The organism is Legionella quateirensis (assembly GCF_001467955.1).
GTDB lineage: Bacteria > Pseudomonadota > Gammaproteobacteria > Legionellales > Legionellaceae > Legionella > Legionella quateirensis.
Window position 1 is genome coordinate 367049 of sequence record NZ_LNYR01000034.1, and the last position, 48870, is coordinate 415918.

A 48870-nucleotide genomic window follows, 5' to 3' on the forward strand; every position below is an offset into this window, starting at 1 on the left:
AAATACAGAAATTGTGTAGCTTGAGGACTATGAGTCATTTTGCCCGATCGGGAGAACATCAAAAGTAGCCCGGATGAAGCAAAGCGAAATCCGGGAGGTCTATGCGCAGCATAGTACATTTTAATCGGTGTCCGCTTCGCGGGGCTTCCTGGATTACGCGCTTCGCACTTCATCCAGGCTACTTTAAATACAGAAATTGTGTAGCTTGAGGACTATGAGTCATTTTGCCCGATCGGGAGAACATCAAAAGTAGCCCGGATGAAGCACAGCGAAATCCGGGAAGCCTATGCGTAGCATAGTAGAATTTAATCGGTGCCCGCTTCGCGGTGCTTCCTGGATTACGCGCTTCGCACTTCATCCAGGCTACTTTAAATACAGAAATTGTGTAGCTTGAGGGCAATGAGTCATTTTGCCCGATGGGGAGAACATCAAAAGTAGCCCGGATGAAGCGCAGCGAAATCCGGGAAGCCTATGCGTAGCATAGTACAATTTAATCGGTGCCCGCTTCGCGGTGCTTCCTGGATTACGCGCTTCGCACTTCATCCAGGCTACTTTAAATACAGAAATTGTGTAGCTTGAGGGCTATGAGTCATTTTGATCGATCGGGAGAACATCAAAAGTAGCCCGGATGAAGCGCAGCGAAATCCGGGAAGCCTATGCGCAGCATAGTACAGTTTTAATCGGTGTCCGCTTCGCGGGAGTCACAATGGTGCCAAAAATTTATTTAAATCAGGTTTTTGATTGAGCCTATATTGATAAACCACGTAAAATGCCATGACATTCTTCAAATAATTTCTCGTTTCCTGCCAGGGCAGGGTTTCTATCCACACGTCGATCTCTTTAGGTGGATGGTTCTTTAACCAATATACGACTTGTCTGGGCCCGGCATTGTACGCTGCGGCAACCAGTACAGGATGATTGCTGAATCTTTTGGTCAGTTGTTGTAGGTAAGCAATACCAATATTGATGTTTTTGTGCGACATAAATAATTGCTTTTGATCATTATATTGAATTTTACTCATTTTAGAGACAACGCTGGCAGTTTGAGGCATAACCTGCATTAAGCCTCTGGCTCCAACAGATGAGACTACATCTTCTCTGAATCCACTTTCCTGACGGATTATTGCATAGACAAATTCCGCAGGAACAGAGTATTGGTTTGCATAAGCTTTAACCGTGCCTTTATAGGCAAGAGGGAATCTCAGGCTGAGTTGATTGTTGAGTGTATCATTATTACTTAAATAGACTGATTTACCATGCCATCCCAATTCACTGTCAACCCAATACACCAAGGCGCTCGCCTCTTCTTTAGGTAGCTCACTAATGAAATCATTTAGTAACCGACTTGCTTCAGCCGTTTGTTTCGACAGGTACAGTGATTTAACTTGATCGATAACGGGTTGATAGGGTTTCAACGCTGACAAACTGGTTGTTGCCTTTTCATTTTCAAAGTTAGGAGTTTTCTTTAAACGTATACTGGCCAGAAAACCATAGTATTGTCTGCTTTTGGCTAATGACTCATAAATTGTTCTTGCCTCTGTTTTATTTCCCTGTGCTTCAAGCGCGCGGGCAAGCCAATATTGCCAGCACGGTGTGTCTTTATTTTTGGAATTATTTATAAATTGTGCAACATGTTCCCAGTCATGATTTTTTAGCGCAAAACGGATCTGCCAATCCACCAGGACATCGTTATAATATTGTGGTTTTACCTTTGCAAACCATTCCAGTGAGTCTTCATGGTTTCGCATGGCTTTATAAAGGGCTACATGGGCTAAAAAAGCCTGTTTTTGGGATTCATTTAAAACTTTATTAGTTTTTACCTGTTGCCAAAAGGTTATGGCTTTATCCATGTTCATGGACATCATTCGTTTTAATCCATAGAGATACAATTGGCCATTTATTTCTCCGGGAGTTAATTTGTTGATGTTTGCAGGATTTTGTTGGATGTTTGTCAATGATTGTATTTCAGTATCATGAGGTAATTTATATTGCTTTAAAAGATATCGTGCCAGTTGAATGTTTCGTTTATCAAGAGCAAGCGCGATGCGCTGAGTGATTAGGTTTTGGTCGAATTTATCATTTTTCAGCATTAAATCAAACAAAGTATTACAGGCAGCGGGGCGTGAATCACCCGTTAACCAGATGGGAGCAGACTCTTGTAAGGCCTCTTGTTCCATTCCTAAATTAAATTTTGCAATTTGGTCATAACACATCAGATTGATGTCGTTAGTGGGCTGATAATAGCTTACGTAATTTGCCCAATCCTTGGTTCTGGCTAATTCATAAAGCCATTTATCACGCAATTTATTGGAAAGAGGTGTTGTACCTTTTACAAACTCAAGGAATTCTGGTGACGGATTAATGGGGAGATTTTGGTACCAGACCATAAACGTGTTGAATCTATCCATATAAGCCTGACCTGATAATGCAAAAGCAGAAAAGGTCCAAATCAGTCCACACAACAGCACAATAATTTTTTTCATAGTTCCTCTTGTAAAACCTGAAGGAATAAAGCAGGTACACTTCAAATGTTCGCTAATTCTTCACGCATACTTTTTATGGTTTCATGGTAACTGGTGCTATTGAATATAGCAGAGCCGGCAACAAATTGGTTTGCGCCTGCTCGTGCCAGCTCAGCAATGTTTTTTGTAGTCACTCCGCCATCGACACAAAGGTCAAGTTGGGGGTAGTGCTGATGTACCCTGGTAATTTTGTTGATCACTTCAGGAATCAACTTTTGTCCGCCAAAACCGGGGTTAACCGTCATGACGAGGACAAAATCAAGCTGATGTGCACACCAGGTCAGGCAATCAATGGTTGTTGCTGGATTAAGTACTAAACCGGCTTCACAGCCCAGATTTTTAATTAATTGTACACTTCGATCCAAATGTATTGTTGCATCAGGATGGATGCTGATCCTTTTGGCTCCTGCTTTGGCAAAAGACTCAATCAGTGCGTCTACCGGGGTTACCATCAGGTGTACGTCAATAGGTACACTGGGAAAGCGCTTTACCAAGGCTTCACAAAAAGCGGGCCCAAAGGTTAAGTTTGGAACATAATGATTATCCATGACGTCAAAATGTATAAAATCAGCACCGGCGCTCATCACTGACTCTACCTCATCTCCGATTCGAGTCATATCAGCAGAAAGGAGGGAGGGTAAAATTTGGTAAATCATCATGTCTTTTCAATAAAGATACTATGTGTATATCATATGCTGTCTGCGAATAACATTCCAGATACAAGGTCGGATTCTATGAATCAGATGAGTAAAAACTTGATGGTATTAGTACAAATTTTAATCTTAGTATTGAGTATTTGTTCAAGTTATGGCATAATAATAACTGATTTCTGCCCTTGTAATTTTAAAAGTTACCCCCATCTAGTGGAAATTATTGTGACCCAACTCATGTTTTTAGGGAGTGTTTTATGAGTCAAAATTGGCCTACCAGAGACAGAGATTTGCAGACTGCTCGAGTGATAATGGAAGAGTACGCTAATGATCGCGAGAGCGATTCATTGGGACTTTTTGAAATTGTAGTGGATCAAATTGAAAAGAGAATGAATTTTCGTTTATCCGGTTGGGTGGTACTTTTAGCCAAGCACTTTTCATCAATATATGGCGCCAGCCAGGGTGACTTTGTTACGCGACAAGTTATAAGCCGTTGTATTACTCAAGGCCAGACCTTACACTAGCCTTAAGATAGTACACCATAGTTCATGGGCATAGTGCTCCAGAGTTGTCACCTGTGAATAAATCAATGGAACAACGCTGAGTCGAGGCCATTCTCGGTGTGTATTTGCTGAGAATGGCTTTTTGAATTGCCGTCATCTAGAAACTTTCCATATATCTGCTATACGATAATTTGAATTCCTTGGAAAGCTCATATTGTTTCAACGCTTGATTCACTGATGCCAGTAAATTATTGTCTGTTTGATTAACAGCTATACCCAGCCCATAACCGTACAAATAGGGTTTTCCTATTACTATAAACGCGCCGGATGAGTTGGCAGCCCAGTATAGTGCTGTAGGATTATCAAAGAGGGCATAATCTATGTCACCTTTTTTTAATTCTTCAAGCATCACTTCGGTATTGGGATATTCTATTATTAGAGGATTAATGATACCCATATCTTTTATTTGGTCTTTAAACACGGTAGCCACTACAACTCCAATTTTTTTATCTTTGAGTAATTGCAGGCTAAATGCTTGTCGTTCTTCTTCTGTATGGTTCGTAAGAAATCGGGAGTAACTTAATAAATAAGGGGTACTGAACCCCACTTTTTTTGAACGTTCCGCAGTTATTGTGATTGCGCTGACTGCAATGTCTACTTTTTTATTTTCAACAGCTGCTAATAAATCTTCAAATCGCATGGGTACAAAAGTGCAGGTACGTTTCATTATTTTACAAAGAGAACTGATCATATCAATATCAAAACCGTAGTATTCTTTATTAGCACCTTCCATGACAAAGGGGGGAGTATAGCTATCTATACCGATATTTAATGGTTCTCCTATTGCATGTAATGGAGATATCAAGAATATTAAGGTGACTAGTATGATGCGTCGAAATAAGTTCATTGTTGGGTTTTCACTAAATGATTTGTACTATGTATAGAGTATAGCGAGAATACAAAGATGTGGAACAAAAAAAATTAGGTTTCTATCAATATTCTTTGAAAATAAATAAAATTAAATCAATAACATTGGATCCTAACTGTTTTTAATAATCAAAAAAACATGTTGTCTTTTAAAATAATTTAAGATAATGCTCTGGATTAAGTTGTTGGTATACTGAGAGATTAATCATTCTTTCTATATTTATGTATAGACTATTTATCGGTTGTTTATAAATTATTTATGAGGGTGTGTTGACAATTCCGATTTCGACGTCCCGCGACTTGTTCGCGGGATCCAGTTCGTACTTGATGGACACATAATGTTCCTTAATGATACTGCATTCCAGGATCCCGCGAACAAGTCGCGGGACGTTAGGAATAATTTGATAAATTGTCAACACACCTAGTCTTGATTCAATTGAATTCAGTATTATTTGTTGCAGTAGTCGGTATGCAATAACAGGTTTTGTTGTAATGTGACCAAGTCATAAGGTAGTCTTTATGCTTTACCTTAACTAACGAAATCAGACCTGTTTATGACACAACTCAGTATATTCTCCGATCTTATCGCTTCAAAATCATGGTTTATTGAAAAGCATGTGTCGAATGTGAGCCATCCATTAAAAGAAAGTGTTGAACAATTGCTCCTGATTAGTGATTATTCCTGCAGACAAATTAAGTTACTTGAGCAGTTATTACAAGAAGATGACTGTCGTTCTTTACTACTCCGTGAGGATTACTTTAGTGCCATCAATAAATTAAATATAGAGGCAGTTCAGACATTCTATTCCAGGGATTTGCGTCAGTTTCGTAATACTCATTTTTTACGCTTATTGCTGCTTGAGGTTGCAGGAATCGCTAATACTGAGGACGTAATGCGTTCCTGGTCTGATTGTGCAGATGCAATTATTTTACATGCTTTACGCTATTGCAGGTACTCATTATCTCTGCGTTATGGTATTCCGCGTAATGAACAGGGCGATGAAGTTGATTTATTTGCGCTGGCTATGGGAAAACTCGGTGGAAGAGAACTGAATTACTCATCCGACATCGATTTAATTTTTGCTTTTGGTGAAGCGGGTTCTACAGATGGTGAAGAGGTCCTATCGAATCAGCAGTTTTTTAGCAAAGTTGTACAACAATTTATTCAAATTTTGCAAAATGTCACTGCAGATGGTTTTGTATTCAGGGTAGATTTAAGACTTCGTCCTAATGGAGATAGTGGGCCTTTGGTTTCAAGTCTTGCTGCAATGGAAACCTATTATCAGGAGCAGGGTCGGGATTGGGAGCGATATGCTATGGTCAAGGCTCGAGTCATCTCTAAATCCATCAATGAAACTGTTCCATGGTTTGACCGATTGATCCTTCCTTTTGTTTACAGACGATACGTAGATTTTAGTGTCATTGAATCCTTGCGTAGTATGAAGTCAATGATCGAGCGAGAGGTGCAGCTTAATCCTCGACTCGATGATATTAAACGGGGGCAGGGAGGCATTAGAGAGGTTGAGTTTATTATTCAGAATTTTCAATTGATTCGTGGGGGGAGATTACCTCGTTTACAAGTTCAAAATGCGATGGCGGCTCTTGAGGTACTAAAACAGGAAAAACTGTTGCCGCGAAGTGAAGCATTAAAACAAGCCTATCTTTTTTTAAGAAAACTGGAAAATGTGCTGCAAAGTCTTGGTGATCAGCAGACGCATTCCCTACCAGATGAACCGATGAAACAAACTCAGATCATATTGGCTATGGGATATGCTCATTGGGATGATTTATTAGCCAAATTACAACAATATCAACGCATCATCTCTAATTCGTTTCATTCAGTCCTGGGGAAGGTGGATGATTATGAAGATGAAAAAAGAGTGTTGGCAAACCAGTTATCCAGTGTTTGGCAGGGACATGTAGAACAGAGCATGGCAATTAATCTATTGACCAGTTTGGGTTTTGAAAACGCGCAGCATTGCTATCAAATGATTCATGCATTCAGACATGGGCCACGTTGCAGAAGATTATCGCAGGGGGCGCGTATCAGGCTGGACCGATTTATGGTGATGTTGTTGACTGAACTGACTCATTTTATCAATACAGATGAAGTATTATTACAGGTAATGCATTTATTGGAAAATATTGTAGGCCGTAGCGCTTACCTGGCTTTATTGACAGAAAATCCATTGGCCTTACGTGAGTTATTGTTTTGGTTTGCTAACAGTCCATTTATTACTTCCTTATTCGTAAATCAACCGTTTTTGTTGGAAGTTTTGTTGGATCATGGGGAACATTGGCGTCCGAATTCCCGACAACAATTAGAGTTAATCATCACTGAAAAATTATCTCACGCAGATGATATTGAGCTTAAGGAAGAAATTTTACGGCAATTTAAATTAACTAATTGGTTATTGGCTGCTCGTGCGGAGCTTTATGGTTCAAGCAGTGCAGTTCGGATTGGCAAGTTTCTGGCTGATGTCGCTCAAGTCATTGTAACTGAGGTGATGAATATTGCCTGTCAGCAGTTAAGTCTTCGTAATCCAGAGATGTCACAAATTAAATCGTCCTTTGCCATTATTGCTTATGGTAAATTAGGCAGTCGGGAAATGAATTACTCTTCTGATCTGGATCTGGTTTTTCTTCATACTGCCAAACCTGCGGAAGAGGCTTTAATCACTCGATTAACCCAGAAGATATTACATATGTTAACTACTCGAACTCAATCCGGAGTTTTGTATTCTGTTGACACACGTCTTAGGCCGTCAGGTTCAGCGGGTTTATTGGTAAGTCCTATCGATGCCTTCGTCGAATATCAAAAAACACAGGCATGGACCTGGGAGCATCAGGCTTTACTTAGAGCGCGGATTGTGTCTGGAAATCGCAAAATAAAGCGTGATTTTATGCAATTAAAAAAATCGATTTTAGTATTATCTCGAGAGAAGGCTTCTTTACAGGAAGAGGTAATGACTATGAGGGCTAAAATTGATCAACACCAAGATCTTGATCCTGTCAAACATGCGCGTGGCGGCTTATTAGACATAGAGTTTTTAATCCAGTTTTTAGTGCTCAATGCAGGTGATTCAGGATTTGCTCGATATACCCATACCTTGAGTCAACTGGAACATTTATTTATTAATCATGTGGTAACAAAAGAGCAATTGACAATTTTGAAAGACGCATATGAACATTATCATCATCTTCTGCATCAAAAAATTCTCCAGCCTGGAGTTGAACGTAGTGAAGAGATTAATAAAGCGGTGATGGATGTTTGTAAGGAAATTTATAGGGTGTGTTGACGATTCATCAATTCATTCCCAACGTCCTGCGACAAAGTAGTCGTTGTCACAGTGTTCTTTATATTTGTAGCCCGTATTAGCGAAGCGTAATACGGGATCGAAGTGGAAACAAACTCCATTTCTTCCCCGTATTACGCTTCGCTAATACGGGCTACTAAGGCTTTACTTAATGGCATTGAAAACCTCTGCAACAACGCCGAACACGTTGCGAGAAGTTGAGGTCGAAAGTGTGCCAACATACCCTGACTTAAGGAATGTATTACTTCATTTCAGCATATAAATCGTAGTCATCACTATCGACAATAGTGACTTCAACAAAATCACCCACTTTAAGGTTTGGGGTTGGTGGAAGATACACCAGTCCATCAATTTCAGGCGCATCAGCCTTGCTTCGTGCAATAATCTGATCAGCAGTTATTTCATCAATAAGTACGGTTTGAGTACTGCCTATTTTGTTTTCCAATTTATTTCTACTGATTTCAGCCTGTAATTGCATAAAACGATGATAACGTTCTTCTTTAATTTCTTCCGGTACAGGATCGGCCAAATCATTTGCTTTGGCACCTTCAACAGGTGAGTATTTGAAACAACCAACTCGGTCTAATTGAGCTGCTTCAAGGAAATTGAGGAGTTCAGAAAACTCTTCTTCAGTTTCACCGGGAAAGCCGACGATAAAGGTTGAGCGCAGGGTAATATCGGGACAGACTTCTCTCCATGACGCAATCCGTAATAAAGTATTTTCACTGCTGGCAGGCCTTTTCATGGCTTTTAAAATACGTGTATTAGCATGCTGTAATGGGATATCCAGATAGGGAAGGATCAATCCATCTCTCATGAGAGGAATGATTTCATCAACGTGGGGGTAAGGATACACATAATGTAAACGAACCCAAATACCTAACTCGCCCAATTGTTCACATAAATCATAGAACCGGGTATTAACGGTTTTTCCTTGCCATTCAACGGGTTGATAACGAGTATCAATTCCATAAGCACTGGTGTCCTGGGAGATGACCAGTATTTCGTTTACTCCAGCATCTTTTAGTTTTTTAGCTTCCGTCAGAATTTGAGTCATGGGATAGCTTTGTAATTTGCCGCGCATGGTGGGAATAATGCAGAAGGTGCATTTTTGATTGCAGCCCTCAGAAATTTTCAAATAAGCATAATGACGAGGCGTTAATTTAATTCCTTGTGGCGGAACCAGCTGAATAAAGGGATCTTTGGGTGGCGGTAAATGTTGATGCACCGCATTGACCACTTCTTCATAAGCATGAGCTCCACTGATATGAAGAACATCAGGGCAGGCTTCCTTGATAATATCGGCTTTGGCTCCAAGACAGCCGGTTACTATAACTCGACCATTTTCCGCCATGGCTTCTTTAATGGTATCAAGAGATTCTTTGACGGCACTGTCAATAAAGCCGCAGGTATTAATGACTACTACGCCTGCATCCTGATAACTGGAAACCAGTTCGTAACCTTGGGCACGTAATTGAGTAATGATACGTTCCGAATCGACCAAAGCTTTAGGACACCCTAAACTGACAAACCCCACTTTATGATTCATAAAATTCTATCTGTAAAAAAAATGAACGAATTATACCGCAAATTAGCTCTGGTTGTCGACAGTTTCTTGCACTTCAATGATTCATGTCAATCGACCTTTTGGCCAGTAGGTTTTCTACTGATTTTTGCCGGAGTAAGGTCGTTGGTGATGCGGGAGACAATCCTGTCTACTCGACGCTGCAGCATGATTTCAACCATTACTGTTTCATTCGGATGAAGAATTTTGTTAATGTCAGCAAGCGAGGAATGAAAATCCAGTACTCGGTAATAGGCAAGTGCCTGGTCACTTGCTTCTGGGTGTGCCCTAATCCGAAACCCCAGATTACCTTGCATTTTGGGCATATTAATACCCGCTTCCATGATATCGTAGTCAAGAAAATAAGTCAGTTTTCCTGGATTACGCTGATTTCGTTGACGGTCTGCAAAGAAACCCGAAGGAAGCGCATTCTCACTGTATTGGGGACCTGCAGTCAGATACAGATCATAATCCTCAAGATGATTTCCCCTGTCATCAATGAGCCGGAATATAATCATAGAGTAGCGATTGGTGATGTATTCGCGGTTAAAGACAAGCGTTTTCACTCGTTCTATATGTTCATTGTTTTGTGTTTCTTCTGTTAGCTTGTCCAGATCTTTTGCCAAAGAATTATAGGACTCACGATTGTTTACTTGGAGGCATCGCATGACCCATATAGCTGTAGGATGTGTAGCGGCATTGGCCACAGTAATGCTGCGGATGATTCCCATGTGTTTACCGATGTGCGAACACCCTGGCAGAACCCCAAATGCCATTGGCTTTGTTCGTGTCATTTTGGCGACAACAAGATTTTCACCGTTAGTCCCTTCCTGATGTAACTTTAACAAACTGTAATTCATATTTGCAGCAGCAACCCGTATAACTCCATCAGATCCGGCTTCTCCAGTGTAGGAGTTAACTGCATCATAAAGCTGGCGATCAATTTTCTGGCCTGTAAGTACAAAGGAATAGATGCCATGAGAAGAGCAATCATAATTTAGCCAACTTTCATTAAGTTGCCAGCTCATATCACTTCCGAGCTCAAGCCAATCAAGTACACGTTGTCCCGGTTCAATACCCTCAAAAAAGCTTTTAATACGACCCAGTCGGGATTTACCCAGTTGAGCCAGTGCTGAACCGTGGTTGGCGGGAGCCAGCATGATAAGATGACTTAATGGGCATTGTGCCAGTTTATTTTTAAAGTATAAATCCATCCATTTACGAACAACGACTCCCCCTGTTGAGTGAGCGATACAAGCAAAACGTTTTCCCTCGCGCAATTGGTCAGCAATTTCATCGCGCACAGCATGATCAAAAGCACGGGCAATATCATCGATTGTTATTGTATCGACGAAGCTGATATAGCGTCCCAGGTAAATATTACCCACTTGAATCTTCAGTTTTCCCTCATTGCCTTGACGTTCAAGCCATTGAGGAAGCTCTCCATATGTATTGGTGTGTGTGGCACTCCAACCATGAACGAAGATAACAATCATAACATTCCTTTTTTAATTGACCTTGCGATGGGGTGTTGTTGAATAAATCGATAATTTTGGATTATTTTACAAGAATATAGGGAAGTCAAATTAAAAGTCTGTGGAATGACACCATTTACTCTTAGGAGTAAAAAAGGATCAGTGCCACAATTTAAAACCTGTGATCAAGAACGGTACTTTTTATAGGAAATCGTTCGACGATAAGTCTTGAGTCATGGAGTTATTTGGGAATCTCCAGTTCATGTTGTTGTTGATTTAAGGGAATCGCCGTTGCTGGCTGAATCAATTTATTGTTCTGTAGATAGTTCATAATGAAATCCAAAGTCTTATGAAGTGAGGTTGAGTTTTGTTCCCCCGTAATCAATTTCTTTGCTTCAAGATAATTATTCCTGCAATAACGCTTATTATCCATTTTCGCTATTTTCTTATAATGATTGTTAAAGAATGACACCAGTGGATAAATTAAATCCTGCTCAGTAGCATGTTGTTGCAGATGATCATTAAATTCGGCTAAAGACATATAGATAAATGAATAATGGTACTGTTCTGTTATATATCGACAGATCATCGGTAAATTTGCGTATTCAGCCGCCAGGTGATAGACCTTGTGTTTCGAATGATCCAGTAAGGAAATTGCGATGATGTCTGCAGCGGTTTCATCAACAGGCATAAAACTGATTTGATTAGGAAGAGTGATCGCAACACGATGATTTAATAAATACACGAGAGATCGTGCCACGATGTCTTTATCGGTGTATTGATTTTCAGTTGAAGCGGTGACCATGGCTGGCCTGTAAATTTGAATAGGTACGCCAAGTTCTTCTGATTGCCATATTAACTGTTCAGCTACCCATTTTGATTCTGCATAACCAAAATCAACATATCTGAATGCAGTATTTCGGGTGTCTTCAACTAATTTTTTAGTGGGGGTCCAGCCAAAAATTAATGTGGTTGAAATATAGTGTATGTATTTTAATCGGTGAGTAGTGGCTAATTGAATAATGGTTTTTGTTCCATCCACATTACTGGGTTTTAAGTCTTCATAGCGGCTGAGATAATGGGTCACTGCGCCGTTATGATAGATGCTATCTACGGTTTGGGCTAAAGTCTGCCAACTGGATGGATCGAGGCCAAAATGGTCTTTGGCAAGGTTGCCGCAAAGAATGCTGATCCGTTGTTCTAAATTCATTGCCTGACATCTCTCCAGGAGATCATAGTGCTTCAGATTATTCAGTATACGTGACAGACCTGTTTGTTTATCAGCAGCATTGACCAGAAGAACTAAATGATAATCGGTCATTCTCAACAAATTGAAACATAAATAAGCACCTATAAATCCTGTACTGCCAGTAAGCAAAATATGATGAATGTCTTTCTTGGGGCATACAGGCAAAATCGAAGGTTCAATGGAACAATGAAGCCGTGCATCGTTTTTAATTTGATGAGTGGTAGTCTTCGATTCGTTTTTAAAGCGTTTTAACCAATTGGCTATTAACCTGTTCTGCTCCTTGACGGATGTTGCGTTGAGGATGCTCTGATATTCTGATAACTGCATGGAATAGAGTCTGGAAGCCAATACTTCATTGCAATATTTAGGACTGATTTTTTGGGTTAATTGTACATGCAGATGAGTGATGGTTAGCGAATCAACTCCTAACTCATAGAATGTTTTATGATTTTGCCCCGGATTTTCCTGAACAAAATGAGTCATACGGAGATTGCCATTAAGTTGTTTTAAAGCGGTGATAGATTGTTCTTTATATAATTGTTTACAGGCGAGTCGTTTTATTTTCCCTGAAGTGGTTTTGGGTAGGCTGTAGCGAGAACATAATACGAGATCGTGTAGAGGTATATCATGATGTTGGAATATGAGTTGAACCAGGGCATCCATATCAGGCAGGCGATTTTTATTTTTAACCTCGGCGATTATGACAACTTTGGTTTCAAAATGATCTTCCCAGGACACGGCAACACATCCGTGTGGCTGAATCTCGGGAAACTGTTCAACGGTATATTCAATGTCATGGGGGTAAATGTTTACGCCATTACAAATCATTAATTCTTTGATCCGGCCAGTGATATAAAGTTGCTGTTCTTTTAAAAATCCCAGATCGCCCGTTTTTAAATAATTTTTGGAACAACCTGTTATTTTTGCTTTAAAAACTTCTTCAGTAAGCTCCGGCTTATTATAATAGCCCAGAGCGTTACTTTTACTATGTAACCAGATTTCACCCTCTGTTCCTTCTTTACACAGCATATGGGTATGCGGATCGACGATTCGAATGTCAATATCAGGACAATAACCACAAGATACTTTTCTATCATCAACTGTCCAAACCGGGGTATTCGCCTGAGTGACAAACAAGGTGGCTTCCGCAAGACCGTAGGTTGGTTTTAATGCCTCTTTACGGAGTCCATTCAATTGAAAGGTCTCATAGAATTTTTCTAAAGTGGCACAATGAACAGGCTCTGCTGCATTAATGACGTTGTCCAATGAACTTAAATCCACTTCTCGTTTATCCCATTGAGATACCATAAATTCATAGGCTGCATTGGGGCATTGAATCAGAGTGGCTTTAGTATCCGAAATGAGCTGAAGGAAGGCATTGGGATTGGTCATAAAGGTAGTAGGAGACATATAATAACCGGTACTTCCATGATAAAGACTGGCCAGATAGGCACCAATTAATCCCATATCGTGATAGTGGGGGAGCCATGAGGCAATGACTTGTTCTGAAGGTTTATTCGTTAAATAGAATCCAATTAATTTTAAGTTATGAATCAGATTGTCGTGTGACACCATGACTCCTTTCGGAGCACTGATCGATCCGGAAGTAAATTGTAAAAAAGCGATATCAGGATAGTTATCGGGTCTTTGAAACGAATCGTCGCTAAATTCACCCGGATATTTAATCCATGGGACGGAGCACTGTTCGGAAGTATCCAGGGGATCTGAGCTGATGATGCATTGCGGCTGACATTCATTAATAATGGTTAATAGGTTGCTGAATTTTTTGGTGTTATTAGGATGCTTTAATGGAATAGGAATGATGCCTGCCTGCACACATGCCAGAAACGTTACTATAAAATCCGTACCTTTGGTAAATAGTAATATGGCTTTATCACCACATCGCAAAAACTTTTTATTAGTTAGAAATGCGCTTGTCTGATTTATGGATGTGGACAGCTCCTTATAGTTCATCGATTCGGTAATAATACCTTTTTGATTTACCCAGGCCAGCGCCAGCCGATTTGGTTTTGTAATTGAATGATGATGAATTGCATCGGTTATACACTCCATTTCAGGCATCTCTAAAATCCATTTTCCTGTTAGTTCATATTTTATGATAGGTCCTAAATAGGGTTAGAGTCCAGAATTTGCCAGTATTTCAAATTAGGCGTTATAATTATTATCAGCACGTGTTGTATTATTAAAAATTAGCTGGGTTAATACAGTAAGGGTTGTGTATTAACTGAATAACAATCAACTCCAACAGGATATTTGGGGAAACAATCCATAATTAAGGAACATGACATGATACATCGGAGGATATGGATAGCTTCCTTTATTTTATTTTTTTGCCCACTACTTAATTCGTGTAAACAGCAGAAACCCGCATATCAAACAACAGGTTATGTTGAATCCTCCTTATTTTTTGTATCGAGTCCTGCTGGTGGACAATTAAAGAAACTATTTGTTCATGAGGGGGATTCTTTAAACAAAAGCGAGTCCATTGTATCTATTGAAGATCAAAAACCAATAAAAGCGCCTGCAACAGCAACAGTACATGAAATTTTTTACCAAATTGATGAATTTGTTCCTCCCAATCATCCTATTGTCAGCTTATTACTTCCTTCCCAGATGCGCATTATATTTTATGTACCTGAGGCTAATCTCAATAAAATAAAACTAGGGAAACAGGTGTCTGTTTTAATTAAAAATCAAAAATATCCAGTTAAAATTACCTACATAGCGAATCAGGCGGAATACACACCCGATGTACTCTTCAGTGAAGAGAACAGTCATAAATTGGTTTACAAAGTGAAAGCGGATGTGAAGACATCCAAATTAAGAAATGAATTAAAAATTGGTCAGCCTGTGGAAGTGGATTATGAGTAATCCAGACTCCAGCCAACCAGTTATAGATGTGAGTGGACTTTCAAAATCGTTTAATGGAATCAAAGCGGTAATCGATTTAACCTTGCAAATTCAGGCGGGAACCATTTTTGGTTTTTTAGGTGCGAATGGCAGCGGAAAAACAACTTGCTTGCGCCTGCTTAGTGGTTTACTTGTTCCTGATAAGGGGAAGGGAAGCTGTCTTGGTCTGGATTTATATACCCAGACTAAAATGATACAGGCACAGATAGGTTACATGCCGCAGCAGTTTTGTCTGTATCAGAATTTGACCGTTTATGAAAATCTGGATTTTATCGCTCGAATTTATGGATTAAGAAATAGAAAGGTTCGCCTGGATGAAATTATTGAATTACTTCATCTAGTAGAAAAGAAAAATCAAATTTCCTGCACTTTGTCTGGAGGATGGAAACAACGGGTCGCGCTAGCCGCTGCGTTATTACACTGTCCTCGTATACTTTTGCTGGATGAGCCAACCTCTGGAATAGACCCTCAATCCAGAGTATTAATCTGGAATCACATACAGGATTTGGTAGCGCAGGGGGTTACGGTTTTATTAAGTACTCATATAATGGACGAAGCAGAACGGTGTCATCAATTGGCCTATATGTCTTATGGTGAAATATTGGCCAACGGTTCCTCAGTCGATATTATCCAATCATCCAGGCTCTATTCATGGCGAATAAAAGGGAATAATCTGGCCGCTCTTAAATTAGTACTCACTAAAAATTCAGTTCCCTTGCAGCTTATTGAAAAAGGAAGTGAGATTCGTATCAGCTCGTTGCATCCAGATATATTAAAGCAGTTCGACCCTTCAATTTTTTTAAATTATGAAGTTGAAGCAACGGATACCACTCTGGAAGACGCGTTTATTTTTAAAATACAACATGAGGAAACCTGAATATGATGCCTGGGTTTTCAGTTTATCGGCTATGGGCCATCATGCGCAAAGAATTTATTTTAATGAAGCGCGATCCCGCGACAATCATTGTTATGGCGGTTCTGCCATTAATATTGGTGTGTATGGCGGGTTATGCGATTAATACCTATCCTAAAAAAGTCCCCACAGTATTAATTAATTTTGATAACAGTGATGTAAGTCGAGAACTCATCAGAAGCATGGAACATACTGAATATTTCAAATTTGTTGCCTCTACTGCCAGCAATGAAGAAGCATATCATCTGCTCCGAACCGGTGATGCTTTGATGGTACTTACCATTCCGGCAGACTTTTCCAAGGCATTGCGTCGTCATGAGAATCCAGCCCTGTTGTTAGAGGATGGAAGCATTGATTCTATTTCTACGGGCAGGGCAATAATCGCTCTTGCAGGATTAAAGCAACAGGTGTTAGAGAAGATATTTCCCGGTGCTTTTCATGCTCTGGATCAACTGCCCTCATTTCAGCTCATTATCCATCGTCTTTATGATCCGGAGCGCATTACTCAGATTTATGTTGTTCCGGGAATGATTGGCCTTGTGCTCATGTTAACCATGTTGCTGATCACGGTGATTATTGCGTTCAGAGATGTGCAGGGAGGGACTATTGATTATTTATTGGCGTCTCCCTCGCGTCCATCTGAAATTTTGTTAGGAGAAATCCTGTCTTATATCATCATTGGTTATGTGCAGTTAACTTTGGGATTACTGCTTTCTTATTATTTGTTTAATATTCCTTTTATAGGTAATCCTTTGTTGCTCTATTTATGTGCGTTACCTTATATTATTGCCGAATTATCTTTAGGTTTAACTATTGCGACTTTTTGCAAAACTCAATTTGAGGCTGCTCAGATTGTGAATGTATTTATTGCTTTTTCAATAATATTAACTGGTTTTGTTTTTCCAATTTTTGGAATGCCCGAATGGGCGCAAATTACCGGACTGTTTTTGCCTCTGACTCATTTTTTTAAAATTTTGTTTGGTGTGATGTTGCGTGGTAATGATTTTAGTGAAATCTGGGCAAATTTATGGCCACTTTTAATTTTTTGCGTTGTCATGATTAGTCTGGCGAGCTTTCGATTTAAACGTCAGTTCAAATAAATACGACTTATTAAACACACTTCTGACCCAAAGGATGTGCATGATGAAGAAAACCATTGCGTTTTATCTGCGGAAGTCATTTTTTCACTGGCGTGAGCCTGGTGACCAGCCATTGCACGGGTTAGCCAATATAAACTGGCGTTTTGTAATAGAGCAAATCATCTATCATGCAGGAGCTCTTTGTGTTGTTTATGTAGGGGTTAGTAAGACTGCATTGTTCTCATTTTTATTCTTTGATATTTTTCGTGCCTTTTGCGTAACGGTTTTGTTGCATCGATATTTCACTCATCGTTGTTTTGAAACGTCGAGGGGCATCCAGTTTATCTTTGGATTATTCGCATTAACTCCATTGCAAAGAGGGCCTTTATGGTGGGTTTCCCATCATCGTCGACATCATCAGTTTACCGATAAGCCTGGCGATCCTCATACTCCAAAGCAGGGTTTTTTCTACAGTCACTTGGGATGGTATTTTACGATAAACGATTCTGCGACTGATAAATCGTATCTTAAAGATTGGCTACGTTATCCTGAGTTAATATGGATAGACCGGCTTGAATGGCTTGCGCCTCTCGTCATGATGGTATTGGCTTACAGTTATGGTGCACTAATAAATCATTTTTATCCTGAACTGGGAACTAATGGTTGGCAAATGGTCGTGTGGCTTTATTTTATATCCACAGTATGTGTTCTTCACGGGAGTTGCATCGTTAACTCCGTGTTACACCATGTGGGGTATCGTCGATTTAATACCAATGATAATTCACGTAACATGTGGCTTTTGGCTCTTTTTACCTTGGGTGAGGGTTTTCATAATAACCACCATCGTTATCAGGCATCCTGTAAACAAGGTATTTACTGGTGGGAAATTGATTTATCGTACTATGTGATAAAACTGTTGGAGAAGCTGAACATAATTTCCAATTTACGTTATTTCCCTCAATCAATAATAGATGAGGGGCAACATATTATTCCATACAAAGAAGAATAGACCCCTTGCAGCAGGTACCAAGGAATGGTTCACTTAAGCGGTCTAATCCGTTGCAAACTGGTTTTTGCAAGTCCTATACTCTTTTAATTGCTTCATAATGAGTGGTTTGCATTCGTTTGCCTAGAAAGTTGGCGTAATAGAATCTAAAAAATAAAACCGTGTTAAGCGCCAAAATGAAAAAACCTTCCATGATGAGATTAGGGTAGTAGGGTAATAATTCATGTTCTAACCGTTCCCAAATAATATAAGAGGTAAGTCCTGGGATACCGATGACCGAAATTCCCGTAATTAAGATAATGATGTTAGTTTTTGTCGATTTAAAAAAGCGCCCGGTGAAATTGATTGGTTTATAAACCGTGATGCCTTTGGTCAACAAATCAAATATAAAATAAGCCAGAATGATGAGGAATATCCACTCGAGATGCAACGTGATTTGATGAATGTGTTCAAACAATAAGGTAAACACAGTTAGGGTGGAAGCCATAATGACTATAAAAAAATGTCCTGGTTTGTATTTGTACAATGTCGCAATGAAGTTAAAACTTAATCCAAGCAGCAGCAGGCTTTCATCCAAAAATCCTACCTTGATATGCAATAAGTAATAAATGCAGAGTTCAAAGATAAAAAACATGGCAAGGCAGATCATTAAGTAGTTTTTAATCGTATTGGTTTTGGTTCTTGAGTTTTGCAAACCCAGGAAAAATTCAATACCGTGGATGATCATTCGTGGAATAAAAAATTCATGGTATGCCAATTTATATAAATAATCGCGCATTTTTTGCGGAATCAGGGAGTCAGTAAGCGATCGGTGTTTAAGATGTTCTCGCCGCTTTTCAATGGTATGGCGTTGATAAATGAGCGATGGCGATTTGAGAAATTCAAAGGAGCGGTATATTCCATTCACTATTCCGTGGATTAATGCCAAAGTATAAAAGCCCATCAGAATTTCAATATAGATGATTCCCAATTGGGTGATGGACGCATAAGCGATCGCATTTTTTGCATCAGTTGCCTGTTTACTCATGAGACTGGTTATTACTGTTGCCACAAGAATAAATCCTATAGACATGACAGTGAACATCGGGTTGGTATTCGGATGATTCATGCTGATATTTAAAAATATAAACATGGGAATATGAGTTGCTATCCCTCCATAAAAGATGGCGCTTGATGGGGTAGGGCCTTCCATTGCTCTGGGTAACCAAATCCAGGGAAAAATACTGGATTTAATTAAACAGGCGATGAGAATAAAAAGCTCAGCGACTGGATTGTCAATTTGAGTATAGATATGACTGCCAAAATAGGCTGAAGAAATAAGCGCAGTATAAAAAATTACATCAGCAATTTTATAAATGACCAGAATAATCAGAGAGTTTTTTAATACCGACATACGGTGTTCGTAAAAGGCAATCAGTAACACTGATGATAAACCCAATAACTCCCATCCAATAAAGATACTTTCAGAACTGCTGGTTAATACCAGAAGCGATACTGCCAGTTCGAGTATAAAGAGCAGAGAAAAGAATTTATAAAAATAATGATCTCTATGCAGATAAAAAGAAGAAAATCGTGCAATTAATGAAATCAGACTGATACAAAAAATAAAAAATGCGGTGGAATAGGGATTCCAGATAATTTTAAAACTGTCTGAAAAATATAAAAAATCATTGATCGTGATTTGAGAGAGATGTTGGTTCAGGAGGAGAATGAACAACACATGAATTCCATCGAGGATAATACCCGAGGTTACCACCATTCTCACTCTTTTTTCGCCTAAGGTAATAGGTGTTTGGCCGCTAAATATCAGGACCAGGAAAAAACGTAATAAGGAAGATACAGTAAAATAATAAAAAAAATACTCGGATAAAAATTTATTCATGATGTAAGATGTCCAAAGCTAAGATGGTTTGCATGATTAAATACATCCTCATCCTGATGAAAATAGGTAGGAGGGAAGTTTGAATTTTTGATGGGTTCAAATAGTCCGTCCTCATAGAGGTACACGTGATCATCTTCTGTATTATGTACTGATAGTTTAATCCAGTTATTATTCGCCAACTCAGTGAATTCACCAGGTTTTTTTAGTGCGTTTTTTAATATTGATAACGAACAGATGACCAGAATACATAATCTGATGGGTTGATGAATTTCTATCATTTGGCTGGATAATCCATTTTGTAAGTCACTCTGATACCCATTCATGACACCGATTAATGAGGTGACATTATGAGGCAGTTTAGTGCCGCAGCCATAGGTTTCATTATCGATGTAGCTAAAATAATATTCGAGATTTATACCGGCACAAACCGGGCCGGCAGTATTAAGAATTTTATTCAGGATGACTCCATCCTGATCTTGACCCGGATCGTAGGAAATAAGAAATGAACGTCTGTCCAGAAACAGATTTTTGGAGTAGCTTCTTGGTCCAATAATACATAAGGCATTGGTTGAATGACCATACTCTGGTCTGGGTTGGCGTAAATCTATAGAGCGTTCTTGTACTTTACGGTGATAATAGGCGGGTGATTTGCCAAAAGGTACTGATGAAAAACGCCTGCATCGTTCTTTGGCATTTAATTGACCGGCTCCTTTGATTCGGGTCTGGATGGTTTTGAATTCAGATCGCAATTCCAGTGGAATGTCATAGTAAGTAATATCATCACTGCAGGTATTATGATAAGCGCCAATAAATTGGGTATGTTCCGGGATGGCAATAGCTTTTGCTTTGAGCTGTTCTCTCACAGCCGGTTCATTTAATAACAGGGCCATTAGGCGAGAATTGGCGCCACCACGACCACCTCCGCAGGCGCCGCAATCATAAGCCGCTTCGTGGGGATTATTCAAACTGGACGATCCATGTCCCATAATGATGACGTAGGTGCCAAAATTTTGAGTCAAACCTATCGTTGCTAATAAGTTATAGGCTAGGTTGATTCGTGCTTGTAAATCCATTCCAGAGGGCCATTCCTCTTTTTTGTACACCAGTTCAGTATGTACTGTATTATTAATTAATTTGGAGCAGGAGTGTTTTACTTTTGCGGTCAATCGAGGGGATATGATATCCAGACTAAAGGGTATTACTTTGAGAAAGCAACCTAAAAAAGTATCTACGGAACTGCGAAGAATGGTTTTGGAACTTAAGACGGAAAGCCATAATAGTTCTCCCCATAAAAATAAGGATTTAAGGCCTATCTGATTATTAACTTCCCCATTTTCGGTGATTAGATATTCAGGCGTGGCATTTACAGGACAAAGCGCTCTGGTATGCTTATCAAAATAGCCTTTAAATTTGATATTTAAGCCGAAATGACCTGCATGGCCAAATGTTTCACATGTTGGATCTCGTTCCAGGTATCGTCTGAATGACTCTTCGCGTTCATCAAGACAGCAAATGACCTGATACTCTGGTTTTGCTGCAGTTGGTGCCGGTGATTGAGTGACGTATGCATTAAAGAAATTATTATAGAAAGTCCGTTCAAATGATCGATGTAGAATCTCTTGTCGTGATTTATCATCCAGAAACGGCAGGGCTTGAATAAAAGCGGATTGCAGTTCCGGATGCTTAAAGAGCTTGTTGAAAAAATGGTGAATAAACTGTTCTGAGTGAAGGTAACTTGAGTCGTATTTTGGTACAGTCGGCAAGTTTGTTGTGATGGTTTTAATAGCGGTCCATTCACAGAGCATGATGATGGTCATGAGTTCTATAAAACAGGGTTTAATGTCTTCAACTTTTATCCAGTCCGGATGATGCTTCAAACTTTTAATCATACCGGACCATCCTTTAAATCGATAGGCTAAATCAAAAAGATAATCCGGCAGATCATCGGCATTGATTTGTAACTTTTTAAGAAGATCTAACAGAATTAATGAAGGACTCATCGCGCCATAGTTATTTATTTGTTGACCTAATGATTTTAAAAATGCCGAATCAACGATTGAGGTAGAATCATAAAGAGAGCGAAACGCTGCCCACATTCCCTCTTTTTTGTTCGTCATTGACCAATAGGCTGAACCAAAATCGAAATAAGTCGCCATGAATTTTAATAAGTGGGGCGCAATAAAATGATCTATGTCTATACCTGATTCTTCGCGCAGCGCATAATGATAAAAATATTTTTTGGTTTGTATGAAATAATTTCTAACGGACTCGCATTCCTGTTTATCCAGGTAGTGATTGGCAGTTTCACTCTGGATTAACAATCGATACAGAATATGATTGGGGATTTGGAGATGATGTTTTTTGATGTAGGAGTCAATCTCGTAAAAGAGATCTGATTTGTTAATGCCCCTATTGGCATACTCTTGCCAGTAAAACTCCTCTGGCATGAATGCATTGCATTGATAATCAAGAGCTGCTTTTTTTACTGCGTCACAAAACTCCAAATGCTGGTAATGATGAATGGTATTATGGTGAACAAAGTACTCAAGAGGTCCTTGTTCGGGTATATGTTCCATAGCCTGATTGATTGATTCAATCAGTAGTTCTTGTGTAATTCTCATGTTAACCCCAATACATCCTGGTTGAAAGCTCATGATCATAGAGGGGTCTTAAATGACCGACTCCGGATATTTTTAACAACGTATCATCTGATAATTCTCTTAATGCGTACAATTTTGTCATGATGGTATGATCAACAAAATTGCTGTTACTCAAATCAACAATGACTGGATTATTATTCGAAGCTGCCTGTCCAATCAGACGTTTTAATTTGAGATAGGCCACAAAGGTTAAAGGACCAGATACATTGATAGTTGTTGCATCAGAAGAGTGTACTATGCTTACTTCGGGTCTAAAAAGAGTACTTAAACTGTTTCCACGTATCAGATGGAAAAATAATTTTAAACAGATACCAGCCAAAACGCCAGTCAATAAATCAGTCATCAAGGTAACCATGAAGGTGGTGATGAACAGAAGAAATTGATCGCGTCCGATTTGATAGGCATGAATAAACGCTTTGGGTGAGGCCAGTTTACACCCCACAAAAATCAATAAAGCGGCTAATGCGGATAAAGGGATCAGGTTAATGTATTGAGTCAAAGCGACAGCCGCAATCAGCATAAATACGCCATGAAAAAAATTGGCTCTGATGGTTTTTGCTCCATATTCCACATTGGCCTTGCTGCGAACAATTTCGGCAATCATGGGCAAGCCGCCTATTAATGAAGAACATAAATTGGCAACCCCTATACCCAATAAATCTTTATTAAGATCTGCTGGTTTTTCGGGTTTGGTGATCGAGTCAATGGCGCATACGGTGAGTAAGGATTCAATGGAGCCTACCAACGTAAACATGATGATGTATTTTGCGCTGGCCAGGGTAAACAAATACGAAAAATCAGGAAAGTTTATAGCCTGCAACAGATGATTGGGCAAGGTTACCAGCTGACTGTGATCCAGAATGTAGTCGTTATAAAATAAATGATAAGTGTGCGTGTCTTTTATATCGAAATACAGGGACATTGGGATCGTTATTGCGACGACTACTATGGATGACGGAATGAAACTTAATTTTTTTAGTTTGGGCCAGAATAATACAATACTCAGAGCAATAATCCCGATGCATAGAATAATGGGGTTCGAGTTACCTAATTGCATTGGTAATTGTTCCAATAACCCAAAGATTGTGGCGTTGTTGGGATGCTCACCAATAAGGACATAGGACTGTTTGGCAATAATGATGACGCCTATAGCTGCAAGCATGCCATGAATGACTGAAGGAGGCATGATTTCTGCTATGACGGCTTTTTTCCTTAAGGCAATGATGATTTGCAGGAGTGCTGCAATGACGCCAATTGCTAAGGTACGCTTATAACCGAGAAATAAATCCCCCTGCCCAAGCTCCATTACTGAACCCAGGACGATCACGATCAATCCGGCAGCAGGTCCTTTAATGGTTAATTTGGCGCCTCCGAAAAAGGACGTTATTATTCCGCCTAATATTGCTGTTAAAATTCCGGCACTTGGAGGAAATTGACTGGCTAAAGCGATTCCAAGACACAGAGGCAGAGCAAGTAAAAACACACTAAATCCTGCGATTAAATCCGATTTAAAGGCATTCATGAATAGTCCCTCGATATAAAGATAATCCTTGCTCTGCATAATTTATGCCAAGGATTATATAACAGCTCTCTTGCATAACCTGTAGATTTTATCTTAAGGCAAGAGGTCTGATATTTTAGTCTGGCTTGCTTATATGGGCGGAGGCCAACCTTAACTCCGGGCTCATGTTGGCTTAAGACCGGAGTGCAGGTTGTGAACAAGTTGAATGTTCTTTCAGGAGTCTTGATTTATCTGATTTAAATTGTGTAAAAATTCAGTTGCAGAGCTTTCACCAACCAGTTTAAATTCGTTAAGCTCTTTACCTTGTGAATTAAAAAATACAAAAGTAGGTGGAGCAACTACTTTATACTCATTCATTATGGCTTTGTTTTCCGCATCATTCGCAGTAACGTCAATTTTAATGATTTTAAAGTGATTTAATGCCTCAAGGACGTTAGGATCCTGAAAGGTAGTTGCTTCCATAATCTTGCAGGAGGCACACCAATCCGCATAGAAATCGAGCATGACGGGAGTTCCTTTTGCCTGTTCAATTTCTCGCTTAATGGCTGCCAGAGTTTTGGGTTGATTCATTGCGTGTTGATCGGGGGTTACTGTAGCAGCCTGCAGATTTGCCAAAGGCTGTAAAGGATTAGTTGACCCCATGCTGGCTCCTATCAAAATCAGTAAGCCATAGCCTAACATGATGATTCCTGCACCTTGACAAAACTTTTCTCGACTGGAAATGGAGTGCGTTAAAGCACCAGTGTAAATACCAGAGAATATCAGTAAGCTACCCCAGAGCCCCATAGTCAATCCAGAGGGTAAAATGCGCTCCATCAAATATATGGCTACAGCTATGAGCATTACGCCAAAAAATGCTTTAACAGCATTCATCCAGCTTCCGGTTTCTGGTAACCATCTTCCAGCTGAGGTTCCAATGAGCAGCAATGGTGTTCCCATGCCCAGGCTTAAGAAAAACAAGGTAAGTGATCCTAAAAGCACATTACCTGATTGGGCAATATAGGTTAATACACCGATTAAAGGAGCTGTAACGCATGGGGACAGGATCAGCGTGGAAAGACAGCCCATAATCGCGGCACCTATATAGTGCCCCCCTCTTTGACTTCGGCTTGAACCGGCTATTTTAGCCTGCCAGGAATCAGGAAGTTTAAATTCATAGAATCCAAACATTGATAACGCCAGCAATATAAAAATCAGGCTGAATATGCTGATTGCCCAGGGAGATTGCATGCTGATTTGCAGATTGGCTCCTAATTTTGCTACAACCGCGCCGACAACAGCATAAGTGATTGACATACTAAGGACATAACTTAAAGAGAGAAAAAATGCTTTTTTGGTGGTGACGTCTTTACCATGACCTATGATGATTCCTGATAATACGGGTACCATTGGCAGAATACAGGGGGTAAACGAAAGCAGTAAGCCAAATCCAAAAAAAATAAACAGTATGGTTATCCATCCATTGGTTTCGAATACTTGCGAGATTTCATTGAGCGGTGCTTTTGAGGTACTTTTGGCAGCAACTGATGACTGCTCCAAATTAACCAGCGAAAGCGCTAATGTGTCATCAATGGCAACTTTGATCTGCTTTACTTCTGGAGGATAGCAGAACCCATCATCAGCACAGCCCTGATAATGCAGATTCAGGATTGTTTCTCCGGGCTCTTTACCCAGAATTGCGACTGGCAGAGAGAGTTGGTTCCTGTATACATTATAAGTATGACCCTGTTTGTCCGTTTTTTTCACTGTAGGAGGAAAACGCAAAGTCCCAAGATGAATGTTACTGTCTGCTTGTTCTGTTAATTTAATTCTGTCGCCATATAAAAAATAATCCGGTTTTATTTCCCAATGGATTACAAAAGTATTGGGATCGACTTTATTTACATTCACTTGAAATACTTCCGAAGCAGGAAGCGGTTCAGCATTGGTAAGCGAAGTGATAAAGTAAAGTATTGATAATAAAAGCCATTTTTTCATGCTTTGCCTTGTTGCCATAAAAGGTTAGTCCTCATTGTAGTGCCAGTACAGATAAAACGAAAATATTTTTTGTTTTAACCCTTGAAAGTTTTATTCTCGGCCCCATATGCCAGTCATCAGGATTGTTTGCCAGTTGGCAGGCAATACTCGTGAATCATAGTTTAATTAAAATCAGGAGATAAAAGTATGAAAATTCGTCCTCTACACGATCGCGTAGTTGTTCGTCGTATGGAAGAAGAGCGTACCACTGCAGGTGGTATTGTTATTCCAGATAGCGCTACTGAAAAACCCATGCGCGGTGAAATTATTGCCGTTGGTGCTGGCAAAGTCCTGGATAATGGAGATGTTCGTGCTTTGGCAGTTAAAATTGGTGATGTAGTACTGTTTGGCAAGTATTCTGGTACAGAAGTTAAAATTGATGGCAAAGAATTAGTTGTGATGCGTGAAGACGACATCATGGGTGTAATTGAGAAGTAATCTAATCTAATTGTTTAAGGAGATAGAGTAATGGCTAAAGAATTACGTTTTGGTGACGATGCTCGCCTACAAATGCTTGCTGGTGTTAATGCATTGGCTGATGCAGTACAAGTGACCATGGGTCCACGTGGCCGTAATGTGGTATTAGAAAAGTCTTATGGTGCACCTACTGTCACTAAAGATGGCGTATCTGTTGCTAAAGAAATTGAATTTGAACAACGCTTCATGAACATGGGCGCTCAAATGGTTAAAGAAGTTGCTTCAAAAACTTCTGATACTGCTGGTGATGGTACAACAACTGCTACTGTATTGGCTCGTTCTATTCTTGTTGAAGGGAACAAAGCTGTTGCTGCCGGCATGAATCCAATGGATCTGAAACGCGGTATCGACAAAGCGGTATTGGCTGTTACCAAAAAATTACAAGCAATGTCCAAGCCTTGCAAAGATACTAAAGCAATCGCACAAGTTGGTACTATTTCAGCTAACTCTGACGAAGCTATTGGTTCTATTATTGCTGAAGCAATGGAAAAAGTAGGTAAAGAAGGTGTGATCACTGTTGAAGACGGCAATGGTCTTGAAAATGAATTATCAGTTGTTGAAGGGATGCAATTTGACCGTGGTTATATTTCTCCTTACTTCATCAACAATCAACAAAACATGACTTGTGAACTGGAACATCCATTTATTCTGTTAGTTGACAAGAAAGTTTCAAGCATCCGTGACATGTTGTCAGTACTTGAAGGTGTTGCTAAATCAGGTCGTCCATTATTGATTATTGCAGAAGATGTTGAAGGCGAAGCTTTGGCAACTCTGGTAGTTAACAACATGCGTGGTATTGTTAAAGTATGTGCTGTTAAAGCGCCTGGCTTTGGTGATCGTCGTAAAGCAATGTTACAAGACATCGCGATTTTAACTAGCGGACAAGTTATTTCTGAAGAAATTGGCAAGAGCCTTGAAGCGGCTACTTTGGAAGATCTGGGTACTGCTAAACGGATTGTTGTTACTAAAGAAAATACAACAATTATCGATGGTGAAGGTAAAGCTGCTGAGATCAATTCTCGTATTACTCAAATTCGTGCTCAAATGGAAGAAACTACTTCTGACTACGACCGTGAGAAATTACAAGAACGTGTTGCTAAATTGGCTGGTGGTGTTGCGGTAATTAAAGTAGGTGCTGCTACTGAAGTAGAAATGAAAGAGAAGAAAGCTCGTGTAGAAGATGCTCTTCATGCTACTCGTGCTGCAGTTGAAGAAGGTATTGTTGCTGGTGGTGGTGTTGCATTGATTCGTGCTCAAAAAGCACTGGATTCATTGAAAGGCGATAACGACGATCAAACAATGGGTATCAATATTCTGCGTCGTGCTATTGAATCTCCAATGCGTCAGATCGTAACTAACGCTGGTTATGAGTCTTCTGTAGTTGTAAATAAGGTTTCTGAACATAAAGATAACTACGGATTCAACGCAGCAACTGGTGAATACGGTGATATGGTTGAGATGGGTATTCTTGATCCAACTAAAGTTACTCGTATGGCATTACAAAATGCAGCTTCTGTAGCCAGCTTAATGTTAACAACTGAGTGCATGGTTGCAGATTTACCTAAGAAAGATGAAGGTGCTGGTGCTGGCGATATGGGCGGCATGGGCGGTATGGGAGGCATGGGCGGCATGATGTAAGCTTCCCTGCTTTTCTTAAAAACCCGCCTTATGGCGGGTTTTTTTTTATCGTTTTGGTGACAAAAGAACGTCGGGCGAAGCGCCCGACCTACGTTGGGAGCGATGATAAATGTAGGTCGGGCGCTTCGCCCGACATTTCGTTGCATAGGGTTATATTATTCACCGATTGCTTAAATCATTTCAGAAGCCATTATTTTCCTTTATGGTTATGGGCATGCATTACGGTTGACTTATTTATGGTGACAATGGAATGGGGGGAGGTGCCATTTTTATGGATGTGATTGATACAGGTTGTTTTTAAGTCATTTTAAACTATTATTAGTATCAGAATAATAAATAAGGGATAAATTATGAGTAGCGTGATTAAAAAACTGGAAGTGGCTCTGGCTGATACCTATGCTTTATATCTTAAAACTCAAAATTATCACTGGCATGTTAAAGGCCCTCAATTTAAAAGTCTGCATGAGCTGTTTGAAATGCAATATAAAGAATTAGCCGAAGCAGTTGATCAGGTTGCTGAGCGAATATTAATGATGGGGCATAAAGCTCCAGCTACTTTTCCTGAATTTAATCGATTAAAAACCATCAAAGATGGTGATTCAAGTTTGAGTGCCAATCAGATGGTTATCGAATTGGCCAAAGATAACAGTACTTTAGTCAATGATTTAAATCAGGCAATCAAAATTGCCCAGGATAATAATGACGAGGGAACGGTAACTTTATTAAGCGATCGTATTGCGGCACATCAAAAAGCACATTGGATGTTAACGGCCTCAATTGATACTAAATAATTAAGTAATTTTTTAGTGAGGCCCCAACTCCTCACTGATTTATCAGGGAAAGTGATTAATATCATAACCCGTATTAGATTGTAGCCTGTATTAGGCGCAGCCGTAATACAGGATGAATGAGGTTCTATATCCCTGTATTACGGCTGCGCCTAATACAGGCTACTTCTTTATAATATTATGGTTATCAGTTCATACTTCGTTGGTTATATAGCGTATTTATTACTGATCAATCGATTTGTTAGCAAACATGCTACCTCATCCTACGCAAAGGAGGAACTCTTCTTCCGCGTAATCCATTAACCTGAAACTATTGTAACCAGTCCCTACATTCCCTATTATATGTCATTGAACTTAGAGTGCCGAATGATTTAAAGAGATACATTTCTCGTAGTTTCGACGTCCCGTGGCTTGACCACGGGATCCAAGAATCTCTTGACATCACTGGATCCCGTGGTCAAGCCACGGGACGTCGAGATATGTACCTATTTAAATCATTCGGCACTCTAGATGGCTAATTAGTGAGTATGCTGTAATTTTATACTCTGTTCTTTTAATCACGTGTTGTCAGCCAAGGATTGCTTCGTGTTACGTTTTCTTTTTCCGGTGAGTTTATTTCTTAGCGCAGTTCTTTTATTTAGCATTCAGCCTATGGTAGCGAAAACCATTTTGCCGGTTTATGGCGGGACGCCGGCTGTATGGACTGTTTGTATGCTTTTTTTCCAGGGAATATTGCTTGTATCCTATGGATATGTCTGGTTATTAAGTTTTCTTAATAGATCACTGCTCTGGCGTTTGGTTCATACTGTTCTGATTGTGTTGAGTATCATCGCAATTCCACTTCTGTTTCAGCCTGCAGAAATGGCTGGGTATCCAGAATGGGATATTCTCTATGATTTATTATCGCAACTGGGCTTGCCTTTATTGATTATTGGGGCATCTGCGCCTTTATTACAATTTGCTTACAGTCAAACTTCCAGCAAAGGGGCTTCTGATCCTTACTATCTGTATATAGCAAGTAATCTGGGCAGTTTAATTACCTTACTTATTTATCCCTGGGTTATCGAGAGAGTTTGGGGGATCACTCATCAATTTCATCTCTGGAGCATAGGATATCTGGCTTACTTGTTATTATTGTTGTTTGTTCTATACAGCGCTCGTTATAAGCCATTAGAGCATCAACGTGCTGATACAAAAGCCTTGCCCTGGCGATCCATGTTGTACTGGGTATTTTTAAGTTTTATCCCATGCAGCCTGATGTTAGGTGTTACCTTATATATTTCTACTGATGTTGCGGCTACTCCTTTATTTTGGGTACTGCCTTTAGCCTTGTATTTGCTTACCTTTGTTGTAACTTTTACAACCAAACCTTTGATATCCAATGATTGGATAAAGAGAAATTGTATTTTTTTTCTGGTGTTTACAATTCTTGGTTATATTTTAAAAGCAAATCAGGTGCATGTCTGGCAGGTTATACTGGCTAATTTAGCCAGTTTTTTTGTTTTGGCTTTACTCTGTCATGGCCAATTATTTCAGCGAAGACCCGAAGCGAAATTACTGACGTTATTTTATTTTTGTCTTGCTTTGGGCGGTGTGCTTGCAGGACTGTTCAATGGAATACTCGCTGCTCATTTATTTAATCAAATTTATGAATACCCATTAGCCATTTTATTAAGTTTATTCGTTCTTCCTTTGTCCAATTACTCAAAAGACTGGTGGGTACCGCTTGTTGTTACCTGTTTGCTGTTACTGCATTATTTTATACCTCAAATCAACTGGTATGCTGGATTTTCAACTTTTCAAGTTACTGCAATTCTGGCATTAATTGTCATTGTTGTTGGTTATAAAAGTAAAGTGAGTCTCATTTTATCTTTGTTTATTCTATTTGCCTTTCTCTATTCCCCTATTTTTTTTGATAAGAATATTTTATTGCAACAACGGAATTTCTTTGGTGTAAAACAGGTATTGGTTAAAGAAAATACTCATGTATTGGTCAGTCAGTCAACAGTGCATGGTTTTCAATTGCTTGGAGAAAAGAAACCGATTAGCGGTTTTAGGGCATATTACGGTGCCATTAAACCCGTTGTTGAAGACATGCAAAAGGAATTTCATTCCATGTCAGTGACCATCTTGGGATTAGGTGCTGGAACCATGGTGTGTCAATTCAGAGAAACAGATCAATTAACGGTGATTGAAATTGATCAGCAAGTCATTGATTTGGCGGAAAATCCCAAATTATTTACTTATCTGCGTGACTGTTCGCCCTCAGTAAAGATTATAAGAGATGATGGTCGATTGGCATTGAATAAAATACCTGATGGATCACAGCAATTAATTATACTGGATGCCTTTAATTCAGATGCAATTCCCGTTCATTTAATGACTCTTGAAGCGTTTACCCTCTATAAGAAGAAATTGAAGGACGATGGGGTGATTTTGGTGAACCTGAGTAATCGACATCTTCACTTACTTCCCGTCGTAAATTCAGTAAGTCGATCATTGGATATGATGTTACTTAATCTGGTGCATAAAGGGGATCCCAAACTGGGGCAGTTTGATTCCGAGTGGGCTTTGCTCACCATGAATCAACCTTTGGCCCTACAACTGATGAAGGGAACTGGCTGGCGTTTTGTCAGTGACAATAATCAGTTTTTATGGACAGATGATTATTCCAATCTGATACCTATGTTGAAATGGTGATGGTTCAGGTTGTGTAAAGCCCATAGCCCACCTTGACTCATTATTGACGGCTATGCAAAAAGTCAATGAGTGAAGTAGGGTATGGGCTAGATTTCACTAAATCTCGGCAAGGTTACCTTTAGTTTCCAGCCAGATTTTTCTATCTCCAGCCCGTTTTTTATTAAGCATCATATCCATTACTGCTTCTGTTGACTCTTCGTCATCCAGAGTGAGTTGTACCAGCCGACGAGTATTGGGATCCATCGTCGTTTCCCTTAATTGAATGGGGTTCATTTCTCCCAGTCCTTTAAATCGCTGGACATTTACTTTTGCCCTGGACGTTTGGTTCAGATGATTGATAATTCGGGATTTCTCTTCGTCATCCAAAGCATAATGTACAATTTTACCTGAATCGATTCGATAAAGCGGGGGCATGGCAACAAAAACATGACCGGCTTTAACCAGTGGTTTGAAGTGGCGCAGGAACAGCGCGCATATTAAGGTGGCAATATGAGCTCCATCAGAATCCGCGTCAGCAAGAATACATAATTTTCCATATCGAAGACCGCTGAGATCATCAGAACCGGGATCTACGCCGATTGCGACTGATATGTCATGAATTTCCTGAGATGCCAACACTTGGGATGAATCTACTTCCCAGGAATTCAGGATCTTTCCACGTAACGGTAAAATTGCTTGAAAATCTTTGTTACGTGCCTGTTTTGCTGAACCACCTGCCGAATCTCCTTCTACTAAAAATAGCTCGGCCTGACTCAAATCAGTTTGCAAACAATCCGCCAGTTTTCCTGGCAGGGCAGGGCCCTGACTGACTCGTTTTCTAGCAACCTGTTTGGCTTGTTTCAAGCGTTTTTGCGCGCGCTCTATTGCCAGAGTTGCTATTGCCTCACCCTGATTGCGATGTTGATTCAGCCAGAGAGAAAAAGCATCTTTGATGACGTTGGTAACAAAAGCAGACGTTTGGCGAGAGCTTAATCGCTCTTTTGTTTGTCCTGCAAACTGCGGTTCTTTCATTTTGACAGACAAAACGTATTGGCAAGGTTCCCAAAGATCATCTGCAGTAAGTTTTACGCCACGGGGCAAGAGATTTCTTAATTCACAAAATTCGGCCATTGCATCAAATAAACCGGAACGCAAACCATTCACATGGGTTCCGCCCTGAACCGTTGGTATCAAATTTACATAACTCTCATTCAATGTACTGTTAGCTGCATCTGACCAGACGAGTGCCCAGTCAACAGTTGCTTCATCGCTCTTAAATTCACCTGCAAAGGGTTCTTCGGGTAAATAATCATCAGGCAAGGTTTGGCTTAAGTAATCGGTTAATCCATGTTCGTAACACCAATGAGTTTCTTCGTTGGTTGCCTTGTTAATGAAGGTCATGGAAAGGCCGGTACATAATACCGCTTTTGCTCTTAAGACATGAGTAAGATGTTTTAAAGAGATTTTAGTCGTGTCAAAATATTTAGCATTGGGCCAGAAACGGATAATGGTACCTGTATCTCTTTTTTTAGTTACTCCTGTTTCATTGAGTTCACAGACTTTGTCGCCATTGGCAAAAGACATTTGATAGATAATTCCATTTCGTTTAATGGTTACATCAAGTCGTTCGGATAATGCATTAACAACAGATACCCCCACTCCATGCAGTCCACCGGAAAAACTGTAGTTTTTATCAGAGAATTTTCCGCCAGCATGTAATCGTGTCATGATGACTTCGACACCACTGAGCCCCAATTGAGGATGCAGATCAACAGGCATTCCTCGTCCATTATCTTCGACTTCAACTGAGCCGTCTTCATGAAGTGTGACTGTGATATGGCTGGCAAAGCCTGCAAGTACTTCATCCACGCTATTATCGATGACTTCCTGAGCCAAATGATTAGGACGTGTTGTGTCGGTATACATACCCGGACGTCGTTGAACAGGCTCAAGACCACTTAAGACCTCAATCGCTTCCGCAGTGTAGTTTTCAGACATAGGTATTCACTCAAATTTAAACTAGGACTATTTTAGCATACATCATTCGTGAACAGGGTGGGATAGGTTCAAATTGAAAAAAAAAACTGACTCGTTGTTTTAAAAACTCTGTGAAAAACGTCATCCTGCACTCTATTGGGGATGACGTTTTCCCGAGTTATTCAGAAGTGATGAGCCAGTCAGGTAACTCGTTTATCTACTATAATGAAAACGAGTTTCGAACGATGTCTGTTGTTCGGTTGACGAGAGGCTGTTTGAGACCGTCAGAATAACCGGTTAAATCAAGGCCAGGAGTAAAAAACTTGAACTATAAATTAATCTATTTGTTAAGTGGTTTATTTCTTGTAACAGCATGTCCGCTAACAGCATCTGAAGTAAATAAACCCATTGAGTTAATTATCAAGAAATACCCTGTTGAGGTGAATGGTAAGGCAAGTGAGTTATTTCGAATTGAACAACCTGACGGTACCTGGGGATTTCAGGGGATAAAAGGTCAATGGTTTGATGCCATAGTAAAAAATACCTCCGATAAACCTACCGTCATTCATTGGCATGGTTTGATTGTACCTAATGATCAGGATGGCGTTCCTTACGTAACACAACCCCCAGTTCCTGCAGGAGGATCCTATCATTATCGTTTTAAACTAAAACAATCGGGGACTTACTGGATGCATTCGCATTATGATTTGCAAGAGCAAAAATTTTTATCAGCTCCCTTTATTCTGCTCGATCCACAGGAGAAAAAAGCAGATAAGGATGTCATTTTTATGGTTGGAGATTTTAGCTTTAAAAGCCCTGAAATGATTTTAGCATCATTAAAAAAAGGTACTAAAATGCCTATGAACAAGACTCAGGACAGTATGACTATGTCGCATACCATGGATAAAAGCATGGATGGTTCAAAACCTGATTTGAATGATGTGACTTATGATGCGTTTCTTACGAATTATAAAACTCTGAAAAACCCGGAAATCGTGCATGTAAAACCCGGTGATTCAGTGCGCTTACGTATTATAGCCGGATCTTCAATGACCAATTTTTATATCAATACTGGCACATTGTCGGGCCAGGCAATTGCGGTTGATGGTCAGAATATTAAACCCTTTGAAGACAAACAGTTTCAAATTGCCGTAGGACAACGCATTGATCTGATGCTTAAAATACCTGATGAGGGAGGCGCATTCCCTATTTTGGCTCAAGGCGAAGGGACTTCAATGCAAACAGGTCTTATTTTGGCCACTGATAATGCTCAAATTGTTCTGCCAAAAGAACAGGCATCATCTGCATCCGGCGCTTTCAATTATGATCAGGAATTAAAGCTCGAGGCGGTTTCGCCTCTTTTGCCTAAAACTCCAGAACTCATACTTACCGTAACACTGGATGGTGATATGGTGAAGTACATCTGGACATTGAATAAACAGGCATGGCCGGATATAAAACCACTGGAGGTTTCCCTCAATAAACGGGTGGAAATGGTGTTTATTAATAATACATCAATGGCTCATCCCATGCATTTGCATGGCCACCTGTTTGAAGTTACCGAAATCGATGGTAAGTCCTTAAAGAATGGAGCCATGCGAGATACCGTACTTGTTTTACCAAAATCAACAGTAAAAATACAATTTGATACGGATAATCCGGGCAACTGGATGTTACATTGTCACATGCTCTATCATCAGGCTACGGGTATGATGACCTTTATGAATTATAAAGAAGTTAAAATTCCGAATCTGAGTACTATTAAACAAATGGAATAAACTTCTCCTTTATAGCTCAATCTTTGTTGCATGAAACTGTTACCAAGTAACCTTTTGAGTTACAATATGCACAAAAATATGAGGTTATTATGAAAGATATATCCATGAGTCGTGCTAAAGCGGAAGAGTTGTATCAGAATGGAATATCTCAACTGGCTAACGTTAAAGAACTAGATGGGACAGAAGTGATAAAGGCGATTAGCCACTTTCATCATTTAATTTCTATCATCGAGGCGATAGAAATCAAGAGTCGCATCAGTAGAGATTACACCCTTCTGGGTATGGCAAATATTGGATTGGCTCGTGCCTATGGGCATGTTACTCTGGGTATTAAAGAGGGTGATCTCGAATCTCGGTTTTATCGTGGGATTAAGTTTTTAGAACAAGCAGCAGATGCAGATGAGCATCAAAAAGAGCGAAATAGACACCTCTCTCCCCATCTTAAGCTGTCGATGTTAAATGGCCAACTGAAGGTACAGGAAGAACCGGAGCAAATGGAACGAGTTTGTCGGATTTGAACTCGTTCCAAGCTGTATTTTGATGGGGTTTTGATCCAGAGGTATGCTCATAGTATACATGATATACTTCGTTTGTTTCATGTGTATTACGACCTGCCTCTGAACTTTCCTTAGGAAAATTTTAAACCGAGTTGATTCTGATCATCCAACCAGTCAAGTTCTTGCATTACTTCACGGCTTCGATTATTTGTGCTTTGAGCATGAGTTACTATTTGATCAAAGGTCATATCTTTCTTAATTTGAGAGTAAGCAAATAAAGAATACAGACCCAGCCATGCCTTATTATCTTTATCCAGCCGTTTTTTATATTCAGTGAGGAAGATTTCTTTCGCTTCTTCTTTTGAATCCGGGCAATAGCGCATGGGCTTCCATGAGTCATGATTTGAACGAACAACTATATTCCCAGGATGTTCGGTAGGTTGGGAATACAGGCATGAGGGATTGGAGTAATCATGATTTTTGACCACATGGGAAATCAGATTGGCAATTACTTCTGATCCTTTGGCGCTGGGCTCAATTTGACTTCGGTAATAACGGGTATCCCGGTGATCCATAGAGCTTGCCATATCGATGATGGGGATGTTCTGTTCTTTAGCGTAGTTCAGTATGGGCGCATAAACTGTTTGCATCAAATGATGTAATTCATCAACGGCTTTGTGGGACGCTTTATTGGATTTGCCCCATAAATAATAGTTCAGTATGTTCATATAGGATAACGACTGATCATTTCGTAATAAATTCATCAAGGTATAGATACCGTATAAATCCTGTGTTGAATCTGGTGTATATTGGAGCATAATTATTGGTGAGGCATTGGGCTGAATGGTTTTTAATTTATTTAAAATTTCCAAATATCTCTGCTGAATTCCAGTAATAATCGATTTTAATTGTATTCTTCGGGTTTCCGGACTTTGATTGGCAAGAACTATGAGGTTTTCCCTTAAATCATTACCGCCAACACTAAGGATAATATGAGAAGCATTGTCTATTTTTTTCAGTTCACTCAATGGGTAATATTGAGTATGTTGATGATATGGAGAACGAACCGCTTTGTCTCTGAACGCTCCTGAAAGTACATCCCGTGTTGTAAATCCATCGCAGGATAGGTCAATAATTTGGCCAGTTTTCTGAAATTTCTGCTTTAATTTGCCTGCTACGGTATCCTCTTCACTATCTACCCAATCAATGTTATCCAGGGTTGAGTCGCCAAGAAGTACTATGTTCTGGTGATCTGACGGCATGACCTTCTATCCTTTGTAAACTAATTAAGCATAGTATATCGCGAAAATAGTGTATATAAATTAAAAACGGATATTTTAATTATAGCTTTTTGGATTCTTTATTAAAATTGATGACCTGGTGTTAGCCTTATCCGGTAAAAAAAGACCAGAACATAACTATAAGTCATTGAGATATGAACTAAAGTTACTTTTAGATTTGCCCCTTGAGTTGCCAGTTAAACCGATCTCTTGGTACAGTGTAAGATTATGACTTTGTGACTTGTCCCATGCAAAATACTGCTGAAATTAATCACTTAACAGTTGCTTTTCAAAGCCCAGCCAAAACAGTCATGGCTCTGGATAAAGTCAGTTTCAATTTAAATCCGGGCGAAACACTGGTGTTACTGGGAGAATCTGGATGCGGTAAATCGCTCACTTCATTGGCCTTAATGCGTCTTTTACCCAAGTCGGGGGTGTATGGAGCAGACAGTCAGATTAGTGTCAATGGTGAAGATATATTAAATTTGCCTGAACACATGATGAGGCAATTAAGAGGCCGTCGACTTGCCATGATTTTTCAGGAACCGATGACCGCTTTAAATCCAGTAATGACTATTGGGGAGCAGATTTCAGAGGTTTTAATAAGACATAATAATCTGAAATCTCATGAGGTTAATGAAGCGTTGATGTCATTATTGACTGAAGTCGAAATGCCACAACCACATAATCGAATTCATCAATATCCTCATCAATTATCAGGTGGACAAAAGCAGCGGGTAGTAATTGCCATGGCTTTGGCATGCAACCCTGATATTTTAATCGCGGATGAGCCGACTACTGCCCTCGATGTCACCATACAGGCCCAGATTTTGGCTTTATTAAAAAAGTTACAAAAGAAACATCAGATGAGCTTGTTATTAATTACTCATGACTTGGGAGTGGCCAAGGCAATGGCTGATCGCGTGTGCGTGATGTATGCGGGGCAAGTGGTAGAACAGGCTCGGGTCACTGATTTTTTTACTCAAATAAGACATCCTTATGTTCAGCAACTGATGGCTTCTTTACCTTCATTTGCTAAAAGAGAGGAAAAATTATCCATTATTACGGGTAGTGTCCCAACTTTGGATGCTTTGCCTTCCGGATGCAGATTTCATCCTCGTTGTATTTACGCATTTGATCGATGCAGTAATGACGAACCTCAATTACAGGAAATTGAACATCGAGTTTTAAGATGTCATTTGTATCCTGATTTTAAACAGTTACCCCAGTTGGAAAAAGACAGAATAATTTGGAACGTTTCAGACGAAAAGGCTGAAACTATTTTTGCAGTGAATAATTTATCGGTTCAATTTATTCATAGAAAAGGACTCTTCAGTCGAAATAAGACAGTGTTTAAGGCTGTTGATGGGCTCAGTTTCAAACTTCAACAAGGTAAAACATTGGCACTGGTAGGAGAGTCAGGTTGCGGAAAAACAACTGCAAGCCGTGCATTATTGCGTTTGATACCCGTCGCTGGAGGAGAAATCAATTACAAGGATATGGATGTTCTTGCCCTGGGCGGCAGCGCATTAAGACGTTATAGAAAAAAAGTACAAATTATATTTCAGGATCCATTTTCTTCCATGAATCCGCGGATGACTGTTGGTGAAATTATTGCCGAAGGCATGCATGCTCAGGGTATGAAATCCTCTTTAATTATCCGAAGACAAAAGCAATTGATTCATCAGGTGAATTTACCCAGTACCAGTTTACACCGTTATCCTCATCAGTTTTCAGGAGGACAGAGACAGCGTATCTGTATTGCCAGGGCCTTGGCTACAGAGCCTGATGTATTGATTTGCGATGAGCCTACCAGTGCTTTGGATGTGTCTGTACAAGCTCAAATTCTGAATTTATTGAAGGAGTTACAACAGGAAACAGGTATCTCCTATCTGTTTATTACGCACAATATGGGGGTTGTGTCCTATATTGCAGATGATGTTTTAGTAATGAAAGATGGTTTAGCGGTAGAATATGGACACTGTGCAAATATTTTAAAACACCCTAAACATCCTTATACCCAGCAGTTATTAAATGCAGTTTTAGATGTAGTTTAAGTCTCTTCAGGTTTTCTTAAGCATTAATGTGCTATATTTTGAGCAATAAATAGATCATGATGCGAAAAGTCTGAGTTTGGGGAGATGTTGTTGCATGAAGAGCGCTATAGATAAATTATTATCCAGGAACGTTACTGAGTTCGTTGAACAATTAGAAACTCTAAGTCAACAAGACAAAACATTATCAGATGATTTAAAGTTCACTATTAAAATTTTAATTTCATTTGGAAAAGAAGCAACCGAAGATCAATTTGAGTTGTTACAGGAATTAAAAGAAAATCTCAAAATACATCGAGTTTTATTGCGAGATATTGCTGGCCTCTTTGATTATCCTCCTTATCCCGATTTAGAAGAATTTACCAAACAACTCCATAAAAACTCCCTGCAACTTCAGTCCTATATTGATTCTTTTGATAAAGATCCAAAAGCGGGTCGTGACCCTAAAGTGAGCAAAGGAAAAGTCTCTCAATTAACTGATGAAATTTTTGAAGAACAATTTGATACTTCCAAATTGAGTCGTGTTGTTGCAAATATCCAAAATCTAAGAGATGGTTCAGTACTGTCGTCATCAAAGCAGTTACATCTTGTTCAACAGGTAATCTACATTAATGCTATAGGTCGTGAGTGTCCTTTAAATGTTAAAAACAGATCCTATTCAAATTTAACTACCTTGAGCAGAATGCAGTTGCGTCAATTATCTGATTTGTTTATTGAGCGGGTAAACGATCCTTTATTGGGTGCTCAAGAACGCGTTAAATCCCAATTAAATTTGATTGCAGTGATGAGGGAACAATATTTTCGTTGTACTGGTGTGTTCCTGAATTCTACTCAAATTGTCAGCGTTTTATTGACGTTAAATCAGTTGCAGCATAATCGCTGTGTTGAACTGCCTCCAGATGAAAATTTAAAAGATACCAAAGCCTTCCTAGCGGCTTTGCAATGGGTGTTTACTCAGGATAATAATAAAACGGGAGTAAATAAAGATTTGCTCGTTAAAGAGTTTAAGCCCACTGAAGTAAAAGATTTTTTTACGTTTCTTGGTGTGCCAGCGAAAGATCTGAATGAATCTCAAGCCGATGATCTGATCACCGAAGGAGTATTTAAACCTGAAATAGTCGGTTTGAGTAAAAAAGTGGATGTGGAGTTAGCGTTCCGTGTTCCTTCGCATCACCGTGTTCCTCATCCGGAACCTGTTTCAGAACATTTGATACACAATCTGGATTATTTACAGAAGATCCACCTTGCAGTCAATATGGCAAAACCTGGACAGCCTATTGTGTTGATCGCCAAGAATGCCGAGCATGCTTTAGCTTTAAATAAGCAATTAATTGAATATTTTAAAAGTGCTGGTAATTCATATGAGATAAAGGCTTTTACAGGCTCCGAGCCTGCTGAACGAAGACATCAATGGTTTAGGGATACTACAGCCAAGATTCCCAGGATCGCTGTTACCGTTCCTTATCTTGCCAATAGTGACGAATTTAAGTCAGCACATACCAATGGGTGTGTTGCTATTCAATCCTATTTACATAAACCAGGTGAGACACGAAAAATTATTGAAAAGCTTTCAGGTTTTGGAGCACCAAGTAGATTTTATGCGATTCATGAAGAAAATGGCATTGTTTCTTCTCTGCACAGTTCTTTAAAATCAAATCAGGATAAAGTAAATCTATTAAAAGCGGTACATGAGAATCGCAGGAACAGGAATCAGGAAAAGGCAATCGAGCAGTATTATGTTCAATCAGTGACCACCATCCAAAGAGTCATATTGGAGCAATTTGATCATTGGCAAGAATTATTGCACCTGATACATCCGCGCACGGAATGGAAACAATTGGATTCAGAGCTATTACTTGTTCAACAGGATTTAATTAAGAAACTCGAATTACAATGGAAGCAGATTTTAAAGGAGACTGATCCTGAGCGCGTCTATTCCAATCCCTATGTTCGACGTTCTTCCAGTAAAGAACTGGATACACTAACTTTAGATAAGGCTTTGCGTGATTATGAGCTCAAAGTTGAGAATATCTGGACAAACACTCAACGCAAACTTAAAGAAAAAACTACGGGCAGATTAATTCCAGATTCAGTTAATGCATTACGTACAGTATATCTTGAGCAAGTAAAGTTAAGTGAACAATTGAAACTTAATAAATTAGCTACCCGCGAGAATATTAAAATCACCCAGCATGAACAAAGAAAAGCGAATCGGATGGTCAAATCAGCGCTAGATGTTAATGGTGCGATGCTTAAATATTCTGAAGGCAATGTCAGACAATACAGACAACCTTTTATTCAATATCAGATCAGCTTACTCGCAAAAGATATTATTAATAACATAAATCAATCTTCGTTAAGCTCTAATATCAAAAAGGCATTGATTGATCGGACAAATAATGCAGAAAATTTACTTTCTCTTGAGTTGATTTTGATTGATTACGAAGGGCGATGGTTAAGTGCGGAACATAATTCTGAGAAATACCGTATGCAGCCTGTAATCAATGAATTAGTACGGGTACATCAGCAATCGGGTGTCGAACTGAACCCTGAGCTTCAGACCATTAAAGACATTTACCTTGATAATGTAGTTAATGATGTAGTTCAAAAATTGGAAGATTCACTTTCCTGGGCAAAAAAGGAAAATAGAGGATTCTGGTATCTTTTGGAACGTTCTGCAGCTACACGTGCTGCCGATGATTTGCTACTTGCTATCGAAGGGATAAAACTCTCAACTGATCCCTTATTGCAAAAATCAGCATTAAAAAATCTGTTTAAAAAATTAAGTCAACATCAAGCCCAACTCGATGGCTTGTGGTTATTTTCATTTGGCCATAAGAATATCCGAGATACAATTAATCAGACATTGAACACTTTGAATGAATTAACTGTCATTGGTAGTGGTAAGGATGAGCTGGATCTTGGTTTTATAAATGAGTGCAAAGAGGAAGCGCACAGTGAGGTAGTAAAACACAAATTCAGAACAATTTTAAAACAATTGGAAGATCGAAATAGTCCATGGTTAAAAGAAAATAAAGATTGGCAGGAAGTGACTCAGAAACTTAAAGTGATTCAAGGTGAAAATCCCTCACTTTTTGCTCTGGATGAAATGCACCATCTTGTTAGTTTGAAGTGTAATGAATTCAGTCAAAGCAAATCAAAAATTGTTGATCCTCTGATCCATTTAAGAGGAACTTTACGTAGTCTTTGGAATGATGTGTCACAAAAGCATCATGACTTGTTGGATGAGTCACAACATTTTGCGATTAAAGAAGAACAGATTAAAAAAGATCTTGATGGCGTCGCTGGATTTAAAACCAATCAGGTTGAGTTAATCGTAGGAAGCAATGGAAGCACAGAATATTATGATTTGATTATCAGGGGATCAGGAACACTTCCATTATTAGATAATTTTACTCGATATAATTCACAAATAAAGGCGATGATTAATGATCAAGCTCAGTTAAAAAAACAACTTGAGTTACCCTTATCCAAACATTCAGCTTTTAAACAATTGCGTGATGAACAGCTTAAATTAATTCAGGAAGGTAAAGGGGAGCAAGTCAATGTTGCGCTATTTCCTCAAACCTATCAGAGCAATATAGGAGCAATTCTTGAGTTACAATCCTATGTTTCTGGAGCAATGCCAGAGAATATAACTGATTTTCCGGAAGACATTCAGAATCATTTTTTTGATAGAGAGCTTGTTAACTCAATGGATTTTTCCAAATTTTTGGATAGAACGGTGGTCGACCCAACAGAGATTCAGCGTGTGTTGGAACATTTAAGTACGATAAAAGATTCTCATTTAAGATCCGACTTAATCGGGTTGTATAAAAAAATTCACCCAGATAATGTAGAGCCGCCAAAATCAAGATGGTCACCCAAAACATGGATATCCGGTATTGCTTCATTTATCGTCAATCCGTTTAAATTGGGAGAGACAGAACACGATTTGGCCTATCAATTATCAGAATTCACACGTAGATCTAATAATCTTCTATCCCAGTTTTTATCTATGGATATTCAAAAGCGAATGACCACTTTAACTACTGGATTAGAATCTCAAATTGATGAAGAAGCTAAAAAGATTGATGCATTACATGAGAAAATTCAATTCATTAGTGAATGTATTGCCGATGAAAAGAATAAAGGTGGAGTATTTATTCGTCGATTTACTTCTATCAGCCAACTTTATGATTTTGAAAGTAATTTAAGACAGTATAAAGCAGAGAATCCTAAACTAAACGTAGAGGATGAAGTTAAAGCTGCCGGGGAAGATTTCGAATCTGATGTATTTTTGGAATTGGATGATGACGAATTGAATCCTGAACATCAACAGTCTGCATTGAAGTTGTAATTTGAGAGACTGTTAGCATGTGCTCTATGACTCCATCTTGGGGCGCCTTGTCTCCTGAGGTTAGGCGCTGTGACGCATTAAGAGGCGGTATAGCGCTTGTGCGTGGCCGAACACGTCGAATAAAATAAATCCTTATAAACCTGGTGTCACCTGACGGATCTTCTGCATCAACTTCCAGCCTTGAATCACTAATTTCTTTAACACTATTTATGAAATAACTCGCTACTCAGGATTAACCTTGAATATGGTGTTAATGCAAACTAAACTGTAATGGGTTGTTTTATAAACAAATGGGTATTTATATGCGCAGTCGTGATGAGAGGACAGGTTATAAAAATGGTGCTGAAATCAGGTTTTTTTCTCAGCAGCGTCCTACACAAACAAAAATGCAAGAATTATCACCAGATGTGATTGCCGTTATTGGCGGCGGAGTTTCTGGTTTGTTTGCTGCTCGTGAATTGCTTAAAAATGGGCACACAGTTGTTATCATTGAAGCTCAAGATAGACTTGGAGGTAGAGTTTATCCTGTTAAAGTACCTACAAAAGATGGAACTGTAGAATTACAGTTAGGCGCCAATTTTATGCATAATACAGGTACCGAAACACCAAATATGCTTATTTCTGAATTAGATCCTCAAATTGATTTTTCAACACCTGAAACAAGTCTGAATAAATTAGGTCAACCTGTTCAGCTTGAGTCGGGTGAAGTGTGCATCATAACTGAAGATGGCAGATCTTTTAAAAAGGCCTATGGTGAAATGGAATATGGTTGTTCGCTTGATAAGGTAAGTCAATATGACAGGAGCAACGATTTTGGTCTTTATGGCGGATATGAAAATTTCTTTTTGTACGATGGGTTTACATCCATGTTGGAGCGGCTCCAGGATGAATTAAATGCATGCGAGCAATGCACTATTTTTACTGGCACCAGAGTAGAATCAGTCGAATATTTAGAAGCGGATCGAACGCATGTCATAGGTACTAATCTTGGCTCCATAACTTGCCAACAGATTGTCTGTGCTTTACCTATCGGAGTACTGCAACATAGGGCTGTACAATTTACTCCAAAATTGCCAGATGCTATTGATGCGGTTAATTCAGGGAGTGCCGCACGAATTGTGATCCAATTTGAAGATGCGTTGATCAATCCTAAATATTCGCATATTGCGTTACATGATAAAGAAACCAACACCATTTTAAGGATATTAAATGTTGATCATTATAGGCCATCACAAACACCTAGTAATTGCCTTGTAGTAACTTATGTGCCTCTACCTGGTAATGAAGAGAAACTAACACCTGAACTTGTTTTAGAAAAGGTTAAAATTGGTTTAAAAAATCAATATCAAGATAAAGCTCATATCATAGAAGAAGGTACCATTATTGTGGAACAAAATTGGAGCCAAGATCAATATTGTATGGGTGGTTGGTCTAGCTTTAACAGAATGATTTCAAATGATACTGATGTGAACAATTGGTTTTCCGAGTTAGAAGAGTATGGTGAAAAATCCGGCTTGTATTTCGCAGGAGAACATATGTCCAAGGGTGAAAATGGCACCGTTCACGGTGCTGCTCTTTCAGGTATAGATGCTGCTCATCAGTTGGAAAAGGACTTACAAGCTCAGAAGACTATTTCTTCCTATAATGGATGAACCAAGTGTAAACGGAATTATTCGGAGTGCTATTAATCTTGACAAAAATTACAGGGCTGAACAGTAGCTTGTATTGCTTTTCAGGCCTGTACCGTACAGAGTTTACTTTTGCCGATTAATCAAAAAAATTAGAATAAAATCAAAGACTTTATCATTACTTGTCTGCAGTGATTCATTGACAGATTGCGCTTTATATTCAACTTGGTCGCTCCTCAGAAGCCCATTTAGGGTAAGGGAGAACTGCAATTTGATGAAGCGGAGTCGGTTGAAACCACCGAGCTTCCAAAAGAAGAAAATACTATTTCTATAACCTACACTAGAAAAAAGCCAGTACGACGTCCCTTACCTGAGCACTTACCTCGCGAAATGATCGAGCATGATATTGCAGACGACGAGAAACTCTGCGCATGTGGATGTATGAAGCAACGAATTGGAGAAGAAGTCACAGAGCAGTTAGAGTATGTTCCTGCCAAGCTTTCTGTTATTGCCCATGTTCGTCTATCGTAACCACCGGCCTGATAAAAAAATAGTCCTTTTTGACTACCAGCAAACTCGACAAGCTCAGTGGCCTAAGCAAATACTTAAGGATTTTAAAGGCTATCTGCAAACCGACGGGTATAAGGGATATGATTGGGTAGATGACCATCCGGATATTATCCATTTGGGGTGCTTTGCTCACGCTAGAAGGCCTTTTGCTTTAGGACGAAAAAACTGGCTATTCTCAGGGAGTCACAGAGGCGATCATGCCAGTGCTTTATTCTATAGCCTCATTGCAACAGCCAAGGCCAATGGCCTTAATCCCTTTGATTATCTAAAAACTCTGTTTAAAAACATCCGCTCTTGCAAAACAGCCGAAGACTATAGGGCTCTGTTGCCATTTAACCTAACAACCCCTAATTAACTACTTCATGTAATTCAAACCGTATTTCGCCGAACGAATACGTATCAAAGATAAAAGTGTTATCGATAAAATTTTATCTCATATAAATAAAAAGCCTGGGAATCAAGCCGCAGTCTTTAATACACTTACCATTCGGGGACCACCGGAGCACGTTTCACTGATAAAAGAGAATAGAACAGGTTAATTATTTTGAATACTGTCTTGCACAGTAGGAATACGTTCATCTTGAAAATCAAAATAGGTTAAAAAAGTGACTGATCCATGCTTTCACCATTTCAGTTTTAATCAATTTTCACGCAAATTACATCCAGAACCATTAAGTAACTACAAAAATTGACGACAGCTTTAGAAGCAAAAATTTAAATCGCGTTAAAAGATCCGTTTTATTTTTCTTATGTGCAGTATAATTACACAAATTAAACACTCCCTGGCTTCTTTGGCTCATCCATAGATTTCATAGATTTAATTAATGCGGCATTGTCTTTTTTCCCTTTCTCATTTAGGACGGCACCAACAGCAAATATCCCTAGAGCAGAGGTAAGAGGACCAGCGGCGGGTAATAGCCCCACGCCAGTAGACGCCATAAAAATACTTACTCCCAGAATTATTGCAGCCAAACCCATCATTAATTTACCTAGCAACTGCATCCCTGGTGATGGTATTTTAGCGATATCGTTGGCAAAATTTTGATAGTCTATTGCGGCATACTGATTTTCTGGATTTTTGATAAGCTTTCTGGTCTTTATTAGTACCATTGTCAGCTTGGGTGTTGATTCCTGGTTAGCAATGAACAATTTTTCGCACTGCTTTAGAATATCCCCAACCGCGCCTTTCTTATTTTGATCCTTAAAATCATCAGATGATGCTTTTAATTTTAGAAAGGCCTTCAGGAAAGGTTTTAAATCTGCGTGCGCATATTCAAGTGCCAGGCCATGTTGCTTAACGGCCTCAAGGACAACTTCTTTATCTTTTGTTAAAACTGCGTGCGCAAGGTGAAGTGCCAGGCCATCTTGCTTAACGGCCTCAAGGACAACGTCTTTATCTTTTTTTAAATCTGCGTGCGCATATTGAAGTGCCAGGCCATGTTGCTTAACGGCCTCAAGGACAACGTCTTTATCTTTTTTTAAATCTCGGTGCGCAAATTGAAGTGCCCGGCCATCTTGCTTAACGGCCTCAAGGACAACGTCTTTATCTTTTGTTAAAACTGCGTGCGCAAGGTGAAGTGCCCGGCCATCTTGCTTAACGGCCTCAAGGACAACGTCTTTATCTTTTGTTAAATCTGCGTGCGCATATTGAAGTGCCAGGCCATGTTGCTTAACGGCCTCAAGGACAACGTCTTTATCTTTTTTTAAATCTGCGTGCGCAAGGTGAAGTGCCCGGCCATCTTGCTTAACGGCCTCAAGGACAACGTCTTTATCTTTTTTTAAATCTGCGTGCGCATATTGAAGTGCCAGGCCATCTTGCTTAACGGCCTCAAGGACAAATTTCTTGTCATTTTGTAAATCTGTGTGTGCAAATTGAATTGCCAGGCCATATGTCTTAACGGCCTCAAGAACAACGTCTTTATCTTTTTGTAAATCTGCGTGTGCAAATTGAATTGCCAGGCCATTTTGCTTAACGGCCTCAAGGACAACTTCTTTATCTTTTTGTAAATCTGCGTGCGCATAGAAAATTGCCCAGCCATGTTGCTTAACGGCCTCAAGAACAAAGTCTTTATCTTTTTTTAAATCTGCGTGCGCAAATTGAAGTGCCAGGCCATCTTGCTTAACGGCCTCAAAGACAACTTCTTTATCTTTTTGTAAATCTGCGTGCGCAAATTGAAGTGCCCAGCCATGTTGCTTAACGGCCTCAAGGACAACTTCTTTATCTTTTTGTAAATCTGCGTGCGCATAGAAAAGTGCCAGGCCATTTTGCTTAACGGCCTCAAGGACATTCTCTTTGGTCGAATTAAAATTTATCATATTTCTTCCTATACGCTAATGAAAAAAATTTCCTGAATACAGCTTACTCTTAATTGTACTCAAAAAAGCCAATTAGATCAAATGAGGAGCGGAAGAGAGAATCAGAAGAGAGTCACTATTGTGGCATATTAGGGGTTCCTTGCAGGAAGGTACGGAATTTCCCAGAGCATGCCTACAACCCTTTACCAGCCTAGGCTGCAGACAATAAATTGATTTTTTCTTTAGATATCAAATTTTGTATAACCTCATGTAAAATAAGGCATTCTTTTTGTTGTAAAATTCATATATTCCAATCAGGGGTTCTAGCCCGGAACCGGCAAAATTTCCGGCTAATTTTTAGTCATGTACTGAATTTGCTGATCTAATAAGACTTTTATAGGCTACTGCTAAAAATAGACGAACATGGGCAATAACAGAAAGCTTGGCAGGAACATACTCTAACTGCTCTGTGACTTCTTCTCCAATTCGTTGCTTCATACATCCACATGCGCAGAGTTTCTCTTCGTCTGCAATATCATGCTCGATCACTTCACGAGGTAAGTGCTCAGGTAAGGGACGTCGTACTGGCTTTTTTCTAGTGTAGGTTATAGAAATAGTATTTTCTTCTTTTGG

General features: G+C 39.4%; 30 protein-coding genes and 3 pseudogenes. 19 read left to right on the plus strand and 14 right to left on the minus strand.

Annotated elements, in window-relative coordinates:
• Positions 1-701: 701 nt before the first annotated feature.
• The gene (locus Lqua_RS13000; protein ID WP_058474704.1) at positions 702-2483 is read right to left on the minus strand and encodes a transglycosylase SLT domain-containing protein; all 1782 of its coding nucleotides are present in this window, start codon (positions 2481-2483) and stop codon (positions 702-704) included.
• Between the two features lie 41 nt (positions 2484-2524).
• The gene (rpe, locus tag Lqua_RS13005) at positions 2525-3178 is read right to left on the minus strand and encodes a ribulose-phosphate 3-epimerase (RefSeq protein ID WP_058474746.1); all 654 of its coding nucleotides are present in this window, start codon (positions 3176-3178) and stop codon (positions 2525-2527) included.
• Between the two features lie 251 nt (positions 3179-3429).
• Here rpe and Lqua_RS13010 point away from each other — a divergent pair, with 251 nt between their 5' ends.
• A complete protein-coding gene (locus Lqua_RS13010; protein ID WP_058474705.1) occupies positions 3430-3696 on the plus strand; it encodes a hypothetical protein in 267 nt (88 codons plus the stop codon).
• A 136-nt stretch (positions 3697-3832) separates the two neighbouring features.
• Here Lqua_RS13010 and Lqua_RS13015 read toward each other — a convergent pair whose 3' ends face one another.
• The gene (locus tag Lqua_RS13015) at positions 3833-4582 is read right to left on the minus strand and encodes a transporter substrate-binding domain-containing protein (protein WP_058474706.1); all 750 of its coding nucleotides are present in this window, start codon (positions 4580-4582) and stop codon (positions 3833-3835) included.
• Between the two features lie 574 nt (positions 4583-5156).
• Between Lqua_RS13015 and glnE the strand changes: the two genes are divergently transcribed.
• The gene (gene glnE, locus Lqua_RS13020; RefSeq protein ID WP_058474707.1) at positions 5157-7901 is read left to right on the plus strand and encodes a bifunctional [glutamate--ammonia ligase]-adenylyl-L-tyrosine phosphorylase/[glutamate--ammonia-ligase] adenylyltransferase; all 2745 of its coding nucleotides are present in this window, start codon (positions 5157-5159) and stop codon (positions 7899-7901) included.
• A 259-nt stretch (positions 7902-8160) separates the two neighbouring features.
• Here glnE and rimO read toward each other — a convergent pair whose 3' ends face one another.
• From rimO to Lqua_RS13035, 3 genes are all read right to left on the minus strand, one after another.
• Positions 8161-9468, minus strand: a complete 1308-nt coding sequence (rimO, locus tag Lqua_RS13025; protein WP_058474708.1) for a 30S ribosomal protein S12 methylthiotransferase RimO — start codon at positions 9466-9468, stop codon at positions 8161-8163.
• A gap of 86 nt (positions 9469-9554) precedes the next feature.
• On the minus strand, positions 9555-10979 hold the full coding sequence (plaB, locus tag Lqua_RS13030; protein ID WP_058474709.1) for a phospholipase PlaB: 1425 nt from the start codon (positions 10977-10979) through the stop codon (positions 9555-9557).
• A gap of 220 nt (positions 10980-11199) precedes the next feature.
• A complete protein-coding gene (locus Lqua_RS13035) occupies positions 11200-14289 on the minus strand; it encodes a thioester reductase domain-containing protein (RefSeq protein ID WP_058474710.1) in 3090 nt (1029 codons plus the stop codon).
• A 225-nt stretch (positions 14290-14514) separates the two neighbouring features.
• Between Lqua_RS13035 and Lqua_RS13040 the strand changes: the two genes are divergently transcribed.
• From Lqua_RS13040 to Lqua_RS13055, 4 genes are read left to right on the plus strand one after another with little or no spacing between them, the layout of a single operon-like run.
• The gene (locus Lqua_RS13040; protein ID WP_058474711.1) at positions 14515-15099 is read left to right on the plus strand and encodes an HlyD family secretion protein; all 585 of its coding nucleotides are present in this window, start codon (positions 14515-14517) and stop codon (positions 15097-15099) included.
• A complete protein-coding gene (locus Lqua_RS13045; RefSeq protein ID WP_058474712.1) occupies positions 15092-16015 on the plus strand; it encodes an ABC transporter ATP-binding protein in 924 nt (307 codons plus the stop codon). Before Lqua_RS13040 ends, Lqua_RS13045 begins: the two co-directional genes overlap by 8 nt.
• A gap of 41 nt (positions 16016-16056) precedes the next feature.
• Positions 16057-17151 (plus strand): ABC transporter permease, encoded by a 1095-nt coding sequence (locus tag Lqua_RS13050; protein WP_238585581.1) that lies wholly within the window; start codon positions 16057-16059, stop codon positions 17149-17151.
• A gap of 40 nt (positions 17152-17191) precedes the next feature.
• The gene (locus Lqua_RS13055; RefSeq protein WP_162264403.1) at positions 17192-18139 is read left to right on the plus strand and encodes an acyl-CoA desaturase; all 948 of its coding nucleotides are present in this window, start codon (positions 17192-17194) and stop codon (positions 18137-18139) included.
• A gap of 73 nt (positions 18140-18212) precedes the next feature.
• Here Lqua_RS13055 and Lqua_RS13060 read toward each other — a convergent pair whose 3' ends face one another.
• The 4 genes from Lqua_RS13060 to dsbD form a co-directional block, all read right to left on the minus strand.
• Positions 18213-20018: a proton-conducting transporter transmembrane domain-containing protein gene (locus Lqua_RS13060; RefSeq protein ID WP_058474715.1), complete on the minus strand. Its 1806-nt coding sequence runs from the start codon at positions 20016-20018 to the stop codon at positions 18213-18215.
• Positions 20015-22639 (minus strand): putative inorganic carbon transporter subunit DabA, encoded by a 2625-nt coding sequence (locus Lqua_RS13065; protein ID WP_058474716.1) that lies wholly within the window; start codon positions 22637-22639, stop codon positions 20015-20017. The genes Lqua_RS13060 and Lqua_RS13065 overlap by 4 nt, the downstream gene beginning before the upstream one ends.
• Before the next feature lies 1 nt (position 22640).
• Positions 22641-24200, minus strand: coding sequence for a SulP family inorganic anion transporter (locus Lqua_RS13070; protein ID WP_058474717.1), 1560 nt, complete (start codon positions 24198-24200; stop codon positions 22641-22643).
• A gap of 213 nt (positions 24201-24413) precedes the next feature.
• Positions 24414-26177 carry a protein-disulfide reductase DsbD gene (gene dsbD, locus Lqua_RS13075; protein ID WP_058474747.1) on the minus strand — a complete coding sequence of 588 codons (1764 nt, stop codon included), beginning with the start codon at positions 26175-26177 and terminating at the stop codon, positions 24414-24416.
• A 186-nt stretch (positions 26178-26363) separates the two neighbouring features.
• Between dsbD and groES the strand changes: the two genes are divergently transcribed.
• From groES to Lqua_RS13095, 4 genes are all read left to right on the plus strand, one after another.
• The gene (gene groES / locus Lqua_RS13080; protein ID WP_058474718.1) at positions 26364-26654 is read left to right on the plus strand and encodes a co-chaperone GroES; all 291 of its coding nucleotides are present in this window, start codon (positions 26364-26366) and stop codon (positions 26652-26654) included.
• Between the two features lie 30 nt (positions 26655-26684).
• Positions 26685-28331, plus strand: coding sequence for a chaperonin GroEL (groL, locus tag Lqua_RS13085; protein WP_058474719.1), 1647 nt, complete (start codon positions 26685-26687; stop codon positions 28329-28331).
• A gap of 350 nt (positions 28332-28681) precedes the next feature.
• Positions 28682-29122: a Dps family protein gene (locus Lqua_RS13090; protein ID WP_058474720.1), complete on the plus strand. Its 441-nt coding sequence runs from the start codon at positions 28682-28684 to the stop codon at positions 29120-29122.
• 582 nt (positions 29123-29704) lie between these two features.
• Positions 29705-31819, plus strand: coding sequence for a fused MFS/spermidine synthase (locus Lqua_RS13095; protein WP_058474721.1), 2115 nt, complete (start codon positions 29705-29707; stop codon positions 31817-31819).
• 96 nt (positions 31820-31915) lie between these two features.
• On the opposite strand, the gene parE is transcribed toward Lqua_RS13095, so the two are convergent.
• Positions 31916-33796, minus strand: a complete 1881-nt coding sequence (gene parE, locus Lqua_RS13100) for a DNA topoisomerase IV subunit B (RefSeq protein ID WP_058474722.1) — start codon at positions 33794-33796, stop codon at positions 31916-31918.
• A 302-nt stretch (positions 33797-34098) separates the two neighbouring features.
• On the opposite strand from parE, the gene Lqua_RS13105 reads away from it, so the two are divergent.
• Both Lqua_RS13105 and Lqua_RS13110 read left to right on the plus strand, forming a co-directional pair.
• Complete coding sequence (locus Lqua_RS13105; protein WP_058474723.1) at positions 34099-35553, plus strand: multicopper oxidase family protein; 1455 nt, start codon at positions 34099-34101, stop codon at positions 35551-35553.
• Positions 35554-35642: 89 nt separating this feature from the next.
• Entirely contained in the window at positions 35643-36071 is a 429-nt protein-coding gene (locus Lqua_RS13110; RefSeq protein WP_058474724.1) for a hypothetical protein, read from the plus strand.
• A gap of 110 nt (positions 36072-36181) precedes the next feature.
• Here the strand turns inward: Lqua_RS13110 and Lqua_RS13115 are convergent, their stop codons facing one another.
• Complete coding sequence (locus Lqua_RS13115) at positions 36182-37312, minus strand: SGNH/GDSL hydrolase family protein (RefSeq protein ID WP_058474725.1); 1131 nt, start codon at positions 37310-37312, stop codon at positions 36182-36184.
• A gap of 266 nt (positions 37313-37578) precedes the next feature.
• Between Lqua_RS13115 and Lqua_RS13120 the strand changes: the two genes are divergently transcribed.
• The 7 genes and pseudogenes from Lqua_RS13120 to Lqua_RS19060 form a co-directional block, all read left to right on the plus strand.
• Positions 37579-39387, plus strand: a complete 1809-nt coding sequence (locus Lqua_RS13120; RefSeq protein WP_058474726.1) for an ABC transporter ATP-binding protein — start codon at positions 37579-37581, stop codon at positions 39385-39387.
• A gap of 94 nt (positions 39388-39481) precedes the next feature.
• On the plus strand, positions 39482-43744 hold the full coding sequence (locus Lqua_RS13125) for a rhoptry family protein (RefSeq protein ID WP_058474727.1): 4263 nt from the start codon (positions 39482-39484) through the stop codon (positions 43742-43744).
• Positions 43745-44046: 302 nt separating this feature from the next.
• Positions 44047-45396 carry a flavin monoamine oxidase family protein gene (locus tag Lqua_RS13130; RefSeq protein WP_058474728.1) on the plus strand — a complete coding sequence of 450 codons (1350 nt, stop codon included), beginning with the start codon at positions 44047-44049 and terminating at the stop codon, positions 45394-45396.
• Between the two features lie 240 nt (positions 45397-45636).
• Positions 45637-45756, plus strand: a pseudogene (locus tag Lqua_RS19050) (hypothetical protein); the annotation flags it as partial.
• 57 nt (positions 45757-45813) lie between these two features.
• Positions 45814-45903 carry an IS66 family transposase zinc-finger binding domain-containing protein gene (locus tag Lqua_RS18795; protein ID WP_238585582.1) on the plus strand — a complete coding sequence of 30 codons (90 nt, stop codon included), beginning with the start codon at positions 45814-45816 and terminating at the stop codon, positions 45901-45903.
• Positions 45887-46090 (plus strand): annotated as a pseudogene (locus Lqua_RS19055) (IS66 family transposase); the annotation flags it as partial. The gene Lqua_RS18795 and the pseudogene Lqua_RS19055, both read left to right, overlap by 17 nt.
• 81 nt (positions 46091-46171) lie before the next feature.
• A pseudogene (locus tag Lqua_RS19060) lies at positions 46172-46297 on the plus strand (transposase domain-containing protein); the annotation flags it as partial.
• A 416-nt stretch (positions 46298-46713) separates the two neighbouring features.
• On the opposite strand, the gene Lqua_RS13140 reads toward Lqua_RS19060, so the two are convergent.
• Both Lqua_RS13140 and Lqua_RS13145 read right to left on the minus strand, forming a co-directional pair.
• Positions 46714-48258, minus strand: coding sequence for a DUF4116 domain-containing protein (locus Lqua_RS13140; RefSeq protein ID WP_058474730.1), 1545 nt, complete (start codon positions 48256-48258; stop codon positions 46714-46716).
• A 336-nt stretch (positions 48259-48594) separates the two neighbouring features.
• The coding region (locus tag Lqua_RS13145) for an IS66 family transposase zinc-finger binding domain-containing protein (protein ID WP_058474731.1) at positions 48595-48870 on the minus strand (276 nt) is incomplete at its 5' end.

Bases quoted from the DNA above. Each gene is read 5' to 3' on its own strand.
- Lqua_RS13060 (WP_058474715.1), bottom strand. From the start codon at position 20,018: ATGAATAAATTTTTATCCGAGTATTTTTTTTATTATTTTACTGTATCT.
- Lqua_RS13090 (WP_058474720.1), top strand. From the start codon at position 28,682: ATGAGTAGCGTGATTAAAAAACTGGAAGTGGCTCTGGCTGATACCTAT.
- Lqua_RS13035 (WP_058474710.1), bottom strand. From the start codon at position 14,289: ATGCCTGAAATGGAGTGTATAACCGATGCAATTCATCATCATTCAATT.
- Lqua_RS13115 (WP_058474725.1), bottom strand. From the start codon at position 37,312: ATGCCGTCAGATCACCAGAACATAGTACTTCTTGGCGACTCAACCCTG.
- plaB (WP_058474709.1), bottom strand. From the start codon at position 10,979: ATGATTGTTATCTTCGTTCATGGTTGGAGTGCCACACACACCAATACA.
- Lqua_RS18795 (WP_238585582.1), top strand. From the start codon at position 45,814: ATGAAGCAACGAATTGGAGAAGAAGTCACAGAGCAGTTAGAGTATGTT.
- Lqua_RS13070 (WP_058474717.1), bottom strand. From the start codon at position 24,200: ATGAATGCCTTTAAATCGGATTTAATCGCAGGATTTAGTGTGTTTTTA.
- rimO (WP_058474708.1), bottom strand. From the start codon at position 9,468: ATGAATCATAAAGTGGGGTTTGTCAGTTTAGGGTGTCCTAAAGCTTTG.
- groL (WP_058474719.1), top strand. From the start codon at position 26,685: ATGGCTAAAGAATTACGTTTTGGTGACGATGCTCGCCTACAAATGCTT.
- Lqua_RS13010 (WP_058474705.1), top strand. From the start codon at position 3,430: ATGAGTCAAAATTGGCCTACCAGAGACAGAGATTTGCAGACTGCTCGA.
- Lqua_RS13040 (WP_058474711.1), top strand. From the start codon at position 14,515: ATGATACATCGGAGGATATGGATAGCTTCCTTTATTTTATTTTTTTGC.
- Lqua_RS13140 (WP_058474730.1), bottom strand. From the start codon at position 48,258: ATGATAAATTTTAATTCGACCAAAGAGAATGTCCTTGAGGCCGTTAAG.
- Lqua_RS13050 (WP_238585581.1), top strand. From the start codon at position 16,057: ATGCGCAAAGAATTTATTTTAATGAAGCGCGATCCCGCGACAATCATT.
- Lqua_RS13110 (WP_058474724.1), top strand. From the start codon at position 35,643: ATGAAAGATATATCCATGAGTCGTGCTAAAGCGGAAGAGTTGTATCAG.
- rpe (WP_058474746.1), bottom strand. From the start codon at position 3,178: ATGATTTACCAAATTTTACCCTCCCTCCTTTCTGCTGATATGACTCGA.
- Lqua_RS13125 (WP_058474727.1), top strand. From the start codon at position 39,482: ATGAAGAGCGCTATAGATAAATTATTATCCAGGAACGTTACTGAGTTC.
- Lqua_RS13055 (WP_162264403.1), top strand. From the start codon at position 17,192: ATGATGAAGAAAACCATTGCGTTTTATCTGCGGAAGTCATTTTTTCAC.
- Lqua_RS13130 (WP_058474728.1), top strand. From the start codon at position 44,047: ATGCGCAGTCGTGATGAGAGGACAGGTTATAAAAATGGTGCTGAAATC.
- dsbD (WP_058474747.1), bottom strand. From the start codon at position 26,177: ATGAAAAAATGGCTTTTATTATCAATACTTTACTTTATCACTTCGCTT.
- glnE (WP_058474707.1), top strand. From the start codon at position 5,157: ATGACACAACTCAGTATATTCTCCGATCTTATCGCTTCAAAATCATGG.
- groES (WP_058474718.1), top strand. From the start codon at position 26,364: ATGAAAATTCGTCCTCTACACGATCGCGTAGTTGTTCGTCGTATGGAA.
- Lqua_RS13045 (WP_058474712.1), top strand. From the start codon at position 15,092: ATGAGTAATCCAGACTCCAGCCAACCAGTTATAGATGTGAGTGGACTT.
- Lqua_RS13000 (WP_058474704.1), bottom strand. From the start codon at position 2,483: ATGAAAAAAATTATTGTGCTGTTGTGTGGACTGATTTGGACCTTTTCT.
- Lqua_RS13065 (WP_058474716.1), bottom strand. From the start codon at position 22,639: ATGAGAATTACACAAGAACTACTGATTGAATCAATCAATCAGGCTATG.
- Lqua_RS13120 (WP_058474726.1), top strand. From the start codon at position 37,579: ATGCAAAATACTGCTGAAATTAATCACTTAACAGTTGCTTTTCAAAGC.
- parE (WP_058474722.1), bottom strand. From the start codon at position 33,796: ATGTCTGAAAACTACACTGCGGAAGCGATTGAGGTCTTAAGTGGTCTT.
- Lqua_RS13015 (WP_058474706.1), bottom strand. From the start codon at position 4,582: ATGAACTTATTTCGACGCATCATACTAGTCACCTTAATATTCTTGATA.